At 61.7% G+C, this 57,671-nt stretch carries 43 protein-coding genes (2 of these 43 only partly in view); 21 read left to right on the top strand and 22 right to left on the bottom strand.

From position 1 onward, the window contains the following. The 4 genes in view from RLDS_RS47090 to RLDS_RS47075 are tightly spaced (at most 58 nt apart) and all read right to left on the bottom strand, a layout consistent with a single transcriptional unit that may run on beyond the window. Positions 1-11, bottom strand: partial view of a xanthine dehydrogenase family protein molybdopterin-binding subunit gene (locus tag RLDS_RS47090; protein WP_021227417.1) — the beginning only. Its footprint begins 2,302 nt before the window's first position; the window shows 11 of its 2,313 coding nt (coding positions 1-11); it begins with the start codon at positions 9-11; its stop codon lies off the left edge, out of view. Next, positions 8-994 carry an FAD binding domain-containing protein gene (locus tag RLDS_RS47085; RefSeq protein ID WP_021227416.1) on the bottom strand — a complete coding sequence of 329 codons (987 nt, stop codon included), beginning with the start codon at positions 992-994 and terminating at the stop codon, positions 8-10. The genes RLDS_RS47090 and RLDS_RS47085 overlap by 4 nt, the downstream gene beginning before the upstream one ends. After that, a complete protein-coding gene (locus RLDS_RS47080; protein ID WP_021227415.1) occupies positions 991-1,497 on the bottom strand; it encodes a 2Fe-2S iron-sulfur cluster-binding protein in 507 nt (168 codons plus the stop codon). The genes RLDS_RS47085 and RLDS_RS47080 overlap by 4 nt, the downstream gene beginning before the upstream one ends. Before the next feature lie 58 nt (positions 1,498-1,555). Continuing rightward, complete coding sequence (locus tag RLDS_RS47075; RefSeq protein ID WP_031298707.1) at positions 1,556-1,990, bottom strand: MarR family winged helix-turn-helix transcriptional regulator; 435 nt, start codon at positions 1,988-1,990, stop codon at positions 1,556-1,558. Between the two features lie 403 nt (positions 1,991-2,393). Here RLDS_RS47075 and RLDS_RS47070 point away from each other — a divergent pair, with 403 nt between their 5' ends. Both RLDS_RS47070 and RLDS_RS47065 read left to right on the top strand, forming a co-directional pair. After that, on the top strand, positions 2,394-5,315 hold the full coding sequence (locus RLDS_RS47070; protein ID WP_040603861.1) for a glycosyl hydrolase 115 family protein: 2,922 nt from the start codon (positions 2,394-2,396) through the stop codon (positions 5,313-5,315). 75 nt (positions 5,316-5,390) lie between these two features. Beyond that, the gene (locus RLDS_RS47065; protein WP_021227412.1) at positions 5,391-6,434 is read left to right on the top strand and encodes a LacI family DNA-binding transcriptional regulator; all 1,044 of its coding nucleotides are present in this window, start codon (positions 5,391-5,393) and stop codon (positions 6,432-6,434) included. Here RLDS_RS47065 and RLDS_RS47060 read toward each other — a convergent pair. From RLDS_RS47060 to RLDS_RS0128615, 4 genes are all read right to left on the bottom strand, one after another. Further along, positions 6,398-8,029, bottom strand: a complete 1,632-nt coding sequence (locus tag RLDS_RS47060) for a glycoside hydrolase family 43 protein (protein ID WP_021227411.1) — start codon at positions 8,027-8,029, stop codon at positions 6,398-6,400. The genes RLDS_RS47065 and RLDS_RS47060 overlap by 37 nt on opposite strands. Continuing rightward, positions 8,026-9,255, bottom strand: coding sequence for an MFS transporter (locus tag RLDS_RS47055; protein WP_236616889.1), 1,230 nt, complete (start codon positions 9,253-9,255; stop codon positions 8,026-8,028). Before RLDS_RS47055 ends, RLDS_RS47060 begins: the two co-directional genes overlap by 4 nt. Before the next feature lie 246 nt (positions 9,256-9,501). Next, a complete protein-coding gene (locus RLDS_RS47050; protein ID WP_021227409.1) occupies positions 9,502-10,797 on the bottom strand; it encodes a PQQ-dependent sugar dehydrogenase in 1,296 nt (431 codons plus the stop codon). After that, positions 10,794-11,222, bottom strand: coding sequence for a DUF2231 domain-containing protein (locus tag RLDS_RS0128615; protein ID WP_031298703.1), 429 nt, complete (start codon positions 11,220-11,222; stop codon positions 10,794-10,796). The genes RLDS_RS47050 and RLDS_RS0128615 overlap by 4 nt, the downstream gene beginning before the upstream one ends. Before the next feature lie 179 nt (positions 11,223-11,401). Here RLDS_RS0128615 and coxB point away from each other — a divergent pair, with 179 nt between their 5' ends. From coxB to RLDS_RS47025, 5 genes are read left to right on the top strand one after another with little or no spacing between them, the layout of a single operon-like run. Further along, positions 11,402-12,370, top strand: coding sequence for a cytochrome c oxidase subunit II (coxB, locus tag RLDS_RS47045; protein ID WP_021227407.1), 969 nt, complete (start codon positions 11,402-11,404; stop codon positions 12,368-12,370). Beyond that, positions 12,367-14,889, top strand: a complete 2,523-nt coding sequence (gene ctaD / locus RLDS_RS47040) for a cytochrome c oxidase subunit I (RefSeq protein WP_021227406.1) — start codon at positions 12,367-12,369, stop codon at positions 14,887-14,889. The genes coxB and ctaD overlap by 4 nt, the downstream gene beginning before the upstream one ends. Beyond that, positions 14,886-15,263 carry a membrane protein gene (locus tag RLDS_RS47035; protein WP_021227405.1) on the top strand — a complete coding sequence of 126 codons (378 nt, stop codon included), beginning with the start codon at positions 14,886-14,888 and terminating at the stop codon, positions 15,261-15,263. The genes ctaD and RLDS_RS47035 overlap by 4 nt, the downstream gene beginning before the upstream one ends. Beyond that, positions 15,260-15,850, top strand: a complete 591-nt coding sequence (locus RLDS_RS47030) for a cytochrome c oxidase assembly protein (protein WP_021227404.1) — start codon at positions 15,260-15,262, stop codon at positions 15,848-15,850. Before RLDS_RS47035 ends, RLDS_RS47030 begins: the two co-directional genes overlap by 4 nt. Next, complete coding sequence (locus RLDS_RS47025) at positions 15,847-16,896, top strand: c-type cytochrome (protein WP_021227403.1); 1,050 nt, start codon at positions 15,847-15,849, stop codon at positions 16,894-16,896. The genes RLDS_RS47030 and RLDS_RS47025 overlap by 4 nt, the downstream gene beginning before the upstream one ends. A 257-nt stretch (positions 16,897-17,153) precedes the next feature. Here the strand turns inward: RLDS_RS47025 and RLDS_RS47020 are convergent, their stop codons facing one another. Beyond that, positions 17,154-17,621: a MarR family winged helix-turn-helix transcriptional regulator gene (locus tag RLDS_RS47020; protein ID WP_021227401.1), complete on the bottom strand. Its 468-nt coding sequence runs from the start codon at positions 17,619-17,621 to the stop codon at positions 17,154-17,156. A gap of 72 nt (positions 17,622-17,693) precedes the next feature. Between RLDS_RS47020 and hmgA the strand changes: the two genes are divergently transcribed. From hmgA to RLDS_RS46965, 11 genes are all read left to right on the top strand, one after another. Further along, a complete protein-coding gene (hmgA, locus tag RLDS_RS47015) occupies positions 17,694-19,025 on the top strand; it encodes a homogentisate 1,2-dioxygenase (protein WP_021227400.1) in 1,332 nt (443 codons plus the stop codon). Continuing rightward, positions 19,022-20,314, top strand: coding sequence for a fumarylacetoacetase (fahA, locus tag RLDS_RS47010; protein ID WP_021227399.1), 1,293 nt, complete (start codon positions 19,022-19,024; stop codon positions 20,312-20,314). Before hmgA ends, fahA begins: the two co-directional genes overlap by 4 nt. Positions 20,315-20,536: 222 nt before the next feature. Continuing rightward, positions 20,537-21,031 (top strand): RNA polymerase sigma factor, encoded by a 495-nt coding sequence (locus tag RLDS_RS47005; protein ID WP_021227398.1) that lies wholly within the window; start codon positions 20,537-20,539, stop codon positions 21,029-21,031. A gap of 4 nt (positions 21,032-21,035) precedes the next feature. Beyond that, positions 21,036-21,956, top strand: coding sequence for a FecR family protein (locus tag RLDS_RS47000; RefSeq protein WP_021227397.1), 921 nt, complete (start codon positions 21,036-21,038; stop codon positions 21,954-21,956). A 91-nt stretch (positions 21,957-22,047) separates the two neighbouring features. Next, the gene (locus RLDS_RS46995) at positions 22,048-25,080 is read left to right on the top strand and encodes a TonB-dependent receptor (protein WP_021227396.1); all 3,033 of its coding nucleotides are present in this window, start codon (positions 22,048-22,050) and stop codon (positions 25,078-25,080) included. A gap of 69 nt (positions 25,081-25,149) precedes the next feature. After that, entirely contained in the window at positions 25,150-26,631 is a 1,482-nt protein-coding gene (locus tag RLDS_RS46990) for a CehA/McbA family metallohydrolase domain-containing protein (protein ID WP_021227395.1), read from the top strand. A 113-nt stretch (positions 26,632-26,744) separates the two neighbouring features. Beyond that, a complete protein-coding gene (gene ku / locus RLDS_RS46985; RefSeq protein ID WP_021227394.1) occupies positions 26,745-27,641 on the top strand; it encodes a non-homologous end joining protein Ku in 897 nt (298 codons plus the stop codon). Positions 27,642-27,645: 4 nt separating this feature from the next. After that, the gene (locus tag RLDS_RS46980; RefSeq protein WP_021227393.1) at positions 27,646-28,125 is read left to right on the top strand and encodes an MgtC/SapB family protein; all 480 of its coding nucleotides are present in this window, start codon (positions 27,646-27,648) and stop codon (positions 28,123-28,125) included. Next, entirely contained in the window at positions 28,122-30,629 is a 2,508-nt protein-coding gene (ligD, locus tag RLDS_RS46975; protein WP_021227392.1) for a DNA ligase D, read from the top strand. Before RLDS_RS46980 ends, ligD begins: the two co-directional genes overlap by 4 nt. 109 nt (positions 30,630-30,738) lie before the next feature. Then, complete coding sequence (locus RLDS_RS46970) at positions 30,739-31,827, top strand: glycosyltransferase family 4 protein (RefSeq protein WP_021227391.1); 1,089 nt, start codon at positions 30,739-30,741, stop codon at positions 31,825-31,827. A gap of 10 nt (positions 31,828-31,837) precedes the next feature. Beyond that, positions 31,838-34,054 (top strand): amylo-alpha-1,6-glucosidase, encoded by a 2,217-nt coding sequence (locus RLDS_RS46965; RefSeq protein ID WP_031298693.1) that lies wholly within the window; start codon positions 31,838-31,840, stop codon positions 34,052-34,054. A 24-nt stretch (positions 34,055-34,078) separates the two neighbouring features. On the opposite strand, the gene gloA2 is transcribed toward RLDS_RS46965, so the two are convergent. The 6 genes from gloA2 to RLDS_RS46935 form a co-directional block, all read right to left on the bottom strand. Beyond that, positions 34,079-34,456, bottom strand: coding sequence for an SMU1112c/YaeR family gloxylase I-like metalloprotein (gene gloA2 / locus RLDS_RS46960; protein WP_031298692.1), 378 nt, complete (start codon positions 34,454-34,456; stop codon positions 34,079-34,081). A gap of 9 nt (positions 34,457-34,465) precedes the next feature. After that, positions 34,466-36,316, bottom strand: coding sequence for a dihydroxy-acid dehydratase (gene ilvD, locus RLDS_RS46955; protein WP_021227388.1), 1,851 nt, complete (start codon positions 36,314-36,316; stop codon positions 34,466-34,468). Positions 36,317-36,518: 202 nt separating this feature from the next. Then, a complete protein-coding gene (locus tag RLDS_RS46950; protein ID WP_236616898.1) occupies positions 36,519-38,531 on the bottom strand; it encodes a glycoside hydrolase family 97 protein in 2,013 nt (670 codons plus the stop codon). A gap of 53 nt (positions 38,532-38,584) precedes the next feature. Continuing rightward, complete coding sequence (locus tag RLDS_RS46945; RefSeq protein WP_021227386.1) at positions 38,585-40,192, bottom strand: alpha-glucosidase; 1,608 nt, start codon at positions 40,190-40,192, stop codon at positions 38,585-38,587. Between the two features lie 17 nt (positions 40,193-40,209). After that, a complete protein-coding gene (locus RLDS_RS46940; RefSeq protein ID WP_021227385.1) occupies positions 40,210-42,036 on the bottom strand; it encodes an alpha-amylase family glycosyl hydrolase in 1,827 nt (608 codons plus the stop codon). Positions 42,037-42,107: 71 nt separating this feature from the next. After that, entirely contained in the window at positions 42,108-44,816 is a 2,709-nt protein-coding gene (locus tag RLDS_RS46935; RefSeq protein WP_021227384.1) for a TonB-dependent receptor, read from the bottom strand. 270 nt (positions 44,817-45,086) lie between these two features. On the opposite strand from RLDS_RS46935, the gene RLDS_RS46930 reads away from it, so the two are divergent. Continuing rightward, a complete protein-coding gene (locus RLDS_RS46930; protein ID WP_031298690.1) occupies positions 45,087-46,121 on the top strand; it encodes a LacI family DNA-binding transcriptional regulator in 1,035 nt (344 codons plus the stop codon). A 30-nt stretch (positions 46,122-46,151) separates the two neighbouring features. Here RLDS_RS46930 and RLDS_RS46925 read toward each other — a convergent pair whose 3' ends face one another. From RLDS_RS46925 to cysD, 3 genes are all read right to left on the bottom strand, one after another. Further along, complete coding sequence (locus RLDS_RS46925; protein WP_031298689.1) at positions 46,152-46,895, bottom strand: 3'(2'),5'-bisphosphate nucleotidase CysQ; 744 nt, start codon at positions 46,893-46,895, stop codon at positions 46,152-46,154. Positions 46,896-46,918: 23 nt separating this feature from the next. Further along, complete coding sequence (gene cysN, locus RLDS_RS46920; RefSeq protein WP_031298688.1) at positions 46,919-48,832, bottom strand: sulfate adenylyltransferase subunit CysN; 1,914 nt, start codon at positions 48,830-48,832, stop codon at positions 46,919-46,921. A 144-nt stretch (positions 48,833-48,976) separates the two neighbouring features. Then, positions 48,977-49,888 (bottom strand): sulfate adenylyltransferase subunit CysD, encoded by a 912-nt coding sequence (gene cysD / locus RLDS_RS46915; RefSeq protein WP_021227380.1) that lies wholly within the window; start codon positions 49,886-49,888, stop codon positions 48,977-48,979. Between the two features lie 85 nt (positions 49,889-49,973). Here cysD and RLDS_RS46910 point away from each other — a divergent pair, with 85 nt between their 5' ends. Beyond that, positions 49,974-51,047 carry a helix-turn-helix transcriptional regulator gene (locus tag RLDS_RS46910; RefSeq protein WP_021227379.1) on the top strand — a complete coding sequence of 358 codons (1,074 nt, stop codon included), beginning with the start codon at positions 49,974-49,976 and terminating at the stop codon, positions 51,045-51,047. 37 nt (positions 51,048-51,084) lie between these two features. Next, positions 51,085-51,954 (top strand): Rossmann-like and DUF2520 domain-containing protein, encoded by an 870-nt coding sequence (locus RLDS_RS46905; protein WP_021227378.1) that lies wholly within the window; start codon positions 51,085-51,087, stop codon positions 51,952-51,954. Between the two features lie 21 nt (positions 51,955-51,975). Here the strand turns inward: RLDS_RS46905 and RLDS_RS46900 are convergent, their stop codons facing one another. From RLDS_RS46900 to RLDS_RS46885, 4 genes are all read right to left on the bottom strand, one after another. Beyond that, positions 51,976-53,439, bottom strand: coding sequence for a GH1 family beta-glucosidase (locus tag RLDS_RS46900; protein ID WP_021227377.1), 1,464 nt, complete (start codon positions 53,437-53,439; stop codon positions 51,976-51,978). Between the two features lie 12 nt (positions 53,440-53,451). Then, on the bottom strand, positions 53,452-55,788 hold the full coding sequence (locus tag RLDS_RS46895) for a glycoside hydrolase family 31 protein (RefSeq protein WP_021227376.1): 2,337 nt from the start codon (positions 55,786-55,788) through the stop codon (positions 53,452-53,454). Positions 55,789-55,811: 23 nt separating this feature from the next. Then, positions 55,812-57,356: an alpha-L-fucosidase gene (locus tag RLDS_RS46890; protein ID WP_408021186.1), complete on the bottom strand. Its 1,545-nt coding sequence runs from the start codon at positions 57,354-57,356 to the stop codon at positions 55,812-55,814. A gap of 80 nt (positions 57,357-57,436) precedes the next feature. Next, on the bottom strand, positions 57,437-57,671 hold the 3' portion of the coding sequence (locus tag RLDS_RS46885) for an SGNH/GDSL hydrolase family protein (RefSeq protein WP_021227374.1). The gene runs 527 nt beyond the window's last position; 235 of the gene's 762 nt are visible here — the last part of the coding sequence; the start codon falls outside the window, past its right edge; it ends in the stop codon at positions 57,437-57,439.

Here is a 57,671-nt window from a genome sequence, read left to right as displayed (position 1 = left end):
AGCTTGGTCATGCGTGCGCTCCTGAAAGGGCGGTCAGGACGGCGACCACCGTGCGTTCGACGAGGTCAATCTTGAAACTATTGTCAGACAGCGGCCGCGCGTCGCCAAGCTCCTGGCGGATCGCGGCACGGAAGCCTTCAGGCGTCGGCGCGCTACCGATCAGTGCCGCCTCGGCCCGCGTCGCGCGCCATGGTTTGGCGGCCACACCCCCTAGCGCAATCCGGGCTTGCGTGACGCGACCATCGGCAAGCGCCAGGCCAGCAGCAACGGAAACCAGCGCGAAGGCGTAGCTGGACCGATCGCGTACCTTGCGATATTCGGCATGGGTCATCACCTCCAACGGTGGCGGCAGTTCGACCGCGATGATCAGTTCACCCGCTTTCAGCACGGTTTCCTCATGGGGCGCTGCATCCGGCAGGGCATGAAAGTCCGTTAACGGCACCGACCTTTCACCTTCGGGGCCGAGGATATGGATTACGGCATCGAGCATGGCGAGCGCTACGCACATGTCGGAGGGATGGGTTGCGACGCACTGATCCGATGCGCCAAAAATGGCGTGATAGCGGTTGAATCCCCCAATCGCATCGCAACCGGCACCTTGCTGCCGCTTGTTACAGCGAGTGGCCTCAACATCGTAGAAATACATGCAGCGTGTGCGCTGGAGAATATTTCCTCCGACCGTAGCCATGTTGCGGATCTGCCCGGAGGCGCCGGCGAGCAGCGCGCGCGCAAGTACCGGATAGCGGCTGCGCACGATCGGATGGGCGGCAACGGCGGCGTTCCTGACCGACGCGCCGATCATCAATCCGCCGTCGTCCGTTTCACGGATAGTGTCTTCCAAGAGGCTGACGTCCACCAAGCCGTTCGCCTGTTCGACATTTTGCCGAAGAAGGTCGATGAGGTTGGTCCCGCCACCCAGGAAGCGTGCGCCTTTCTCAACGCGGACTAGGGCGTCGGTCCGGTCAACGGCGCGGACATAGGTTAGGGGCGTCATGCCGCCGTCTCCGCCAGCATATCCTCGATCGCCTCGACAATCCCGTTATGCGCGCCGCAACGGCAGAGATTGCCGCTCATGCGTTCGCGTATCTCCGCGCGCGTCGGGACGGGTGGAGCCGTGACATCAAGGGTCACGTAGCTGGGATCGCCCCGGCGCAGCTCGTCCACCATGCCGATTGCCGAACAGATCTGGCCAGGCGTGCAATAGCCGCATTGCAGACCGTCATGCTCAACAAAGGCCTGCTGCAACCTGTGAAGATTGCCTGCGTCGCCGGTGATACCCTCGATGGTCAGAACCTTCCTGCCATCCGCTTGCGCGGCCAACATAAGGCAAGACAGGATGCGATTGTCATCAAGGAGCACCGTGCATGCGCCGCAGGCGCCCTGGTCGCATCCTTTCTTCGTGCCTGTGAGGTGAAGATGCTCCCGGAGCAGATCGAGCAGCGAAACCCGTGCATCGTCGGGCACAGGGACTTCCGAGCCGTTAACCCATATCGCCATGACGTTTCTCCTCAAGCCCGCGCGCCGCTGACACGTCCAAGATATAACGAGAATCGGATTATTCAACGTTCGTGTAGACGATCTTGGTTATCATTGCGATGAATTGATCCCGTTCCCGGGGCGACAGTCGGGACAGCATCAGCATATACATTTGTCGATAGGCGTCGACCTGAGCCTTGGCATAGGCCGCGCCCGCCTCGGACAATGTCAGGGCAACTGCGCGACGGTCCGCTTCGATGCGCTCTCGCTTCAAAAAGCCACGCCTCACCAAGCGGTCGGTCGAAGAGGACATGGTGGTTGTGGGCACTCCAAGAAAGCGCGCGACGTCAGTCGGGCCGCAACCGGCGTGTTCCGCAACATAGAGCAACACGGCCTTATCCAACTCGGCGAGCAGCCGCTCGGATCGCCGTGCGTCAGCAAGCTTGTATCTTCGCGCAAAGGTTTCCAACGCGGTGCCGAGCACTGCAATCTGTTCTTCGGTCGGATCGGTCATTTCGTCCGCATATCGCGTCACTATATCGATTAGCCAGCCTTGTCTGCGCCAGGAACGTGTCGGCCAGGAAAATCAGCGGAATTACTGGAGACCGGTTTCCCCGGCCATATCTTCCCTCCATCCCCGTGCAGCTGCCACCACGCTTTGCCTGGCATGTGGTAGGCGGACATAATCAACTTAGCTCCGTCAGCCCGGCGGCGTGATCCAGCTGGATACAAAACGCCCCATCGCCAAACGCTTTTCATTGTATATGATAGCGTTATCATGATATGGTCTGATTTTCGGAAAGTTAGATCATGTTCTAATTGTAGGCAATAAATCTACTATTGAACCTAATAAAACCAAACTAAAAGAGCATGAATGTCATATCCAACGCCAAACATAATTAATTGAGAGAGGGTTGATGCTATCACGTCGTGACATTCTTTCAGGTTCTGCGGCGGCAGCTCTTGCCGCTAGCCCATTGCGTGCCGCCATACGATTTGATGAGACAGGATTTCCACTCGCTACGGCCGAGGGTAGCGCGACACTGTTCGTCGATGAGGAGGATTTTGCGGGGGTCAAACGCGCCGCTGGGGATCTTGCAGCCGATATAGGTCGAGTGACGGGCGCGGATGCAGTATTTAGCTCACGGGCGGATCAAGCGCGCATGGTGCTCATCGGAACGCTGGGGCGCAGCGGCACGATCGACAGGCTCGCCGCTGCGGGCAAGATCGACGTTGCTCCCATAGCCGACAAATGGGAAAGCTACACGATCCAGACGGTTCGCGATCCCATGCCCGGCGTCCACGAAGCGCTGGTCATCGCCGGTAGCGACAAACGCGGCACAATCTATGGGATATATGATCTGTCCCAGAATATCGGCGTCTCACCCTGGTATTGGTGGGCTGATGTGCCTGTCGTCAAGCGTCGCAGCATTCATGTCGCCTATGGCAAATATTTCCAGGGCGAGCCGGCGGTCAAATATCGTGGCATTTTCCTCAATAACGAAGCGCCATGCCTGTCAGCCTGGACCGCAGAAAAATTTGGCGGGATGAATGCGGCTTTTTACGCGCGTGTTTTTGAATTGCTGCTGCGTCTGCGTGCCAATTACCTCTGGCCGGCCATGTGGAACAACGCTTTTAACGAAGATGATCCTCGCAATGGGCCTCTAGCGGACGAATATGGCATCGTCATGGGTACATCGCACCACGAGCCGATGAACCGCGCGCACAAGGAATGGACATCCCGCCGGCCCGGCAACGGCCAATGGAATTATCTGACCAACCGCCCAGCCGTGCAGAATTTTTTCCGCGAAGGTGCTCGGCGGGGCAGGGATCGCGAATTGCTGGTCACGATCGGCATGCGGGGCGACGGAGACACGGCCATCCAGGGGACAGGCGGGATCCGATCAGACGTTGAGCTGATTGAAACGATCATCAAGGATCAACGCCGGATTCTGATGGAAGAAACAGGTAAACGCATTACGGATATACCTCAGGTCTGGGTTCTGTTTACTGAGGTGCTGAAATATTATGAAGCGGGTCTTCATGTGCCTGACGACGTTACGCTGATGTTTGCAGACGACAATGTCGGCTATATTCGACGTTTGCCTACGCCTGAAGAGCGAGCAACGCGAACGGGTGGGTTCGGCGTCTATCATCATATGGATATGAATGGCGGTCCCTACAGCTATAAATGGATCAATACCAATCCCTTCCCCAAAATCAGGGAGCAGATGAACCTGGCGCTGGAATATGGCGCGGACCGGATCTGGATCACCAATGTCGGCGATCTCAAGCCGTTGGAACTGCCGATCGAATTCTTCCTGTCGATGGCTTGGGATCCTAAATCTGTTACGAAGGACCGCATCGCCGAATGGACGGTCCTGTGGGCAAAACGTGAATTTGGGGCCAGCCATGCTGAGGACATCGCTAAGCTCGTGTCGCGCTACGCCAAATATAATGCTTGGCGCAAACCAGAACAGATGCGGCCCGACATATACAGCCTTGAAAATTATCGAGAAGCGGAGCGAATGGTAGCTCTGTGGCAGAGGCTGCGTCAGCGGGCGGAGGCCATTCATGATGCTCTGCCGGACAACTTCAGAGCGGCTTATTATCAGTTGGTGCTGCATCCCATTCGGGGCTGCTGCAACCTGACGGAAATGATGGTGGCCGCCGGGCGCAATGCGCGGTTCGCACAGCAAGGGCGTGCGAGCACCAATGCCGAAGCCACCGAAGTCAAGCGCCTGTTCGCCCAGGCGCATCGCATCCGCGACACCTATAATCACGATCTATCAGGCGGCAAATGGAATCACCTGATGGATCAGCCCTATATCGGTTATGTTAGCTGGTATCAGCCGATCCAAGACATCACCCCTGCCGTCTCGGAACTGGATCTGGAAGACACGAGCCGCTTTGGCGTGGCTGTCGAAGGATCGGTGCAGAGCTGGCCCGGTTATTATCTTCCCCCCAGCCTGCCCATGTTCGACAGCCTTCACAGGGACAGGCGCTGGCTCGAAGTGTTCCCGCGGGGCGCCATGCCCACCACCGCCACCGTGCAGGCCAGCGACCCGTGGATTATCCTGACGGAAGCGCGCGCTTTTTCCTCAGGAAAAGAAGACCGTCGCTACTGGGTCGACATCGATTGGGCAAAGCTGCCTGCTGGAAGGCACGAGGGAGCTATCACGGTCAGCGATGGCACAGTGACCATGAGCGACAGCGCGGCACAAGAGGCCATCAGCATCACCGTCATTGCTGATAAAGCGTCATCTGGCCAGATGCAGGAAGCCAAAGGATGTTGGGGCAGTCTTGGGGCTGCCTTCTCGATCCCTGCTGATGGCTATGAGCGCACCATTGCCGTAGGCGATGTGCGATGGGATGCAATCGAGGATTACGGCCGGGTGGAAGCGGCCATGTCGATTTTCCCCGTCGACGCGGAGTCGATGCCAGATCCCACCCGATCACCCCGGTTGGAATATCCCCTGTTCATCGGCGAACCGGGGCGATGGACTTTTGATCTGATCACGGCGCCCACGCTCAACATCAATCCCAACAATCAATTGTCCGTCGCGTTGTGGATTGATGACGCGCCGCCGCAAATCTATTCGGTGTTCAGTCCTGCAAGAAAGGCTAGCGAGGAATTTGTCGGCGAGGCGCATGATCATGATTCCCGAACGGACATGCGCGTCGTACCATTCACGGTCGACATTCCGTCGGCCGGACGACACACGCTCAAGATTGCGATGATCGACCCCGCGCTCGTATTGCAGTCGATCATAGCCTACCGCGATCCGCTGCCAGCGAGCTATTTTGGTCCGCCAAGCATGCGGATTGGGGAGGGCTAGCGTGCATCCGCTTTTGTCCTTTGCGCCAAATTCGCCTTCACCTAAATTCGCGACCAATTAAGCCAGGAAGGTCAGATGGCCAGATCAAGTCAGCCGTCGCGCGGGGCAACCATTGTCGATGTGGCGGCGCGCGCAGGGGTATCGTCCATGACGGTATCTCGGGTCATCAATGGTCGCACGGGTGTCAGTGCGCAGACACGTATGGCCGTGGAAGAGGCAATTAGCGATCTGGCCTACACGCCAAATTACGCCGCTCGCAGTCTTGTCACGTCCAAGGAACTGAGGATCGGCATCGTCTATTCCAATGCCAGCGCCGCCTTCATGAGCGAGTTTCTTACTGGCGTTTTCGAAGAAGCGTCCGCCCGCGGAGTGCGGCTGACTTTGCTGAAGGGCGAGGGGGGGCACCCTCCTACGACCGCAGCGCTGGAGGAAATGGCGGCGTCGGGTGTCAGTGGCGTGTTGCTGGCCCCGCCGCTCGGGGAGGCACCCGAAGTTTTGCGTGTGTTTCGCGCCGCCCGTTGCATTCAGGCGGCCGTGGGCGCCTATATTGCCGCCGACACCATCTGCGTGCGGATCGACGATCGCACCGCCGCCTATCAGATGACGCGCCGTTTGCTTGACCTTGGGCATCGACGGCTGGGCTTCATTCTCGGCAATCCTGACCAGACGGCCAGCGCCGAACGGATGGCGGGCTTCTACGCCGCCATTCGGGAAACCGGCAACGTCGACGTGCAGGTGGCGCAAGGCGATTTCACCTATATGTCGGGTCTGGCAGCAGCGGAGCAATTGCTTTCGGCCAGCCATCGCCCAACCGCCATTTTCGCGAGTAATGACGATATGGCCGCAGCGGTCGTGTCCGTGGCGCACCGTCGGCACCTCGACGTTCCCGGTGAATTGACGGTGGCCGGATTTGACGACACGACAGCGGCGATCACGCTTTGGCCGCCGCTGACCACAGTGCGTCAGCCAGTGCGGGCCCTGGCGGCCGAGGCATTAGGATTGCTGCTTGCGGAAATTGCGATGCAAGGCGGCAAGTCTCGTGTTCCCCGGGAGCGCATCCTCGAATTCACGCTTGTCGAACGTCAATCGACAGCGCCCGCCTGTTCCAGCCCTTCATAAACGAAAGACAGGAAATCGGCAGGCGCTCCGGCCCCGGATAAATCCTGACAAGCCATGCCAACGAATGTCCCGGTAAAATTGGGGAGGCCGGGCAGTGTTGCCTCGTCAGACAATATGGTGGAGTCCAGCGGCGGGCCAACATGCGTCCAGACCTCGGCGTCTGCGCTGCACCAGGAAAAGCGCACTGTTTCGCCATCCAGATCGGCGCGCAAGGCAATCAATCCATCCGGCACATCGCCAAACTCGTCCAGTGTAATTCCCGCATCAGGCTCGGGTGATGCAGTCATTAGTTGCAGGACACGCCCGCCCGCGTCGGCGCTAATCGCGAGATAATAAAATTTGCTGCTGTTATAATAGAGCACCAGACCGGCAGCCTGTTGGAAGCTGGACGGCGTAAAATCTAGCGTCGTTGTAGCAGTGAATTTTTGATGTTCGACGCGCCGTGCGACGAGGCTTTGTTCAAATAGACTGCCGATGGTTTCGCGCCCAAACAGGCGCAAGGCTCCGCGACGGGCCGACAGGCTGAACAATCGGTCATGATCCGCGCTGCGCAGCCATTGGAACATGGTTGGTAGCGCCTCGACATCAAATTGTCCGTTCCACGCATCGTTTGGCCACGGCCAGGATGGAAGGTCGGGCGCCAATGGCGTCGCCATTGGGCGTTGATCGCCGTCCAATGTGCGCAGCCATCCGTCGGCATCCCAGCGCATCGGCTGGATGGCGGTTTCGCGACCCATGATACAGCGCGCGCGTCCCGGCGTCGGCCGACCGCAGAGGTAGGCCAGCCACGGCGTGCCGTCCGGCAGATGAACCAGGTCTCCGTGCCCTGCGCGCGTCAGCGGGGCATCGGTACTGCCTGACGCTGTCAGAACCGTCTGGTCAGGGTGTACGGCATAAGGACCCAAAAGGTCGCGGGATCGCGCCATGACGACGGCATGATCCCATCCCGTGCCGCCTTCAGCGACCAAAAGGTGATAATAGCCGTCTTTCTTGTACAGATGTGGCCCCTCTGTGAAGCCGAGTTCGGTGCCCTCGAAAATCAGATGGGGCTCGCCCACCAGTCGCATCGTCGCGCGATCCATTTGCTGGGCCTGAATGCCGGCAAATCTGCCGCGGCCGGGCCTGTGGTCCCACAGCATGTTGAGCATCCAGCTGCGGCCATCGTCATCATGAAACAGGGCCGGGTCAAAGCCACTATTGTTCAGATGGACGGCATCGGACCATTGCCCGTCAATTGTTTCGCAAGTGACGACGAAATTCGGGAAATCGCGAAGCGAAACGCCCTTCGCTCCATTGACGGTCGTAGTGCCGTAGCGTTTCACATCCGTATAAATCAGCCAGAAGCGACCGTCGCAATAGCTTAGGTCAGGCGCCCATACCCCGCAACTATCGGGGTTTCCCCGCATATCCAATTGGCATGCTCGGGCGAGCGGCCGCGCGGCCAATCGCCAGTGTACAAGGTCACGGCTATGGTGGATCTGGACGCCCGGATACCATTCGAAAGTTGACGTGGCGATGTAGAAATCATCACCCACACGCAGGATCGAGGGATCGGGATTGAACCCCCGCAGGATCGGGTTCGAAATATGTGTCATGTTGGCTTGCGCACCAATGTCCATAAAAGCACGGCCCCGACGAGGTCGAGGACGCCCAGGAGGATGAAAAAGGGCACATACCCCACCTGATCGACCATCTGGCCGAGCAGCAGCGAAAAGATGAGGACCCCCAGATTGCCCGCCAGTCCTGCCATTCCGGCTGCCGTGGCGACCTCGTTGCGGTTAAAGAGGTCGGAGGCCATGGTGATGACGGTGACGGACAAGGTCTGATGAGCGAAACCGCCAAGGCACAGCAATGCGATAGCCGCATAAGGGTTTGTGGCGAGTCCGACGAAGGCCATGCCCGTCATCAACAAGGCGCCAAGCGTAAAGGCCCAGCGCCGTGCATCGATAAGGTCGATGCCGCGCCTCTGAAGAAAAGTGACGACCGCTGGACCAAATAGGCAACCCAAATCGGCGGCCAGAAAGGGGAGCCAGGCGAACAGCGCGATCTGGGTCAGATCAAAGCCGCGCTCGCGCGCCAGATAGAGTGGCATCCAGAAGGACAGCATGCCCCATACTGGATCGGCGAGCAGGCGCGGAAGTGCGATCCCCCAAAGATCGCGTCGACGCGCCAGCGCCCATATGGATGGTCGCGCAGTGCGCTGCGCAAGACGTGCTTCCTGGCCGGTCAGAATGTAAGCGCGCTCTTCTCCACTCAATCTCGGATGCTTGGCGGGAATGTTATAGTAGAGATACCAGATAAGCGCCCAAAGCATGCCGATGCCGCCGGCGATCACGAATGCCAGTCGCCAGCTTTGTGTCATGACCGCCCACGCCACCAGGGGGGGCGCAAATACCGCGCCGAAGGACGCTCCAATATTGTAGATGCCGCCTGCAAGGCCGCGCTCGCGCGCGGGAAACCATTCCGCAATCAATTTCTGTCCGGCCGGTTGCGCGGAACCTTCAGCGAGGCCGAGCAAGCCGCGCAACGCAGCGAAACCGAGCCATCCGTTCGCAAAGGCGTGCGCCATGGTCACGACTGACCAGGCCGCAACTGCAATTGCGAACCCGATCCGCAGGCCAATGCTGTCGAGAAAATAGCCCGCGATCGGCTGTAGCATGACGCCCAACTGGAAAGCGCCAGTGATCCAGCCATATTCGACCGTGGTGATAGCCTGCTCGGTCAGAATGACGGGCGCGGCGACGCCCATGATCGAACGGGCCATGTAATTAAGGATCATGGCACCGACAAACAGGCCAATGATGGTCCAGCGGAATTTCATCAAGAGACGCATCGGCAAACGTTAACGCTATCATCACGGCGCGTCGATAGGCTTGAGGTCGTATATGGGACAAAGGTCGGCAAGGATGGCTAGACGCCGGCTTGATATGCCGGAGAGAGGTCTACCGGCTAACCAACGGTTCGTTTTTTGCCGCTCTACATCGTTATGCCCATATCCACCAACCCTCGGTGTTAGCGATAACTATTTGATGTGAGCGCGAATGGGCTTCCAAACTTTGTGGCGAAGTCATCGCCCATCGGGCGCCACTCTCCAAACAGTGTTGGAGACGTCATCCGCCACGATCAGCGCTTTGTGAACCGGGTCGAAGGTGACACCGACCGGGCGGCCCCGGGCGTGATCGCCCTTGATGAAGCCGGTCAGGAAATCCTGCGGCTCACCGGACGGGCGGCCATTGGCAAAGGGCACCCAGACGACCTTGTAGCCTGCCAGATCCTGCCGGTTCCAGCTGCCATGCTCTCCAACGAACGCACCTTCGGAAAAGCCGCCGCCAAAGCCGCCATCGGTGGTGAAACTCACGCCTAAAGCCGCGACATGGGACCCAAGCGCATAGTCCGGGCGGATCGCCTTGCGGACCATGTCGGACTTTTGCGGTCGGACGCGCGGGTCGACATTCTGACCCCAATAGCTGTAGGGCCAGCCGTAGAAGGCGCCAGGACGAACGCCCGTCAGATAATCGGGGACCAGCTGCGGCCCCAGTTCGTCGCGTTCGTTGACGACGGCCCATAGCCGCTGCGAGCGCGGTTCGATGGCCAGTGCGGTGGGGTTTCGGATGCCCGACGCATAGGTGCGATGCATGCCGCTTTGCCGGTCGATTTCCCAGATCACCGCCCGATCCTGCTCGATCCCCATCCCGCGCTCGCCCACATTGCTGTTGGAGCCGATGCCGACATAGAGTTTCGAGCCGTCCGGTCCGGCGGTCAGGGATTTGGTCCAGTGATGATTGATGTAGGACGGCAGGGGGAGAACCTCCACGCCCGGCGAGGTGATGCGCGTCATGCCCTCGCGATAGGGAAAGCGCAAAAGCGCGTCCTGAGCCGCCACATAGATCTGCCCGTCGACATAGGCCAGGCCATAGGGCGCGTTAAGCCCCGTGATGAAGCTGGTGCGCAATTCGGCGCGACCGTCATTGTCCGCATCCCGCAACAAGGTGATGCGGTTGCCGCCCTTGACCGACGATTTGCCCATCGCCTTGATATAGGTGGCGATCACGTCCTTGGGCCGAAGCGCCGGGGCGCCGCCACCGGACCCTTCGGCGACCAATATGTCGCCATTGGGCAGAACGAGCGTCTGACGCGGAATGGCAAGGCCGGTGGCCAATGCCGTGACGGTGAAGCCCTTGGGCGCGGTCGGCTTGTCGCTACCCCATCCCACAGGCGTGGCAATCTTCATCGGCGGCAGCAGCGTCTGTCGCTGGTCTGGCAAATCGGGCTGCGGGCCGGTTTGATTAAGGCCGGGATCGCTCTTGCCGCACGCCGTCAGAGTGAGCAGGCCGGCGCAGAGCCATACTGCATGTTTCTTCACGGCCGTTCCTCCCGATAGCCTGCAAAAGCGATCCAACCGGCGACGATCGCGAAAATACTGCTGATGATCGACAGGATGAGGCCCGTCGCGCCAACCGAACTCCACCCGTCGCGGCTATGCTGAAATGCGTTGACCAGGCCCGCTATCATCATCAGCACCAGCAAAATGGCGCAGATGCCGATCCGGGAGCGGGCACTGCCCCTGCGGCGGAAAAGCGCCACGATGCTCCATAGCAGGGCAAATCCTCCGCCCAGCAATCCCCCGGTGATCAGCCAGGCGGAAAAATTACTCCACTGGATTTCCGCCGTTCGGAGGTAGGTGATGTCGCTTATCAACGCCGCGGGAAACATCGCGACCGGCCAGGCGAGCAGCAGGCCATGGATCGGATGCAGCAAAGGCCGGCGATGCGGCGGAACACTGGGCAAGGGGGAACTCCCGGTCGAAGGATGACAGAAGCGCAATCCCTGGCGCGCGCTTTGGTTGCGCGGCGTCTTCGGCAGCCGCCGCTTGTTACGAAGCAGAAATAATTGAACCGGACGGCTGCTCATGTGTTCGGCCATCAAAACGCACTGTCGATGCGGCATGAAAGGGGTAATCTCGCGCTATGCGCAATCCGTGGCTCTGGGCGTTGCTGGTGGCCGGCCTGACCGCCTGCAATGCAGAGCAATCGACCCTTCATGTCTTCGGCGCAGAAGCGCGCGCCGTGCGCCAGATGGCGCTGGTGTTGACCATCGGCGCCGTCCTTATCGTCGCGATCATGGTAATGTTGTATGTTCGCGCTGTGCGTGCGCCCGAAGGCCGGCTCAGCCATGATGGCGGCATGCGGATGGTCCTGTGGCTTGGCGCGATCGGCCCGACTTTGATTTTGACGGCTCTGCTCATCTACGCCCTGCCGGCGATGCGGCCGCGCGCCACTGCTCCGGGCGACCTGACCATTCGGGTGGATGGCGAACAATTTTGGTGGCGGGTGGCCTATGATCCGGCTGGCGACCTGTCGCCATTGTTGTCGGCCAATGAAGTGCGCATTCCCGTCGGACGAACAGTCATTTTCGAACTCACCGCACGCGACGTCATTCATAGCTTCTGGATTCCCGGGCTGGCCGGCAAGATGGATATGATACCCGGACGCACCAACCGGCTGGTGGTGCAGGCGGAAAAGCCGGGTCGCTTTCGCGGCATATGTGCGGAATTTTGCGGTCTCAGCCACGCGCTGATGGCCTTTGATGTCGTGGCCATGGACGGCGCCGATTTCGATGCGTGGATGGCCCGAAGCAGAGCCGCAAGCACAGGCGTGACCGCTTCACGAGGAGCCAGGCTGTTCGATGCGCATGGATGCGGCGGATGCCACGCGATACGCGGCACGCCCCATGATGCCGACATCGGCCCGGACCTCAGCCGTTTTGGCGAGCGGCCTACATTGGGTGCAGGCATATTGCCGCCAACGCCCGCCAATGTGGCAGCGTTCATCCGCTCCCCCCAGGTCGCCAAGCCGGGCGCCCGCATGCCGGCCTATCCCCAGATCAGCGCTGCCGATGCGCTGGCGATCGCCGATTATCTCAAGGGGTTGAAATGAGCCTGCACGATCAGGACGATCCCGCACTGCGGGCCGCGCAGGAAGACAGGCTTCGGGCTGTGTGGAAACCGCCCCAGGGACTGTTTCTGCGCTGGACCGATACCAACAATAATCGGGTCGGCGTCTGGTATGTGCTGACCGCATTTGGCTTCATGCTGTTTGCCGGCGTGCTGGCGCTCATCATGCGCACGCAATTGGCCGTCCCGGACAATGACCTGGTGAGCGCGAACAGCTTCAATCAGCTTTTCACCCTGCACGGCTCGATGATGATGTTTCTTTTCGCCGTGCCGATGTTCGAGGCGGTGTCGATCATCCTGCTGCCGCAATTGCTCGGCGCGCGCGACCTGCCCTTTCCCCGTCTGTCCGCCTTTGGCTATTGGTCCTTCCTGATCGGCGGGGTTTTCGTCAGCGGGTCCATCTTCTTCAATGCCGCGCCCGATGGCGGCTGGTTCATGTACCCGCCGCTCACGACCCGGACCGACTTGTCAGGCCTTGGCGCGGACATCTGGATGCTGGGCCTGTCCTTCATCGAAGTATCGTCCGTCGCCGCCGCCGTCGAACTGATCGTGGGCGTGCTCAAATGCCGGCCGCCGGGCATGCGGCTCAACCTCATGCCACTATACGCCTGGTATATCCTGGTTGTCGCGGTGATGATCCTTTTCGCTTTCCCGCCCCTGATCGCGGGCGACATATTGTTCGAAATGGAGCGGCTGCTCGACTGGCCCTTTTTCGACGCGAACCGGGGCGGCGATCCGCTGTTGTGGCAGCATCTTTTCTGGATTTTTGGCCATCCCGAAGTCTACATCATCTTCCTGCCGTCGATCGCCCTGTTCGCGATGCTGGTGCCGACCTTCGCCAACCGGCATCTGCTGGGCTATCCGTGGATCGTGCTGGCGGCGGTGGGGACGGCGTTCCTGTCGTTCGGCCTGTGGGTGCACCACATGTTCACGACCGGACTGCCCAAGATCAGCCTGGCCTTCTTCTCCGCCGCATCAGAGGCTGTGGCGATCCCCACGGGCGTTCAGATTTTCGTGTTCATCGCGACGCTCTGGGCCGGCCGCGTCACCTGGTCGACGCCGCTGCTCTATGCCACGGGCAGCCTCGCCATCTTCGTGATCGGCGGCCTTACCGGCGTGATGGTGGCGGTCGCGCCCTTCGACTGGCAGGCGCATGACAGCTATTTCATCGTCGCGCATCTCCATTACGTCCTCATCGGCGGGACGTTGATGCCGCTCTTTGCCGGACTTTATTATTATTGGCCGCTAATCACTGGCAAGAAACTGTCCGACCGGCTGGGACGCATCGCCTTCTGGATGTTGTTTGCTGGCGCGAACCTCACCTTCTTTCCGATGCATCTGTCGGGCCTGATGGGCATGCCGCGCCGCGTCTTCACCTATCCGGCGGAGCTGGGGCTTGGCGGCCTCAATCTCATGTCGACCGCCGGCGCCTATCTGTTCGCGGCCGGCGTCGCTGTCATCTGCGTCGATCTCACGCTGTCGCCCCGTCGGGCCAAGGCGCCGCGCAATCCCTGGAACGCGGGCACGCTTGAATGGCTGGCACACCCCGATGACGAGGATTGGGGCATACGGTCCGTACCTTTGGTGGAAAGCCGCTATCCCATCTGGGACCAGCCCGATTTCGTCAGGAAGGTGGACGAAGGGCGGTTCTTCCTACCCGATGCGGAAGAGGGGCGGCGGGAAACGATCGTGACCACTGTCCTCGACGCGCGGCCTCTTGCCGTCATCCGGCTGGGCACGCCCAGCGTCAAACCGATGCTGACGGCCATCGCGCTGGGCGGGGTGTTTATTCTCACCACCTATCATCTCTATTGGGCGGCGCTGGCCTGCGGCATCGCGACTTTGGCCTGCACCCTCTGGTGGTTGTGGACCGGCACCGCAGAAATTCCCGAAAAGCCTTGCAAGCCTATCGGCCATGGCCTGGAATTGCCGCTCTATCTATCCGGGCCCGCCGCGCCTGGCTGGTGGGCCATGTTCATCACGATGATGGCCGACGCCACGGCTTTTTCCGGCCTGGTCTTCGGCTATTTCTTCTTCTGGACGCGCCATGCCGATTTTCCGCCGGCCTCTATGGCCGATGGACCGGGCATTTTATGGCCGATGATCGCGCTGGCGGTCGGGGTCATCGGTTGGCTGGCGACGATCGGCGCGCGCGACATCCATGCACGCGGCCGCGTGGCAGCGGCCCGCATCCTGCTCCTGCTTGGCATCATGCTCAGTATCGCGGGGGTCGGCGCGGGACTGGCCGGGCCGTGGATCAGCGGCCTTGACCCGCAAGCGCACAGCTATCCCGCTATTGTCTGGACGCTGGCCATCTGGACCAGCGCTCATGCCGGCGTGGCGGCCATCATGCAGGGCTATGCGCTGGCGCGCAGCCTGGCCGGCAAGATGGACCCGCATCATGATGCCGACTTGCGCAACGTCAGCGTCTATATGCATTTCTACGCGCTGAGCGCGGTCGTCACCTATGCCACCATCGGCCTGTTCCCGGAGGTCGCATGACGGATCGGGGCAAATGGCATGAGCGGCTGAAGGTCACGCTCTGGACGCTGATCGTTCCGCCCGCCATCTGGGCCGGGCATTTCCTGATGGCCTATCTGTGGGCCGCGATTTCCTGTGCGAAGGTGGGGACATTCGCGACCTTCCCGACCCTGTTCGTGGCTGGCACGATCATCGCTCTGACGCTCATCGCCCTGTCCGGATGGATAGCGTGGAAGCAGACGCGCCGCCCCGGCGATAGCGCCCCGCACCAGGATTCGACCGATATCGACCGGCTGCGGTTTCTGGCGAAATCGACGCTGCTCTTGGCGGGCCTCAGTTTCGTCGGTGTGATCTTCACTGCGCTGCCCGTCGTCTTTCTCCGGAATTGCCTGTGAAGCGGGTCGCTCTTGTCGCGGGATTGGCCATGCTGCCCATGGGGTGGCTGCTGGCCGCACTGCCGCTCGGCATGATCGGCCATATGGCGGGCCATATGATTGCGGTCGCTGTCGCTGCGCCCCTGCTTGCTTTCGGCCTGACCGGGACGGTGGCCGATCCCGCGCGGCGCTGGCCCCATAGGGTGACGCCCATGGCGATGATGCTGGTTGAACTGGTCGTCGTGTGGCTGTGGCATTTGCCTGCCCTGCGCACGGCGACGCAATCCTTTCCCGTCCTCGTCGTCGAGCAATTCTGCTTTCTCTCCGCCGGCCTGCTCCTCTGGTCGTCCGTATGCCATGCCCCGCAGCGTGTGGCGGGCATCGGCGCGCTGCTGCTGACGTCGATGCACATGACATTGCTGGGGGTGCTGATCGGCCTTGCGCCCCGGCCACTCTACCCGATGGTGCATCACAGCCATGCCGGCCTCGATCCGCTGGTTGACCAGCAACTGGGCGGCGTCATCATGCTGATGCTGGGCGCCGCAAGCTATTTCTTCGGCGGGCTGGCGTTGCTGGCCAGCCTCCTTCGGCAACGGAGTATGGCATGACTGTCCGCATTACCTGGCGGCGCGCGATCCTTGCGCTCGCCAGCATCATCGTTGCGGTCATGCTCTTTGCATGGTCGGGCGCGATGCAGGTTTCTGCTTCCTCGGGCCATTGGCGCGTGACTGATTGGTTCCTGCACTGGGTGATGCGCAACTCTGTGCGGACCTACTCGGCGTTGCAGGCGCCTGACGACCCTCTGGACAACACAGGCATGGTGAGCGCGGCGGGGCATTTTCGCCAGGCCTGCCAGGTGTGTCACGGCGCACCGGGCGTCCGGCCATCGCCGGTGATGCAAAGCGCCACGCCGCCCGCGCCGGACCTAGCAGAAACGGCCGTAGAATGGCGGGATCGTGAGTTGTTCTGGATCATCCGCCACGGTGTCAAATATACCGGCATGCCCGCTTGGCCCGCGCCCGATCGCCCGGATGAAGTAAAACGCATGGCGGCCTTCGTCCGCTTGCTTCCGCACATGACGCCGCAGCAATATCGAGCGCTGACGCAGGCGGCAGGCGACAATGCGGCGGCCGGCATTGCTCCTGCTACCTTGGCGGCCTGCACTAGCTGTCATGGCGCTGACGGGCAGGGGAGGGGGCAGCGCGACATTCCGATATTGGGCGGGCAGGAACCCGCTTATCTGCTGGCGAGCTTGCGGCGTTATGCAACCGGAGAGCGGTCCAGTGCGGTCATGCAGACAGCGGTCGCTGGTTTGACCGACGCGGAAATGCAGCGCCTGGCGTATCATTTTGCGGCGTTGCCGGGGTTGAAAAGTGACGTGCGGCTGGGAGATTTGCCCACCTTAAAGGATCAAGCCGGCTTGCCCATTCCAGCCTGCGCCAACTGCCATGCGCCAGGCAAGGCAGGACCAATCCTGGCCGGGCAAAAGCCGTCCTATATCGCGGCGCGCCTCAAAAACTGGCAACAGGACAAGATGGTGGTCGATGCACGGCAATCGCCGGCGACCATGCCAACGATCGCCCGGCGCATACCGACGTCAAAAATCGATGCACTCGCAACGACTATCGGCGCGTCACCCCGTGCGAAGCAATAACGTCGCGGGTGGGCTCACCCGTGCATGTTGACCCACGCAAATGCCAGGAGCGCTGCCAGAACAAAGGCGAAGAACAGGTAAATGGCCAGACGGGACGTCGCCTTGCGGGCAGGGCGTTCCTTGTGATGGGGCATGAGGGTCCTTTCAAACAATGGAGCCCATCAACGCAGAAGACACGGCAAGGTGTCCAAATCGATGAGAGACCTGGCGGGTCGGCCCCTCATTCCGCGGTGTGGCCTGTGCCGGTCGCGCCTGTGCTATGGATTTGATGCTGACATATTTCCCGCCAGCACGATCGCATCAATGCGGCGCAGCATCGCAACCAATTGCGCCCGTTCCGCCTGGGTGAAGGAGCCGAATATCTGTTCTTCCAGGGCGAGCGCCTGTGGGACGATCGCCTGGTACAGGGCAGTGCCGGCGGTGCTCAGCATCAGGAGGTGCGACCGCTGATCGGCTGGGTTTGGCGTTCTTTGCAACAGGCCGCGGTCGACCAGGGCGCTTGCGGCACGGCTCACCGTCACCTTGTCCATCCGCGTTTTGAGCCCGATTGCCTGCGGCGTCACGCCATCCGGATGTTCGGCCACCACCGCGACCACGCGCCATTCGGGAATGCGCAGCCCGAACGCCTCCTCATAGGCGCTGGCGACCGCGTCACTCACCAAATTGGTCGTGAACGACAGGCGATAGGGCAGAAAAGCGTCAAGCCGCAAAGAGGCGATGGTCATGGCCAAGGCTATCATTTGACACGCCTCTCGCAAAGCCTATATTGGTTGCATATGAAACTATAGGAGAGGGCGATGCTCAGTCCGGATCCAGATGGCATATCGGCCGGGATGACCCCCGGCTTTGCCAATCATATCGTGACGGAGGCCGTGTCCGGCGCTGTCCCGCTCGGCCGCAACTCACCGCAAAAGACCCCCTTTGGCCTCTATGCCGAGCAGCTTTCCGGCACCGCCTTCACCGCGCCGCGCGCGGACAACCGCCGTAGCTGGCTTTATCGTTTGCGGCCCACGGCTCAGCATGGGGCCTATCGCCCTTATCCTGGCGCCCGACATTTCGCCTCTGCGCCTTTCTCCGACCTGCCGCCTTCTCCCAATCGCCTGCGCTGGGATCCGCTGCCGATACCAGCCGAGCCGACCGACTTTATAGACGGTATCATCACCTATTGCGGCAATGGTGATGTCGCCGCAGTCGTCGGCTTCGCCGTCCATCTTTATGCCTGCAACCGTTCGATGGACGCGCGCGCCTTCTTCAATGCCGATGGCGAGATGCTGATTGTCCCGCAACAGGGCGCTTTGCGGATCATCACCGAACTTGGCCGGTTCGAGGTCGCGCCGCAGCAGATCGCGCTCATCCCGCGCGGCGTCCGCTTTCAGGTCACGCCTCTGGACGGAGTGGCGCGCGGCTATATCTGCGAAAATTATGGCGCGCTGTTCCGTCTTCCCGAATTGGGGCCGATCGGCGCCAACGGCCTTGCCAACGCCCGCGATTTCGAAACCCCGGCCGCCTGGTTCGAAGATGTCGACGCGCCGTTTGAGCTGATCCAGAAATTTCAGGGCCATTTTTGGGCGACGCGCTTGCCCCATTCCCCGTTCGATGTGGTTGGCTGGCACGGCAATCTTGCTCCATGCCGCTATGATCTGCGTCGCTTCAACACCATCAACACGGTCAGTTATGATCATCCCGATCCCTCGATCTTCACGGTGCTGACCAGCCCCAGCGATACGCCTGGCGTCGCCAATTGCGACTTTGTCATCTTTCCGCCGCGATGGATGGTGGCCGAAGACACGTTCCGCCCGCCCTGGTTCCATCGCAATGTGATGAGCGAATTCATGGGGCTGGTGACCGGCGCCTATGATGCGAAGGCCGGTGGGTTCGCGCCGGGTGGCGCATCGCTGCATAACCAGATGGCCAGTCACGGCCCCGACCGCTCCAGTTACGAAAATGCCATCGCCGCGTCGCTCGCTCCGCACAAGATAGAGGCGACAATGGCCTTCATGTTTGAAGGGCGCCTGCCTTTCCGCCCCACCCGCTTCGCCGCCGAGGCCGATTTCGCGCAGCGCGATTATGACGCCTGCTGGTCGGGCTTCGCCAAGGCGCGCCTGCCCGTCCAAGGAGACAATATGTGACCCCCATTGACGAAACCCACGCCATCGACCTGCCATGCTGGGTTGATGGCGCTATTGGCCACCCAGATTTTCCGGTGCAGAATCTGCCGTTCGGCATTTTTTCTCCGGGCGATGGCGCAGCCCGTCCCGGCGTTGCGATCGGCGACCATATTCTTGACCTTTCCGCGATAGGCGATCGACTGCCCGACGCCGTTCAGCCCCTGCTCGGCGATGACAGCCTGAACCGCATAATGGCCCTGCCGGCTGCGGACCGGGTCGCGCTGCGCCGCGCGCTTTCGCGCCTGCTCTGTGACCGGGACGCGCAACCTGCCCTTGCCCCGGCGCTTCACGCCCAGGCGGATTGTAGTCTCCATTTGCCCGCTCGCATCGGCGATTACACCGATTTCTATGTCGGCATTCATCATGCCACCAATGTCGGCACCCTGTTCCGCCCTGACAATCCGCTGCTGCCCAACTATAAATATGTGCCGATCGGCTATCATGGGCGCGCGTCTTCGGTGCGGCCGTCCGGCGTGCCGGTGGTTCGGCCAAAGGGTCAGTCCAAGGCCCCCGATGCCGCCGAACCGCGTTTTGGTCCGAGCGCGCGGCTGGACTATGAACTGGAACTGGGCATCTGGATCGGGCAGGGCAATGAACTGGGTGATCCCATCCCGGTTCAGAACGCGGCCGACCATATTGCGGGCTTCTGCCTGCTCAACGACTGGTCGGCGCGAGATTTCCAGGCGTGGGAATATGTGCCGCTCGGGCCGTTCCTCGCCAAAAATTTCCATTCGACCATTTCCCCCTGGGTGATAACGCCCGAAGCGCTCGCGCCCTTCCGTCAGGCGCAGCCTGCCCGGCCGCAGGGTGACCCCGCGCCTTTGCCCTATCTGCTCGACGCGCAGGATCAGCGTCATGGCGGACTGGCGCTTGACCTCGCCGTCTCCGTCCGCACCGCGAAAATGCGGGACGCCGGGATGCCGCCCTTCCGCCTCAGCCAGAGCCGGGCTGAGGCCATGTATTGGACGGCGGCGCAGATCGTCACCCACCATGCCTCCAATGGCTGTAACCTGACGCCGGGCGACCTGCTGGGCACCGGGACGATCTCGGGACCGGACCAGGGATCACTTGGCAGTTTGCTGGAGATGACGCAGGGCGGCAAAACGCCCGTCATCCTGCCGTCTGGCGAACGTCGCAGCTTTCTGGAAGATGGCGACGAAGTGCTGCTGGAGGCGCGCGCCCATCGCGAAGGGTTTGCATCCATCGGCTTTGGGGAATGCCGCGCCACCATCCTGCCCGTCCGCGCATAAGAAAATGGCTCCACCGGCATGTGCCGGCGGAGCCGAGGTTCAGGGAGGGTCACTCCAAAGGGGGGAAGGAGTGACGGGACTACAATAGCCGCCCAGCATGAATGTTCCATGACTGCCGCGATCGGCATGGCGCACCATCGTCATTTTGCGGTCGGGCGCCTGTCATCGCGCTGACTTCGACCCGTCATCAAAATGTATGGCCGCCTTTCTAGATGGCCGCGCATGAACCTGTCGAACCTCGCAATGCGCAAGAGTGTGTCGAGCCTGTCCTGGACCCGGCTACGCTCTCAGGTCGCGCGCATGACGCGCCGTGACGATGCGGAAGATTTGTTGCATGACGCCTGGGTCGCAAGCGCTTCGCGCGACGCCGGCCCTGACAATGCTGACGCCTTCATCGCCCGAACGGCGGCCAATCGCGGTATTGACGCCTATCGCCGCGAACAGCGTTGGGGACTGGTGGGGGATGACGCCTTCGCCCTCATAGCCGACCATAGTCCCTTGCAGGACGAAGTGCTGATCGCGCGCCAGCGCCTGGAACGCGTGCGCGCCGGCGTCGAACAGCTTAGCCCCCGCACACGCCAGATCTTCTTGATGTATCGGCTCGAGGGTCGTAAATATCGCGAGATCGCCCAGCACTTGGGGATCAGCCAGAGCGCCGTGGAAAAACATATCGCGCGGGCCATGGCTCATCTGGCCGAGTGGATGGAGAATTGGTGACGTGATGTTGCGCGGCAAGCCGGACACGGTAGACCGGCAGGCGGCGAACTGGCTGGCGCGTCTTCACGCCGACACCCGATCGGCGCAGGATGAAGCAGGGTTTCGCGCATGGCTGGCCGCCGATGCCACGCACGCACGTGCGTTTGACCGAGCCTCCGCCATCTGGGACGCTGTCGGCGGTCTGCGCGCCGACCCGCCCCGCCCGCATGTGGCGCGAGGCATGTCGCGCCGCGCCGTCATGGCCGGCGGCGTAGGACTGATGCTGACGGGCGGCCTGTCCCTTGGCTGGCAACAGGCGCGCGCCGGTGTATTTGAGACAGGCGTGGGGGAACAGCGTCGCTTCATCCTGGATGATGGCACGCGCATCATGCTCGACACCGACACCCGCGTCCGGTTTCGCGCTCGAGACAGCGAGCGTCGCCTGTCTCTGCAATCCGGCAGGGTCAGCCTGGACATTGCGCGTGATCCCCGGCCATTCGTGATTGACGCCGGTTCCCGTAACGCCGTTGCGCAAGCCGCCAGGCTGGACGTGCGACGGGACCAGGATCAGGTGGCATTCACGGCCCTGCAAGGGAGCGCGCGGGTGGATGCGCCGGTCCGTCCGGTCCTGTTGGCTGCCGGACAACGGATCGCCATGGCGCAGGGACGGGAGGATCGGCTCGATCGGCCGGAGCTTGAGGATCTGACCGCCTGGCAAAGCGGTCGCCTGGCTTTTCGCGACGAAACTCTGGCGCAGGCGACGGCGGAAATGAACCGCTACGCCGACCGACCTCTGCTGGTGTCCGATCCGCAGGCGGCCTCCCTGCGCCTGAGCGGCGTCTATCGCATCGGTGATCCGGATGCCTTTGCGCGCTCCCTTGCCCTTTTGCTGCCGGTTGACGTGTCATCCGAAAAGGACGCGATCCGAATTTCGGCTGCTCGATAAAAAAATTTCCCGATCAGGTGGGGAATCTCCGACCTCAGGCGACGAGGGAGGAGAGGCGCTCGCGGGGAGCGTCCGAACGGGGACATATTGCATGATCAACTCCAAACGGCAGCTCCGCCGATCGGCGGCGCTGGCCCTGACCCTTTGCGCCATCGCCATCCCGGCCGCCGGCCAGGCCCAGCAGGCGGATCGGCGCGTGCAGGTCAGCATCGCGGCGCAGCCGATGGATCGTGCGCTCGAACAGCTTGCACGCCAAAGCGGCCAGGACATCCTCTTCACCCGCGCGGCCGTGGCCGGCCTCACCGCGCCGGCCCTGTCGGGCGTCTATGATGCGCAAACCGCATTGCGCCGGCTCACCGCCGGCACCGGACTGACGATCGTGCAGGATCGCGCGGGGGCGCTGATCGTGCGCCCTCAGTCGGCGGCGGCCGCTCAAACGCCGGCAAGCGCGACTGATATAACGGCAGAGGGCAGCGATATCGTCGTCACCGCACGCTTTTCCGACGGTGTCGGCCGCTCACTGGACGTGAAGCGCAACGCGGATTCGATCGCGGATGCAATCGTCGCTGCCGACATTGGCAAGCTGCCGGCCTTCAACGTTGCCGAGGCGCTGCAACGCGTGCCGGGCGTCACCATCGTGCGCGAAGCGGGCGAAGGACAGTTCATCAGTGTGCGGGGGCTTGGCCCCAACTTCCAAGCCGTGACCTTCGACGGCATGCCGCTCGCCTATAATGAAAATATCCGCAATTCCGGCCAGTCCGGTCGCCAGTTCCGGCTTCAGGTGCTGCCCGCCACCCTGATCGACAGCATCGTCGTCATCAAGTCGCCCACCGCCGACCTGGTGGAAAGCGGCATCGGATCGACCGTTGATATCCGCCTCATCAACCCGCTCGATCGCGACTCCTTCGTCGCGGCCAATGCCTATGGCGGCTATGAGGAGCGGACCGACACGCTGAACCCCAATGGCACGCTGTCGGCCGGCTGGCACAATGCGGACAAGACGTTCGGCGTGCTGGCCGGCGTCTCCTATTCCAAACGCAAGGTCCAGTTCGACCGGCTGCGTTTTGGCTGGCAGGACGTCGATATCGAAGGGCTGGGCACATTGCGCGCGCCCGGTGATATTCAGCCCTATCTGGAAACCGAGGATCGCGAGCGCATCAGCGCGGTTCTGGGCATGCAATGGCGACCCGCGTCCAATGTCGAAGTCGACATTGACGGCCTATATTCCAAGTTCAACAATCAAGTGACCGAACGGCGCCTGAGCTATTATATCGGCAGCCAGATCGCCAACCTTGATGTGTCGAGCGCCGTGGTCGAGGATGGCCGGCTCGTTGCGGGTACGATCAATGGCGCGCGTATTCGCAACTACAGCGAATATATGGATCAATCGCACGAAAATCTGCAACTCAATGCCAAGCTGAAGCTCGACCTGGGCGGCTGGCAGGTCGAGCCGCGCGTCAGCTATGCCAAGGCCCGCAGCGATCTCGATACCCCGATCCAGCGCGTTCAATATCGCACCGCCAACGGCGCGGGCGGCAACCTGACGTTCGACATCAGCAATGATGTCGTTGGCGACAAGCGGATCACCTCGCTCTATTCCGACCTTGATCTGACCGATCCCTCTGCAATGCCGTTCGAAAGCTTCGCGGTGCGGCCGATCAATTCTGTGGATGAGGACAAGAGTTTCGTCCTCAACGTCAAGCGCGACCTGGATTTTGGTCTTGGTGGATTTCGCTTCACCAAATTGCATTTTGGCGGCCAGCTGTCGGATCGGTACCGCGACTATCAGCGCCGCGATCGCAGTGGCACTGTCTTGCGCGATGGTTTTGATCGGACCGACGCTTTTCTGCAATATCCCGTTCCGTCCAACGCCTTTGACCAGTCGATCGTCAATCGCCAGCCCTGGAGCAATGTCGACTGGTCGTTGTTCAACACGGCCTACACGCTGGGCAGCGAATATGACGGCGTCAGCCCCGATGCCTATGATCTGGAACCGACCGCCGCTGATCTCCAGAATTCCTATCGTATCGATGAGGATATTTCGGCGGGCTATGGACGTCTTGATTTTGAATCCGTCGTGGGTGACGTGCCGGTCACCGGGAATATCGGCCTGCGCTATGTTCGCACCAAAACGCAGGTGCGCGGCACGACGATTTCGCCGGTCCCCGATGGTGAAGGCGGCGTGACCACCGAAGTCACGCCTGTCACCGCCCGCGCCAGCTATGCCGAATTCCTGCCCAGCGCGAACGCGACGTTTAAGTTCACCGACAATGTGCAACTGCGCCTTGGCGTCGCGCGCACCATGACCCGGCCGTCGCTTTCGGAACTGCGCAATTCGATCAACACCAATAGCGTGACGGTCACGAACATCTATAATCTGGGCGCAGCCGCGCTGGATGACCCGGACCTCAATCTCACCGCCGCTGCCGGCAATCCCAATCTGCGACCCTATACGTCGTGGAACTTCGACATGTCGTTCGAATGGTATTTCGACAGGTTCGGGGCCTTCACCGCTGCGGCCTTCCACAAGGACATCAGCGATTATATCGCATCGGACTTCGAAACGCGCACCTTGGCCTTTGCGGTCAACGACGGATCGACGCTGCCGGTCGACATATTGGTGGCGACGCCCACCAATGTGGGCGATGCGACAATCACCGGCATCGAATTTGGCTATACCAACAAATTGCCCTTCGGCCTTGGCGTGACCGCAACCGCGACCTTCGCCACCACGAAGCTGGAACTCGATACATCGACTGTGGGAACCCAGTCGGCCGGTATCCAGGGGGTGTCCGACGTCAGCTATTCGATCACCCCCTTCTTTGAATCCGGGCCGTTCGAGTTCAATGTCAGCTACACCTATCGCAGCAGCTACATGACGGACTCGGGCGCGAATGTGACATCGCTGCCGACAGCGGAAGACGTCGTGGCCTATTATCAAAAGGGCTTTGGCATCGTCGATCTGGGCGCAAGCTACCAGTTGCGGCCCAATGTCGAACTGTTCCTCCAGGCGGTGAACATCCTTGACGAGCGGCAGGTGTCCTATGCCGGAACGGCAGCCGAGGTCAGCGAAATCCACACGTTCGGCCGCACCCTGAATGTGGGTGTGCGGGCGAAATTCTGACGCGACTTGCCCATGCGGCCCCGGCATCAAATCGCCGGGGCCGCGTGAAGGCGAAGGAGATTTTAACAGATGATGCTGCGATCGCTGCTCGCCTATGCGCTTGCCTTGGGGCTGACGTCCCTCTCGACAGCGTCCGCCCAGCCGGTGGCCGAACGTCGCTGGCTGGCCGGCGACCATCATGTCCATAGCGTGTACAGCGCGCGCTATCGGATCGATCCCGACCGCCCCGATCATGCGCCTGACCCCATCATCGGTGGTGATTCCCGGCACAGCATCCTTCTCAATGCGCAGAAGGCCCGGCACTTCGGGCTGGACTGGATGGTGGCGACCGACCATGGCGGGCCGAACCATTCCGCGCTCAATCATGCGCGCGCCTGGCCGGACGTCGTGGCGGCGCGCCAGGCTCAACCCCATCTCATTCTCTTCTATGGCATGGAATTTGACGTTCCGGGCGGTGAGCATGCCAGCCTCATCCTACCTCATGGTCCGGCCGAACGAGACATGCTGCGCGACCTGGAATCGCGCTTTGCTGAGCGCGACGCCTTTCCGGCCGATCCGGCGCGCGATCAAAAACCGCGCATGATCGCCGCGCTGCGCTACATGAATGGCTTGCCGGAAAAGCCCGTGCTGATCGCCAATCATCCCTCTCGCACCGCGACAGGCAGGGGCAAATGGGGTCTGCATGCGCCGGACGAATTCCGGCTCTGGCACGCCACTGCGCCCGACATCGCGATCGGCATGGAGGGCGCGCCCGGCCATCAGGCCGCCCGGCCCAAGCCCGGCCTCGATAACGCACATGGTTCACGGGGCCTCTATGGGGGATATCCAACCATGGGCGGTTTCGATCAGATGGTGGCAACCCTTGGCGGCGCATGGGACGGGCTGTTGGGGCAGGGGCTGCACTGGACGATCACCGCCACATCGGATTCCCATGGTCACTGGAGCGAGGGCGGCGCCGATTTCTGGCCGGGCGAATATGCAAAGACCTGGGTTTTTGCGGCACCGGACGCGGCGGACATCCTTGGCGGCTTGCGCCAGGGGCGGGTCTTTGCCGTCACCGGCGACCTTATCGACCGACTGAATGTCAGCGTCGCCGCCAGCGATGCTCCGGGGCGCTCTGCGTCGACGGGCGAGACGCTGGATGTGCGACCGGGGGAGGATATGCATGTCATCATCTGGGTTCGCCCTGCCCAAAGCGCCAATGGGGGTGGCGACATTCCGGTGCTCGATCATGTCGACCTTATCTCCGGCGTGGTGGGGGCGCCCAGCGCAGAGCATAATCCGACCACGCATGTCGTGCGCCGCTTCACCGCCCGGGACTGGCGCCATGATGGGGCCTTTCTCGTAATGGAGCATCATATGAAAGCACCGGACCGACCGGGCTATATTCGCGTTCGCGGCACGAACAGGACGGAAGGGGAGCCCAGCCCCGATGTCGCCGGCGAAAATCCGTGGCAAGATTTGTGGTTCTACGGCAATCCCGTCTATCTGAGCATGAGGCAATCGGTCCCAGCAGCCAGAGCGTCGCCAACGCAGCCCGTCGGGGATTAACCCCACTTAGTCCTTCTTCGCTAAACTTCGGACAGCGCGCCAAGCCATCTGCCGGTTCGTTCTGCTATCGGAACTTTCAATGAGGCCGCGCGCTGTTCCCGCGGAGGTTTCGCATGGCAGCACGTGCATATTGGCAGGGTCAGATTCGGCTGGCCCTCGTTTCCATACCGGTGGAAATCTATCCCGCCACCAAGTCCGGCGCTGCGGTCTCCTTCCGCCAGATCCACGAGCCAAGCGGCAAGCCCATCAAATATGAGAAGGTCGTGACCGGCGTCGGGCCGGTCGACCCCGATGAAATCCTCAAGGGCTATGAACTGTCCAAGGGCAATTATGTCCTGTTGCAGCAGGATGAGATTGAAGCGGTGAAGATCGAAAGCCGCAAGACGCTGGAACTTGTCCAGTTCGTCGAAGCCGACGCCATCGACGTGCTCTATTATGAAAAGCCCTATTTCGTGCTACCCGCCGATGACCTGGCGGAGGAGGCCTATGCGGTGCTGCGCGATGCCCTGCGCCGCACCAAGAAAGTGGGCTTGGGCCAATTGTCGGTGCGCGGCCGCGAGCAACTCGTTTCACTTAAGCCCTGCGGACGTGGTCTTGTGCTCGAAGTGCTTCGCTACGCCGATGAGGTGACGCGCGCGCAAACCTATTTCCGCAGCCTTCCCGACACGGAGGCGGATGCCGACCTGCTCGACCTGGCGACCACCATCATCGAAAAGAAGACCGGACCCTTCAAGCCGGAGGAATTTCACGACCGCTATGTCGATGCGCTGCATCAGCTGATCGAAAAGAAAAAGAAGGCCAAGGGCAAGCGCGTGATCGAAGATGTCGAGGAAGACGCCCCGTCGCGGGGCGGCAATGTCATCGACCTGATGGCCGCGCTCAAAAAATCGGTGGGGGACGGCGGCGAATCTTCCAGGAAAAGCGCGACCAAGAAAGCGACATCGCGAAGCACGGCCAAATCAAAGCCCTCGCGCAGCCGCGCCACCACCGCCCGCAAGAAGAGCGCCTGACCCCATGATACTGAATGCCGCCACGCCCTTGCACATGATCGATGGTCCGATCCTGTTGCGCCTGGGCGCTGCGGCTTTCTTGGGTCTGCTGCTTGGCCTCGATCGGGAATTGCGCGGGCACGCCGCCGGTCTGCGCACCCACGGCATATTATGTTTCACCTGTGCGCTGATGACGATCAGTGCGATCGCACTCCATAATCAACTCGGCCTCGACGGCAATATCGATCCGCTGCGCATCTTTGAGGCGTCCGCAGCCTTTACCGGGATCATCGCGGCGGGGCTGATCGTGTTCAATCGCGGCGAAGTCAAGAACCTGACGACAGCAGCCCATATCTGGCTAGCCGCGATGATCGGCATTGCCTGCGGCGCGGGGCAATGGCCGCTCGTCATCAGCGCAGCGATCGTGGCGGTGGTGATGCTGACATTGCTCGGCGTTGCCGAGGATCATTGGCTCAAAAAGGTTCGTCGGGGGGATGACCGGTGACGCGTGCCAAGGACCCGCTCGCAACCTATAATGCCAAGCGCGATTTCAGGCGCACGCGCGAACCCAAAGGCGCGGTCGCCAAAAGGTCCGGCAATAGCTTCGTCGTTCAGAAACATGCCGCCACACGTCTCCACTGGGACTTCCGTCTCGAAATAGACGGCGTCCTCAAAAGCTGGGCCGTTACCAAGGGGCCGAGCCTGGACCCTGCCGATAAGCGGCTTGCCGTGCGCACCGAGGACCATCCGCTCGACTATGGGGATTTCGAAGGCGTTATCCCCAAGGGAGAATATGGGGGCGGCACGGTGATGCTCTGGGACCGGGGACGCTGGGAACCGGTGCCGGGCAAAAGCGCCAAGGACCTCGACAAGGGGCATTTGCATGTCATCCTTCATGGAGAGCGGATGAAGGGGGAATGGCTGCTCGTTCGGATGAAAGGGCGCCCCGGCGAAAAGCGCGAAAACTGGCTGCTCCGCAAGGTCGAGGATGATGCCGCCGGTCCGTCCGAAGCCTTGGTGGAAAAGGCGCTGACAAGTGTCCTCACCGGCCGATCAATGGCCGAAATCGCGGCGGACAAACAGGCGAGCCACTCGCTCGCCGGCGCCAAGAAGGACGACTTTGCCAAGTCGATGCAATCGGCGCGGGATCACAACGCCGACGTCAAACGCAAGACGAAGCGAAGGGCCCCGCGACCCCCGGCCTTTGTCGCCCCGCAATTGGCCACGCTGGTCGACGATGTGCCGACCGGCAATGACTGGCTTCATGAAATCAAATTTGACGGCTATCGGGCATTAATCTCTGTCGCGGGGGAGAAGGTACGGGTCTTCACCCGCAACGGCCTTGATTGGACCGAGAAATTTCCCGCCCTGGTGCGCAATCTGGCTGCGCTTGAACTGCCGCCAGCCCTTATCGACGGCGAAATTGTCGCCTTTGGCGCGGACGGCAACCCCAGCTTTTCCGCGCTACAAGCCGTGCTCAAGCGCGGTCATGGCGCGGAGCAGGAGGATGCGCCGCTCAACCTCTTCGCCTTCGACCTTCTCTCGCTCGACGGCATGGACCTGCGGCCCCTGTCGACGATCGAGCGGAAGGAGCGGCTGGAGGCGCTGCTGCACGATGCTGCGCCACCTGTCCATGTCGCTGACCATGTCATAGGCGCTGGCGAAAAACTCTACCGCTCCATGTGCGATGCGCATCAGGAAGGCATTATCGCCAAGCGGGTCGATGCGCCCTACCGATCCGGGCGCACGCGCAGCTGGGTCAAGGTCAAATGCACGCGGCGGCAGGAATTCGTCATAGTCGGCTGGATCGAAAGCGACGCCAAGGGTCGGCCCTTCCGATCCCTGCTGCTGGCCCAGAAGGAGGGACGCGCCCTCGTCTACAAGGGCAAGGTCGGCACGGGTTTCAACGCCGATATGATGTACGATCTGGCCGAAGAAATGACGCCGCTTGCCGTTGAAAAGCCGCCGTTGGACGTGCCCAAGGGCGATGCGCGCGGCGCACGCTGGATCAAGCCCAGGCTCGTCGCGGAAATCGCCTTTGCCGAATTCACCGGTGAAGGGCGCGTTCGCCATGCCAGCTTCCTGGGGCTGCGGACGGATAAGAAAGCTAAGGATGTCACGCCGGAAAAGCCTGCAACTACGCCCAAGGCCGCCATCGGCGTGAAGATCAGCAGCGCCGATCGCGTCATCTTTCCCGACAGCGGTCAGACAAAGGGACAATTGGCCGACTATTATGCCCGTATCGCGCCCTTGATGCTGCCCTCTGCCGCCAATCGCCCGATCAGTCTTGTGCGCTGCCCCCAAGGCCGGGCGCGCAAATGTTTTTTCCAGAAACATGACAGTGGCGCATTCGGAAAGGCGGTCCATCATGTGCCCATCGCTGAAAAAGGCGGCGGCACAGAAGATTATCTGTATGTCGAGGACGCCGATGGCCTCTTGACCTGCGTGCAGATGGGAACGATCGAATTTCATGGCTGGGGCAGCCGGGCGAACGCGGTGGAGCAGCCCGATCGCATGATCTTTGACCTGGACCCCGACGAAGGGATGGATTTCGGACGGGTTCGCGATGCCGCTCGCCATATCCGCAGCGCGCTGGAAGATCTCGGGCTGATATCCTTTGCCATGATGTCAGGGGGGAAGGGCGTACATGTCGTCGTGCCGCTGACACCCGGTCACGACTGGGAGGCCCACAAGGATTTTTCCGCCCGTTTCGCGCAGGCGCTCAGCACCGCTGATCCAGATGCTTTTGTGGCTACCATGAGCAAGGCGAAGCGAAAGAACCGCATCTTCATCGACTGGCTCCGCAACCAGCGGGGCAGTACGGCCGTGCTGCCCTTTTCCGCCCGCGCGCGCGCCGGTGCCCCCGTCGCGGTGCCGATCGCCTGGGATGAACTGGACGAGTTCAAGAACGCGCACCCTTTCGACATAGGCGACGCCGATCAGTTGATCGAGCGGGCGGGCCAACTGAAAGGCTGGGGCTTCGCGGCGCAGTCGCTGCCGGACATTTGAAGCTTTTTGCGACCAACTGCTGGTCGCCCATGCAACTTCCCGATCGGGCAGGATTTTCACCATCGTCAGCGCGTTGGGGGGCGGCGCTTCGTCGTAAGAGGATCATCGCATGAAAATTGCCCAAATCGCGCCTCTGGCCGAAAGCGTTCCCCCCAAACTCTATGGCGGGACGGAACGCATCGTATCCTACCTGACCGAGGAACTGGTGCAGCAGGGGCATGACGTCACCCTTTTCGCCAGCGGCGATTCCGTTACGTCGGCAAAGCTTGTGCCGATCACCAAGATGGCGCTTCGCCTCAATCCGCATGTCAGGGATGCCATTCCGCACCACATGATCTTGTTGGATGAAGTTCGCCGCCGCGCCGACGAATTCGATATCCTGCATTTCCATATCGATGTGCTGCATATGCCGATGGTGCGCGACATGCTGGATCGTGCCGTCACGACACTGCACGGCCGGCTCGACCTGCCGGACCTCGTGCCGCTCTATCGCGCCTTTCCCGACAGTTGCCTCGTGTCGATTTCGGATCATCAGCGTTTGCCGATGCCGCCGGTCAATTGGGGTGGCACCATCTATCATGGCCTGCCCGCCGACCTCCTGCCCGCAAAGACCGAGACGAAGGATGGCTATCTTGCCTTTATCGGACGCATCTCGCCGGAAAAGCGACCTGACCGCGCGATCCGGATCGCGGTCGAAGCCGGCATGCCGCTCAAGATGGCGGCGAAGATCGACGCGGTTGATCGCGCTTATTGGGAGCAGGAAATCGAACCCCTGGTGCGAGCGCATGACAATGTCGAATATATCGGCGAGATCAATGAGCAGCAGAAGGCGGAATTTCTGGGCAATGCCGCCGCCTTGCTGTTTCCCATCGACTGGCCCGAACCATTTGGCCTCGTCATGATCGAGGCGATGGCGTGCGCCACGCCGGTCATCGCGTTCCGCTGCGGATCGGTCCCCGAAGTCATCGATCATGGCGTATCCGGCTTCATCGTCGACAGCGAAGCCGAGGCCGTCGCTGCCGTCCATACGGCGTGTCAGCTTGATCGCGCTGGCGTACGCGCCGTTTTCGACGCACGGTTCACGGCGGCGCGGATGGCGCGGGATTATGTCAGCCTCTATGAGGATATCATCACCGGTCGCGCATCGCCACGTCTGACCTCCCTGGTTGGCGAAGGGCCGGACCTGCTGATTGCCTGAGGGAGCACGCATGACGTCAGTTCAGCCTAACCCCGTCCCGACAGACCTTGATCCGGGGCAGATGCTCTCGCAGGGCCAGACCCAATTCTTCATTCCCGCCACAGCCTCGCTGGCGGAGAGGCGGCCCCGCACGCTCAAACATGGTGAAAGTTTCGCCGTCTTCGATCACAGCGGCGACGCTATTGCTGGGCCGGGCAGTCCGGAAGGCCTCTATTATCGCGACACGAGGCACCTGTCGCATCTCTATCTGACGATCAATGGTCTGCGCCCGATCCTGCTCAGTTCGGCCGTCCGCGACGACAACACGATGCTGACCTGCGACCTCACCAACCCGGACTTTTTCGATGAGGACGGGCGCGTCACGGTGGAGCATGACCTCATCCATTTGCGGCGAACGCGCTTCTTGTGGCAGGGCGCCATTTATGAGCGGGTGACGGTGCGGAATTTCGATGCGGAGGATCGCGATATCCGGATCGATGTGGGCTTTGCGGCGGACTTTGCCGACCTATTTGAAATTCGCGGCATGACCCGCAAGCAAAGAGGCACAGCGCACGCGCCGGACGTTGCGGATGCCCAGGTACGGCTATCCTATGTCGGCTTGGATGAGGTGGAGCGGTTCACGCATATTCAATTCGAACCCGTGCCTGATGAATTGACTTCGGCGAACGCGCGGTTCGACATGACCGTTCCGGCGGGCAAGCGCTGCACCATGTTCATGCGCATCTGTAGCAATGCGGCCGAGTCGTCGCAAAGCCTGCCGTTCGAATATCTCGCCACCTTGCGAGAGGCGATGCAGGGCGCCAAACAGGCGCGGAAGCGCAGCGGAGCCCTGCGTTCATCCAATGCCCTCTTCAACGAAGTTGCCGGCCGCTCCGTTTCCGACATTGCCATGTTGTCGACGGACACGGACTATGGCCCTTATCCCTATGCCGGCATCCCCTGGTTCAGCACGGTTTTCGGCCGCGACGCCATCATAACCGCGCTGCAGATGCTCTGGCTCGATCCGGCGCTGGCGCGCGGCGTGCTGGGTTATCTGGCCGCGCATCAGGCGACAAGTTTCGACCCCGCGGCGGATGCTGAACCCGGCAAGATCCTCCACGAAGTGCGGCGTGGCGAAATGGCCGAACTGGGCGAGGTGCCGTTCCGCCATTATTATGGCAGCATCGATTCCACCCCGCTCTTCGTCATGCTGGCCGGCGCTTATCTGGAGCGCACGGGCGACATGGGCTTCCTGCGCAGCCTGATGCCCCAGATCGAAGCGGCGCTGTCGTGGATCGACGATCATGGTGACAGGGATGGGGACGGCTTCATCGAATATGGGCGGCTGACCGATCAGGGGTTGCAAAATCAGGGCTGGAAAGACAGCCATGATTCCGTCTTCCATGCCGATGGCGCGATCGCGCGCGGACCAATCGCGCTTGCCGAGGTTCAGGCCTATGTCTTTGGCGCGTGGCGGGCGGCGGCCGACCTGTTCGAAGCGACCGGCGACATGGTGCGCGCCACGGGCTATCGCGCCCGCGCCGATGACCTTCGCCATCGGTTTGACGCCGCCTTTTTCGACGCAAAACTCAACACTTATGTGTTGGCGTTGGACGGCGAGAAGCGGCCTTGCCGTGTGCGCGCGTCCAATGCCGGACACGTACTCTATACCGGCCTTGCACTTGATGAGCGCGCCGAAAGCGTCGTTTCGACCCTGATGGCGCCGGCGTCCTTTTCCGGCTGGGGCGTGCGCACGGTCGCGTCCACCGAAGCGCGCTACAATCCGATGAGCTATCACAACGGATCGATCTGGCCGCATGACAATGCCCTGATCGCCGCCGGCTTTTCGCGCTACGGCTTCCGGCGGGAGGCAGCCCGCATTTTCGAAGGACTGTTCAGCGCCGCCACCTATGTCGACCTCATGCGCTTGCCCGAGCTCTTTTGCGGTTTCCCCCGGCGTCGGTCGCAAGGGCCGACCTTCTATCCCGTCGCATGCAGCCCGCAGGCCTGGTCGGCCGCGACGCCCTTGTCGCTGGTCCAATCCTGCCTTGGCCTGGGTTTTGACGTGCAGAAAGAGGAGATTTGCCTGCGCGAACCGATCATGCCAGCCTTTCTTCAGCAATTGACGGTGCGGGGTTTGCAGATTGGTGCGGGTGCGGTCGACATCGGCTTCGATCGCATGGAGGACAAGGTGGTCGTCCGTCCGCTCGGGCGGTCGGGTAGCGCGCGGATCGTTACCATCGCCTGACAGGCGACGGTCCGCCGGTGGCGATCAGCTTTCGTACAGTTCCAGCGGCAATCCGTCTGGATCGCTTAAAAAGGTGAAACGCTGCCCTGTATATTCGTCCACCCGAACGGGTTCGCACCTCACGCCATGGTCGGCCAGGCGCGCGATCTCCGCGTCCAGATCGGCAACGGAAAAGGACAGATGGCGTAGCCCACGCGCCTCCGGCCGGGTTGGTCGCTCAGGCGGGGAGGGGAAGGAGAATAATTCTATCTGCGCGTTCCCGGCGTCGAGGTCGCACTTCCAGCTGTCACGCGCCTCCCGATAGACTTCACGCACAATCGGCAAGCCCAGCACCTCATGATAGAAGGCGCGCGATCGCGCATAATCCGATCCAATGATCGCAATGTGATGGACGCCGCGCAAGGCCACGGGTCAACGCTCGATCTGGCTGACGTCGCGCACGGCGCCCTTTGCCGCGTTGGTGGTCATCGCGGCATAGGCGCGCAGCGCTGGCGACACCTCCCTTTTTCGGCCAAAGGGTTTCCAAGCCTTTGCGCCGCGCGCGTCCATTTCGGTGCGGCGCTCCGCCAATATCGCGTCGTCCAGGTCGACCTTGATCACACGGGCAGGAATGTCGATGACGATGGGATCACCCGTTTGCACCAGCGCGATGAGGCCGCCTTCGGCCGCTTCGGGCGAGACATGGCCGATCGACAGTCCCGACGTGCCACCCGAAAAACGCCCGTCGGTGATGAGCGCGCAGGCCTTGCCCAGGCCTTTCGACTTTAGATAGCTGGTGGGATACAGCATTTCCTGCATGCCGGGGCCGCCCTTTGGGCCTTCATAGCGGATGACGACGACGTCGCCTTCCTTGACTTCATTGCCCAATATACCCGCGACCGCCGCGTCCTGGCTTTCATAAACCCGCGCCGTGCCGTGGAAGACGAGGATGCTTTCGTCCACGCCGGCGGTCTTGACGATGCAGCCTTCGGGCGCGAGGTTTCCGAACAGGACGGCAAGGCCGCCATCCTTAGAAAAGGCATGCTCGGCTGAGCGGATCACGCCCTGTTCGCGGTCGGTGTCCAACTCTTCCCACCGTGCCGACTGGCTGAACGCCACCTGCGTCGGCACGCCGCCGGGCGCGGCGCGATAGAAGTTGCGCACCTCTTCGCTATTGGTGCGGCCAATGTCCCAACGGGCGAGCGCGTCCGCCATCGTGCGGCTGTGCACCGTGGGAAGCGATGCGTCGATCAGCCCGGCGCGCTCCAATTCACCCAAAATCGCCATGATCCCGCCAGCGCGATGGACATCTTCCATATGCACGTCATTCTTGGCGGGCGCGACCTTGCACAGGCATGGCACGCGGCGGGACAGGCGATCAATATCCGCCATGGTGAAGTCCACGCCGCCTTCATAAGCGGCCGCCAGCAGATGCAGCACCGTATTGGACGATCCGCCCATCGCGATGTCCAGGCTCATGGCATTTTCGAACGCGGCATAGCTGGCGATCGAGCGGGGGAGGACGCTGTCGTCGTCCTGCTCATAATAGCGCCGCGTGATGTCGACGATCAGATGCCCGGCTTCGCGGAACAGACGCTCGCGGTCGGCGTGCGTGGCCAGCGTCGATCCGTTGCCGGGCAATGACAGGCCCAGGGCTTCGGTCAGGCAGTTCATCGAATTGGCGGTGAACATGCCCGAACAGCTGCCGCATGTGGGGCAGGCGGAGCGCTCGATGGTCTGCACTTCCTCGTCCGTGTAGCTTTCATCGGCCGCGACGACCATGGCATCGACCAGATCCAGCGCAACCTTCTTGCCGCGCACGACCGTCTTGCCGGCTTCCATTGGCCCGCCCGACACGAAGACGACGGGGATGTTGAGTCGCATCGCCGCCATCAGCATGCCCGGCGTGATCTTGTCGCAATTGGAAATGCACACGATCGCGTCGGCACAGTGGGCATTGACCATATATTCGACGCTGTCGGCGATCAGGTCGCGGCTTGGCAGCGAATAGAGCATGCCGCCATGACCCATCGCGATGCCGTCATCCACCGCGATCGTGTTGAACTCCTTGGCGACGCCGCCAGCGGCCTCGATCTCGCGCGCGACCAATTGGCCCAGGTCTTTCAGATGCACATGGCCCGGCACGAACTGGGTAAAACTATTGGCAATGGCGATGATCGGCTTGCCGAAATCCTCGTCCTTCATGCCCGTCGCGCGCCAGAGGCCACGCGCGCCCGCCATATTGCGGCCATGGGTGGTGGTGCGGGAACGATAGGCAGGCATGACTCAGGGTCCTTTAGCGGGGAGAGGCGGCTCCTCTACCGGCTGGGCCATCATATTGAAACAAATTATTCCTTTTTACTGGCGCAGGCGTCATTTTCTTGCCGATAGCGGTGCCTGCAAAATGGGGGGTAAAGGGCGCCGCCGGGCCAGCGTGCAGTCCAGCCCGGCGGCGGGGGAACCAGCCTTCAAGGCCGGAAGCCGATTATCTTTGCGGGGTCAGGCGGATCGCTGCGCCGCCGCCGGGAGCCAGCCACAGGTCATAGCGGTCGCCCTTGCGGATGGTCCTCGTTTCATAGGCGATGCGATGGCGCGCATCCGTCAGATAGGTCGCGCCGTCTCCGTCCTTGTAAATGGTTGCGGTATAGGCTCTGCCGGGTTCGAGTTGATCGAAGGTCAGAGCCACGGTTCGCGCGGTCGCGTCGTTGACGCCGCCGACATACCAGTCGTCACTATTGCGGTCCTTGCGCGCGAAGATCGCATAATCGCCGACTTCACCTGCGACCAGATGGCTTTCCGACCAGTCCGCCGGCACCTGGCGGATGAAAGCCAGTTCCTTGGGATATTTCGCCAATGTCTCGATGAAATCGGCCGCCATCTGGATCGGCGAATACAGGGCGAGATACAGGCCCAATTGCTTGGCCAAAGTGGAGGCGAGCGGCGCCTTTTGCGCGCCCTCCAGGCTCAAAACGCCCGGCGTGAAGTCCATCGGCCCCGACAGCATCCGGGTATAGACGAGGGTCGGTTCATGATCCGGCCCGTTGGCGAAAGCGCCCCAGGCATTATATTCCATACCGCGCGCACCTTCGCGTCCGACCCAATTGGGATAGGTGCGACGCAGGCCCGTATCCTTGATGGGTTCATGCGCATTGACCGCGACATGATTGCGCGCGGCGGTTTCGACGACTTTCAGGTGATGCTGGGCCATACGCTGGCCGTCATGCCATTCCATGCGCGTTTCACCCGGCGCATCACCCGGCGCAATGATACCGCCTGCGTCGGCCACATAGCCGGTCTTGACGACATCGACGCCCAACCGTCCATATAGCGCCATCGCCTCATCCAGCTGCGCCTCATAATTGGCGATGTTGCCGCCGGTTTCATGATGCCCGATCAACCGGACGCCTTTCTGCCTGGCATAGACGGCGAGGGCAGGGAGGTCGAAATCGGGCGTCGCCTGCGTATAGCTGAAATCATCGCCATGGCCGAACCAGTCGCCATTCCAGCCCTTGTCCCACCCTTCGACCAGCACGCCGCGAAAGCCGTTCTTCGCGGCAAAATCGATATATTGCTTGGTCCGTTCGGTGGTGGCGCCGTGCTTGGGGCCTTCTGCCCAGGACCAGTCGCCCCTTATCATCCCCCACCAAATGCCGATATATTTGGCCGGGGTGAACCAGCTGACATCGCCCAGCTTGTTGGGTTCGTTGAGGTTGAGCTCCAGGTCATTTTCGACCAGCCCCGCCGCATCGTCGGCAATGCGGATGGTGCGCCACGGCGTGTTGAAGGGCAGGTTGCGGGTCACGCGCGCCGCTTGCGATGACGGGGCAAGCGTGGTGCGGAATTTGCGGCCGTCCGCGCGCTTGAGCCAATAGCCCGCATAATCGACCAGCGCTGCCTCGTGAAAACTCAGATGCGTGCCGTCGGTCAGTCGCATGGTGATCGGCGTATGCGCAGTGGAAACCGCATCGATCGGGGTCTTCTGATACACCTGTTCGTAGCGGTTCCATTCGCCGCCGGGTATCCACCAAGCCGTGCCTTCCGGCGCAATGTCGAACTCGGTCGTCTCGTCGGCGATGCGCATCGTCTTGAGGCCGGGCTGCTTGGGCAATTCATAGCGAAAGCCCACGCCGTCATCGAACAAGCGGAAGCGCACATTCATCAGCCGCGCGCCCTGCACGTCGGACTGCTTGAAGCGGACCAGCAGTTCATTGTGATTGTCGGTGACGAACCGACGCTCGCCCCAGGGTTGCTCCCAGCGATCCTTGCCGCTGCCTTTTTCAGACCCTGCAATGGCAAAGCCGCGCACCATGTTGAGCCCGTCGGTCAGGATGAAACCCAGTTTCGACGGCGCGATCAGCAGCTTGCCCTTACGCGAAAGCGACCAGACGGGCCTGCTGTCATTGTCGGTCGAAACGGTGAGCGCGATGCTGCCATCGGGTGATGTCGCAGTCACTGAAGGCCGGCTGTCCTGCGCCGATACCGGAAATGCCACGGCCATTGGCAGGGCGAGCGCGCAGGCGCGCAAAGTCATGGTCAACATGGGGCTCATTTTCATTCCTCGATCAGCAAGGCACCATAAGCAGGCAGGATGCCGGGCGCGGCGTCGTTGATGGTGCACAGTAGATGATTGGAAGCGGCGATCTGATCTGGCCACGGCACCGGCTGATTTGACAGGTTGAACAGACACAGGGTGGACTGTCCATCCGCTGTCCGGCGAAACGCCAACGTGCGATCATCGGCGATCAGGATGTCGAGCGCACCATGATGCAGCGCCGGATTGGCCCTGCGCAACGCCAGCAAATGGCGGGTGAGGTTCATCAGCGACGCTGGATCGGCGTCCTGCGCATCGACGGCCAGCGCCAGATGATCGTCGCCATGGGGGAGCCAGGGTACACCGTTGGAAAAGCCCGCTTGTGCCGCACTTGCGCTCCAGGGGATCGGCGTGCGCGCGCCGTCGCGCGACAGGGTCAGCGGCCAGTTGGCGATCGCTTCGGGGTCCTGTAGCCGCTCGAATGGAATATCGACCTGGGTCAGGCCCAGCTCCTCGCCCTGATACAGGATGGCATTGCCCCGCAACGCGATCAGCAGCGCCATCTTCAACCGGGAGAAGGCGGCGCGATCCTCCGGCGCGCACCAGCGCGACAGGGCGCGGGGCGCATCATGATTTTCAAAAGCCCAACTTGGCCAGCCGGTGCCGGGCTCATCAGGCCAGCGCTCGATCGTGTCCTTGACCAAAGCGGGCGTCAACCTGGCGGCATAGAGGAAGTTGAAGCCATAGGCGCTGTTCAGGCGCTTGTCCCCGGCGGTGTAGGCCTTCATCTCCTTTTCCGCGAGATCGCCGCCCACTTCCGCCATGGTGAAGACCGCCCCATAATCGTCGCACAGGGCCCGGATGCGCTCGACAAAGCCGACGACGTCGGGATGCGACTGGTTATAGCGCCGGATCTGGAAATCAAATGGCCGGGTGCGCGGCTTGCCATCGTCGGGCGCCGGCGGATTGTCGCGCAATTGCGGATCGTGCATCGAATGGTTGAGCGCGTCGAGACGGAAACCGTTGACGCCCCGGTCCAGCCAGAATCGCATGGCGTCCAGCAGCGCATCCTGCACCGCGCGATTATGCACGTTGAGCTGCGGCTGGCTGGAAAGGAACTGGTGCATATAATATTGGCCGCGCCGCGCGTCCCATGTCCATGCCGGCCCGCCAAAGACGGACTGCCAGTTATTGGGCGGCGTGCCGTCGGTTTTGGGATCCGCCCAGACATACCAGTCTGCCTTGTCGCCCGATTGGCCGGCGCGGCTCTCGACGAACCAGTCATGCAGGTCGGACGTATGCGCATAGACCTGATCGATCGTGACTTTGAGGCCGAGCTCATGCGCCCGGGCCACCAGCGCATCGAAATCGGCCAGCGTGCCGAAGATCGGGTCGACCCCGCAATAATCGGCAATATCATATCCAAAGTCGCGCATGGGTGACGTGAAGAAGGGCGAAATCCAGATAGCGTCCACGCCCAGGCGGGCGACATGCTCCAGCCGCTGGGTGATGCCGGCCAAATCGCCGATACCGTCGCCATTGCTGTCCTGAAAACTGCGCGGATAAATCTGGTAGATGACTGCGCCTTTCCACCAGGGCAGGTCGGTCGCACGCGGATCAGGGGTCATGGCATATTCCAAAGAATTCAGGGTTGGGCGGCGCAGACGGCATAGCCAAAGGCAGGCAGGCGCAACGACAGGCTGCCCGGCGCAGTAGCCGTGGCCGGGCATTCGCCCGACAGGCTGGAGAAAGTCCGGCTTTCCGGATCGATGGCAACCTGTGTCGCTACAGGCGCATCGCTGGTGTTGAAGGCGACCAGGACCTCGCGACCATTATCGGGGTCGAACCGCGACACGGCGAAGAGGCCTGGCTTGTCCGAACTGGCGCGCACCATGGTCACGCCCCGCGACAGCGCCGGGGTCGCCACCCGCAGACGGGCAAGGCGCGCAATTTCGACATAGAGTGGATGATCGGTCGTAAAATTGTCGGCCGCCGTGGTGGCGCTCGTTCCGACCAGCCGGTCCTGATTATATTCGGCAACCTTTGAAGGGAACATATCCTGCCGTGCCTGCTGGTCATTGCCGGTGCCGGCAAAGCCCTGCTCGTCGCCATAATAGATGGTCGGCACGCCGCGCAGCGTCAGCAGCATCGCGTGGCCCAGCGTCATACGGGCCAGCTCCTCCTGCGGCGACATGGCCGGTTTGGCCTCTCGCAGGAAAAAGGCGAAGCGACCGGCATCATGATTGCCTAGGAATGTCGGCAATTGCAGCGCGGCAGCCTTGCCGCCTTCATACAGCGCATCGTCGTCGCTGAGGCGCGCAAGCAGATCGGTGCCGCTCTTGCCGCTTGCCGCATCGACCGCCGCGCGCATGAACGCGAAATCCAGAACGGCCGGGAAAGCGGCATTGCGGGTCCAGCTCGCCAGCAATGCAGGGTCGTAATCGCCGGTCGCGACTTCGCCGAAGATGTGGAAATTTGGAATGCCCTTGGCGGCGGCATGCGAACGGATGGCAGGAATGAAAGCGCGCCAGAATTCGGGGTTCACATGCTTGGCCGTGTCGATGCGATAGCCATCGATCCCGAACCGGTCGATCCAGCCTTTGTAAATGTCGATGAAGCCGGCAACGACGCGGGGATTTTCAGTGGCAAGATCATCAAGGCCGACGAAATCGCCATATTGCGCGCTCTCGCCGCGCCAGTCGGTGTCACCGCGATTGTGATAATAGATCGGGTCGTTGAGCCAGGCGGGCACTTTGACCGTCTTCTCACCCTTGGCAATAACGGGCGTATAGGCAAAGGACGGGTCCTCAAGCTTTGCCCAATTCGCGGCGCTGGCGTCCTGATCGCCGGCAAATCCCCTATTGATTGCCGGGCCGGTCACGCCGCCTTTGCGCGAGAAGGGATAGTCAGCCTTGCTGCGATATAGCGGCGTGCTGCCGGCGCTCTCCCGATAGTGGATGACATCGGCCGTATGATTGGCGATGATGTCCATATAGACTTTCATGCCGCGCGCATGCGCCGCCTCGACCAGCGCCTTGAAATCGGCGTCGGTGCCAAAATGCGGGTCGACCCGCGTGAAGTCCGTCACCCAATAGCCGTGATAGCCGGCGCTCTCCTCGCCCGGTCCGCCCTGAACGGGCTTGTTCTTGAAAATCGGCGCCAGCCAGATGGCGGTCGCGCCCAGTCCCTGAATATAGTCGAGCCGGGCGGTCAGGCCTTTAAGGTCCCCGCCATGATAGAAAGCGCGGGATGTCGGATCATAGCCAGTCTGGAGCGGGCCGCCGCGCAGCCCGCCCTTGTCATTACTCTGATCCCCATTGGCGAACCGGTCGGGCAGGACGAAATAGACGATTTCCTGCTCGGGCGTGCGCGCTCTTAATTCGGTAAGCGTGTCCGCGCTGGCCGCCCCGCAGCCCATGGCCGCGATCATCGCGGCGGCTGTCATGTGAAGGGCCGTGGCCGGTCGTCCCATCGGGAAATCTCCCTGCTCCAAAAAGGCGCCAAGCGGCCCGGCGGCACGAACCGCCGGGCCAAGTCTACACATCAGAAGCGGTAGTTGAAGCCCGCCATGTAGCGCGCGCCATAGCTTTGATAGTTGCGGATCTGGATCGATGCGCCGGTATCGACCGACACAAAGGGTTCGTCGGTCAGATTCTGGCCCTGGAGGAAGAAGGACAGACCTTCCAGCGCGCTGCCCTTCTGGAATTCATAGCCGATCTGCGCGTCGACGATGGTTTCACTGAGCGCCCGGCGCAATTCCCGTTCACCGCCAAAGCCGACGAACTGGCCGACGAAGGAGGAGCGGTAACGCACCGATCCACGGGCCGAGAAGCCCCATTTTTCGAAGAACAGCGTTCCGTTGGCGACCCAGCGCGAATAATCGGGCAGGTCTTCGGCCGACGCCCCGACGCCCGGCCGGATGCTGGTCTTGGTGTAGCCTGCGCCTCCGGTCAGACCGAAGCCTTCCAACGCCGGCGTAATGACCTCGAACGGCACCGTGCCTGCCACCTCAAAGCCGTAGAGCTTGCCGCCCGACCCATTGACCGGGCGCGTGATCGTACCTTGCAGATCGGTGACGCCCGGCGGCAGGATGACCGGCAGGCCGGTATAGTCGAACGGCACCGTCTCGCGGTAGACGTAGCTTTGCAGCTTTTTGTAGAATAGCTGAAGGCCCACATAGCCCTTGGTGCCGAAATATTTTTCGAAATTCATGTCCGCCGCCCAGGCGCGATAGGGCCGCAGCGTGGGCGTGCCGCCGGTACCGGTTATCACGCCGCTATTGGTGTTATAGCCGTAGTCCAGGCTGACTTTCATGTCTTCAAAGCGAGGGCGCTGGATTTCGCGCGCGCCCGACAGGCGGATGACGAAGTCGCTGGGGAAGCGCAGCGACAGGTTGGCGCTGGGCAGCACGTCCCAATAGGTCGCGCCTCGCGTCGTCGGCACCAGATCGGCCGCCGCCAGATTCTGGAACCCGCGCGACTTTTGTTCGGTATTCTGGGCGAGCACGCCGACATTGCCGGTCAGTTCGGCCGATCCCACATCGGCCCGAATGTCGGCCATCAGATAGGCAGACATAACCCGCTCCGTCACCGAATAGGCCTTGGCCGGGACGTCCTTGCTGGGGTTGGTCGTCAGTACATAGACGCCATCCTCCAGCAACTTGAAGGGATCATAGGACAGGATCGGCCCAACGCCGATGAAGCTCAGGTCCGTGCCGTCCATGCGATATTGTTCGGGCAGCACGAGCGACGTCGCGCCATTGGCCAGGTTCAGGAAATATTCCTCCGGCGTCTTGGACTTGGTGCGATCGGTGTAGCCCAGCCCCGCCGTGATCTTCGACAGGAAGCTGCTTTCTATCTCCTTGCCGAATTCGATCTGATAGCTTTTCAGCTCATCGTCGATGATCCGGTCGTTATAATAGCCTTCCTGATGGCCCAGCGGCGCGCCCGCGCCCCAGCCCAGCGGGTCGGTCAATACCATCAGATTGAGTTCGCTATAATCCAGCTGGCTGCTGGTAAAGCGCGTGCCCGTCTTCGTGCTGACGAAGTCCAGCGTGTCGGTCGCGCCGACGCCGGGTCCATAGCCCGTGCCCGCGTTCGTCTCCAGCGACAATTCGCTGCGGTCGGTGCGCGAATAGCCAAAGTCGAAACTGGCCGACCAGCCATCATCGCCGGTATATTTGGCGTTGAAACCGCCGGAGAAAATCTTCGACGTGCGCTCATAGCCATGATTGTTCACCACGGCCTCGACATTGGTGAAGGTGCCCTTGTTAATGAAATTGCCATCGCTCGTCGTGCTGCCGGGAACCAGCGACGCGCTCGACCAGTAGAGCGGGAATTCGACGCCGCGCTTGATCTGCTTGTCCTTGAAATCGCCGTAGAAGCCGTCGAAGGTCAGCATCAGCGTATCGGTCGCCTGCATCTGCACGCTGCCCTGAATACCCAGGCGCTTGAGCTGGGTCGACACGCCGAACGGCTTGATGCCGCCAATAACCTTCTGCCCATCGGGCGTGTCGGCATAGCCCCAGGCTTCAAACTCCTTCGACTGATAGGGTTCGTCGCTATAGGCGACCGAAAGGGCGACGCCGATCCGGTCGCCGGCAAACTGGTCGACATAGGTGCCGGTCAGGCGATAGCCCATGTCGTTGCTGTCGGCGTTGACCTTGCCCAGGTCTGCATAGACACCACGGGCGCCGACGGCGATCAGCTGCTTGCCATAATCGAGCGGACGGATGGTGCGAATGTCGACGGTGCCGACCAGACCCTGATGGATCAGATTGGCCTGCGGCGTCTTGTAGACGTCGACGCGGCTGACGACTTCGGCGGGATATTGATCGAACTCGACATTACGCTGTTCGCCGGTCGAGGTTTGCGGCCGTCCGTTCAGCGTCGTGGAGGACAGGTCGGCGCTGGCGCCGCGGATCGCGATCGAATTGGCGCGGCCGAACAGGCGCTGCGATGTAAGGCCGGGCAGGCGGGCGATGGATTCGCCGATCGACGCGTCGGGCAGCTTGCCAATATCTTCGGCCGACACGGATTCGACGATGGTCTGCGCATTCTTCTTGACATTGACGGCGTTCTCGAGCGCGGCGCGGAAACCGGTGACGACGATGGTGCTGGCGGGGTCATCCTGCGGCGCGCTGTCGGCCTGCGGGGCTGTATCCTGCGCCATGGCCGGAACGGCCGTCGCAGCGACGATGATCGCCAGCATGGAAGCGCCCAGCCACTGGGCGCGCTCTGTTTGATTAGCCATTATCCTCTCCCCTTGTCACCGGCGGCTCTTGTCCCGGCTGGTGCAAACCCGTTGCGAATGCAGCGTGGCGATGCGCCGCCACCTCTATGCGCTGGCCGCTTCCTTACGCCGGCTTTCGGCAGGGTCGCCAGATGGCATACGTATACGCATAAGATACGGTCATGGCGGGAGGCGAGGGACTGTGGCCATCGCGCAACGCTGCGCAATTGCCTAATGTCCATGACGGTTCTAACCTTGGGCCGCGCCCTTCTGTCGGGGCGGGAGGCGAATGTGGGACGTCAGCCAAGCAGCAAGCCGACAAGCTTCGACATCGCCTATCTTGCGGGCGTGTCGCAACCGACCGTCAGCCGTGCGCTGCGCGGCTCGCGCTCCGTCAGCCTTGCGACACGCCAGCGGATCGAGGCGATCGCCCGCGAACTCAACTATTCCGTCGACAAGAACGCGTCATCGCTGCGATCGCAGCGTTCGAATACGATCGCACTGCTGTTTTTCGAGGACCCGACCCCGGACGAATCCAACATCAACCCCTTCTTCCTTTCTATGCTGGGGTCCATCACCCGCCAATGCGCCGCCCGCGGTCTTGACCTGCTCATCTCTTTCCAGAAAATGGAGGATGACTGGCACGTCCGCTATCAGGATAGCCACCGCGCCGATGGCCTTATCCTGCTCGGTTATGGGGATTATACGCTCTACAAGCAGCGGCTGGAGCAACTTGTCGGCCATGGCACGCATTTCGTGCGCTGGGGTTCGGTCAGCGACGATAATATCGGCGCGACGGTCGGGTCGGACAATGTCGGCGCCGGTCGTCTGGCGGGCGAGCATCTATTTGCATTGGGCCGGCGGCACATTGCCTTTCTTGGTCATGCCGACGAACATTATCCCGAATTTGCCGATCGCTATCGTGGCCTTTGCGCAGCTGCGGAAGCGCGCGGCATCGTGCCCGATCCACAATTGCAAGTGGACGCGCTGACCGCTGAGGACGCCGGCTACGCCGCCGCACGGACGCTGATTGCCCGACGAACGCCCTTTGACGCCATTTTCGCGGCGAGCGATCTGATCGCGATCGGGGCGATGCGCGCGCTGGGGGAGGCCGGGCTGTCGATCCCGCAGGACGTTGCCATTGTCGGTTTCGATGACATTCCAGCCGCAAACCTTACCAGCCCGCCGCTGACCACCATCATGCAGGATATGAAGGGGGCGGGGGCGCTGCTGGTCGACACCATATTGGCGCAGGTGGAGGATCGGCCGTTGCCGCCTACGGTTTTGCCAACCCGCCTGGTCACCCGCCGCAGCAGCGGCGGGTGACGTCGGCTGGGGGCCATTTGGCAGAGGCCCTCAGCCTTTCGACAGTGCCGCGACTAGGCCCAGAACCCGATCCGCATGCTCTTTGCGACAGATGAGCAGATCGGGCAGATAGACGTCGCGCTGGTTGTAGAGGAGGGGGCTGCCGTCGATTCGGCTGGCGTGCAGCCCATGGGCGATGGCGACGGCGGCAGGAGCCATGCTGTCCCATTCATATTGCCCGCCGCCATGCAGGTAAATGTCGGCCTGGCCCAGGATCACGGCCATGGCCTTCGCGCCGGCGCTTCCCATCGGCACCAGTTCGGCGTCCAGCGCATCGGCGACCGCCACGGCTTCGGCGGCCGGGCGAGTGCGGCTGACGACCATGCGCAGCTTTTGGGGGGCAGGGGGCACAGCGACCGTTTGGTCGGATCGCAGGATCGTGCCCCCATCTAGTCCCGGTAGCGCCACTGCGCCCAGTGTCGGCGCGCCGTCGACGGCCATGCCGACATGCACCGCCCAGTCGGACCGCGCCTCGCCATATTCGCGCGTTCCATCGACCGGATCGACGATCCACACGCGGCTCTTGTCCAGCCGCGCGGCATTGTCCTTTTCCTCTTCGGACAGCAGGCCGTCATCGGGCCGGACTTCGCGCAAAGCGTGGCACAGAAACTGGTTGGCGGTCTGATCGCCCGCCTTGCCTAGCGCCTTGGGGCTGAACAGGCCGGACGATCGAACCTCCACCAATATACGCCCGGCGATCTCCGCCAGATGCGCGGCCAGATCGCCATCGCTCATGGTCCTGGGATCAAAGATCTCGCTCACGGGATCAGCCTAGCAACGATCGCATCGGCGGCCTCATCGGCAGTCATGGCGGTGGTGTCGATCCGCATTTCCGGATCGTGCGGTGGCTCATAGGGGCTGTCGATACCGGTGAAATTCTTCAGCTCGCCCGCGCGCGCTTTCTTGTACAGTCCTTTGACGTCGCGCGCCTCGGCCTCGGCCAGCGGCGTGTCGATATGCACCTCGAAAAACTCGCCCGGCTGCATCATCTGCCGCACCATGTCGCGTTCCGACCGGAAGGGCGAGATGAAGGCGGTGATAACGATCAGGCCCGCATCCGTCATCAGCTTGGCGACCTCACCGACGCGGCGGATATTTTCCACCCGGTCGGCATCGGTAAAGCCCAAATCCTTGTTCAGCCCATGACGGACATTATCGCCATCCAGCAGGAAGGTATGGCGGTTCATCCGGGCCAGCTTCTTCTCCACCAGATTGGCAATGGTCGACTTGCCCGCACCCGACAGGCCGGTGAACCACAGCACGGCAGGGCGCTGGTTCTTCAGGCGCGCATGGAAATCGCGGCTGACATCGGTCGCCTGCCAATGCACATTCTGCGCGCGGCGCAGGCTGAAATGCAGCATGCCGGCGGCAACTGTCGCATTGCTGATCTTGTCGATGAGGATGAATCCGCCCAGCGTCCGGTTATCGGCATAGGGTTCGAACACGATTTGCTTGTCGGTCGACAGGTTGGCGACGCCGATGGCGTTCAAATCCAACGTCTTGGCCGCCAGATGCTCCATCGTATTGACGTTGACCTGATATTTGGGCTGCTGGATCGTCGCCGTCACGGTCTGCGTGCCGATCTTGAGCCAATAAGCCCGGCCGGGCAGCATTTCTTCGTCCGCCATCCATACGATCGTCGCTTCAAACTGATCGGCCGCCTGGGGCGGGCTGTCGGCCAACGCGATCACATCGCCGCGCGAACAGTCGATTTCGTCGGCAAAACAGAGCGTGACCGACTGTCCGGCCACTGCCTGATCCAGATCGCCGTTCAGCGTCACGATCCGGGTGACGCTGCTGGTCTTGCCTGACGGCAACACCCGCACGCTGTCGCCCGGCCGCACGCTGCCCGTTGCGATCAGGCCGGAAAAGCCGCGAAAGTCGAGATTGGGGCGATTGACCCACTGCACCGGCATGCGGAACGGCTTGTCCGCGTCCGTCGCGCTATTGACCTCGACCGTTTCAAGATGCTCGATCAGGCTTGGTCCCTGATACCAGGGCGTATTGGCCGACAGCGTCGTGATATTGTCGCCCTTGAACCCGGAAATCGGCATGGCGGTGAATGCGGTGATGCCGATGGACTTGGCGAACGCGGTATAGTCTTCGACGATGGCGTCGAACGTCGCTTGGTCATAACCGACTAGATCCATCTTGTTGACCGCCAGAACGATGTTCTGGATGCCGATCAAATGCGCCAGATAGCTGTGCCGGCGCGTCTGGGTCAGTACGCCCTTGCGCGCGTCGATCAGGATCACCGCCAGGTCGGCCGTCGATGCGCCAGTCACCATGTTGCGGGTATATTGTTCGTGCCCAGGGGTGTCGGCGACGATGAACTTGCGCTTTTCCGTTGCAAAGAAGCGATAGGCGACGTCTATCGTGATGCCCTGTTCGCGTTCCGCGGCCAGACCATCGACCAGTAGCGCGAAGTCGATCTCATGCCCCTGCGTGCCGACCTTGCGCGAATCCGATTGCAGCGCTTCCAGCTGATCCTCGAAGATCATCTTACTGTCATAAAGCAGCCGTCCGATCAGGGTCGACTTGCCGTCATCCACGGACCCGCAGGTGATGAAGCGGAGCATCGTCTTATGCTCATGGACCTTGAGATATTGGTCGATGTCCTGCGCGATCAGCGCGTCGGTTTTGTAAATGGGGTCTGCAACGGTGTCGGTCATGTCGTCTGTCCCGTCATTCTGTTCCGTCGTGCCGTCGTTCGCCGGCATTCAAGATATTTGGGGAAGGTCTGCGCTAAGGCGCTGAAGCTGTGGCGTGCGCCGAAGCAAACGCGCTGTCACCCGCGCCGCGGGTGACGCGACGCATCAGAAATAGCCTTCCTGCTTCTTCTTCTCCATGCCGGCACCCCCGGCATCCTTGTCGATGGCGCGCCCCTGGCGTTCCGATGTGGTGGTCAGCAGCGTTTCCTGAATCACCTCGGGCAAGGTGCGCGCCTCGCTTTCCACCGCCCCGGTCAGCGGATAGCAGCCGAGCGTCCGGAACCGGATGGAGCGCATGACCGGCTCTTCCCCAGGTTGCAGCGGAAAACGGTCGTCGTCGACCATCAGCAACATGCCGTCACGCTCCACCGTCGGGCGCTTGTCTGCGAAATAGAGCGGCACGATCGGCACATCGTTCAAATGGATATATTGCCAGATGTCGAGTTCGGTCCAGTTGCTGATCGGGAAGACGCGGATGCTTTCGCCCTTATTCTTGCGCGCATTGTAGAGGTTCCACAATTCCGGACGCTGATTCTTGGGGTCCCATCCATGGCTGGCGGTACGGAACGAAAAAATGCGTTCCTTGGCGCGGCTCTTTTCCTCGTCACGCCGCGCGCCGCCGAAGGCCGCGTCGAAGCCATAGAGGTTGAGCGCCTGTTTCAACCCTTCAGTCTTCCACATATCGGTATGCAGCGGTCCATGGTCAAAGGGGTTGATGCCTCGGTCCTTGGCCTCCGGGTTCTGGTAGACCAGCAATTCCATCCCGCTTTCGCGCGCCATCCGGTCGCGCAATTCGTACATGGCGCGGAATTTCCAGGTGGTATCGACATGCAGCAGCGGGAAGGGCGGCGGCGAGGGGTAGAAGGCCTTGCGCGCCAGATGCAGCATCACCGCGCTGTCTTTGCCGACGGAATAGAGCATCACCGGCTTTTCCGCCTCCGACACGACTTCGCGCAGGATATGGATGCTCTCTGCTTCGAGGCGTTCCAGATGGGTCAGGGTCTTTTTATCGAGCATGGTGTCTCCACGGCAAGGACGCCCCTTTGTGGCAGCCCGCCACGCATGTTTGACCTCCCATATGGGAGTGTGGCAGGAAAAGCCCATGCGCATGATGAATACTGGCGAGGCGGACCTGCTGGCCGCGCTGCATGACGGCCTATCCGATCAGCCGCTCTGGAACCGTTTCCTGAGCCTGTTGCAAGGCGTCACGGCCGTTGTCACCGCCAGTCTGATTATACGCCCTCGCGAGGGCCCCGTGGTGCAGTTCCAAGCGGGAGAAAAGCTGCCGATAGCATGGCAAGACTATCTGACAATTGATGATGATGCAGCCCCTCACCTGAGAGAAGGACGTGTTTACACGTTTGAAGAACTAGTCCCTGGCACATTCAATACACGAACGGCCCCCATGTTGGATGGGCTTGGCATCCACCATTTGCGGACGCTGCGCGTTAGCGATGTGAATGACAGCCACGCCTGGCTGACGATCGCTGGACCCCAAGACATGGGCGCGGCAAGCGCATCCTTGCTCAGCCGGTTGGGACCGCATCTGAAGATCGCGCTCAACAATTTGGCGGCGTTGGAGCGGGAGCGACGGCGGGCATCGATCTCGTCGGACATGATCGGGCGGCTTAATTTCGGCTGGCTCACCATCGACGCGCGCTGTCGTATCATCGACCAGTCGGCCAATGTGCAGGAAATTTTCCGACGGACCGCGCTCGTGCGCCATGGTCGCTATGACAGGCTGACCTTTGCATCACCGGCGATTGAACGCGACGTAAGCGCCTTGGCAAAGGCCTTTGCCCAAGACCCCCATATCCGCCCCCGCGCCTTTCGCCTGAGCCAGGACCCGTGGATGGACATCTTCGTGACCGCTGTCCCCGATCGCCAATCCTCCGGCGCGTCGCCAGCGGTGGCGATGCTGTATCTGAGCGGTGATCGCTGGTCGCGCGACGACCGGTGTGAGCAACTCATCGACCTTTTTGATCTTTTGCCGAGCGAGGCGCGCCTCGCCTGGGCGATGGCGCAGGGCCGCAGCATTGCCGAGGCGGCGCTGGACCTTGGCCTCACCACGGAAACCGCGCGTAACTATTCGAAGAAAATATACGCCAAGACCGGCGCTGGCGGGCAGGCCGACCTAGTCCGCATCATCTTTACCAGCGTGCTGGCGATCATCTGACATCGCGCCGGCCGGGCGCCGTGCTAAAGGCAGCGCCATGACCAAAGACAGCTATCAGCGCGTGGGCATTATCGGCAGTGGGCGGGTCGCGCGCGCCATGGGCCTCGCCCTCGCGGATCAAAGCCTTCATCCGCTCTCCTTTTGGGGTCGAAACGGAGGGCGGGCGCGCACTGCCGCTGCGAGTGTGGGCGGCAGCGTCATTCATGACGCTGCTACACTGATGCAGCGCTGCGATCTGCTACTGTTGGCCGTGTCGGATGACGCCATTGGCGCGGTGGTGGAGGCCCTATCGTCATCGCCCATTCCTCCACCGGCTCCCTTTTGCATTCATCTGAGCGGCGGCAGCGGCGTCTGCGTGCTGGAGCCATTGCGGGCCGCGGGCGCGTTGACCGCAGCCATCCACCCGGTGATGACGTTCACCGGCGATCCTGCGGCAGAGGTCACGCGCATGAAGGGTGCTTCCTTTGCGATTACGGCATCTGATGCCGCCGCGTCCGAAGAGGCCCGCACTCTTGTTTCGCGGCTTGGCGGCGTGGCCGAATATGTGGAGGATGACTGCCGTCCTCTCTATCATGCTGCGTTGTCGCACGCTGCCAACCACATGGTGACTCTGCTGGCCGGCGCGATGGATGCGCTGAACGCCGCAGGCATTCAGGACCCGGCAGCGCTGCTGGCGCCCCTGGTCCGCGCGACGCTGGGCAATAGTCTGTCAAAAGGGTTCGACGCATTGTCTGGACCGCTTCTTCGCGGTGACATTCAGACGATCGATGATCATCTTGCCGCCATGACGCGGGCATGTCCTGACCTTTTGCCAGCCTATCGAGCCATGGCGACGGCGACGCTGGCGCGGATGGAGAAAAGAGACGGCCATCCCGCCAGCGATGCATTGCATGCGCTGCTGAAGTGAAAGGCGGCGCGGCCCCCGTGATCAAACCAACCTGTTGGTCCGCACCAGTTCCCGATACCAGTCCGCCGACAGTTTAGGCGTCCTTTTCTGCGTTTTGAAATCGACGTGGTGGATGCCGAACAGCTTGGTATAGCCATCCTCCCATTCGAAATTGTCCATGAGGCTCCAGACGAAATAACCCTTGATCGGCAAGCCTTCGCGCGCCGCACGCTGAAGATGCGTGATATAGTTGCGCAGATACATGACCCGGTCGGCATCATAGACGCGTCCGTCCGCTGATAGCTGATCGTCGGTCGAGCAGCCATTTTCCGAGATATACATGGCCTTGGGCTTCCACATCTCATGAATGGCGCGAATGCCCCAGTAAATGACCTCCGGGCTGACATAGAGCCAGGGGGACGCCATGCGCGGCGACTGCGGCAGTCGGGGCAATATGTCATAGCCGCCTGGCTTTGCGGTGTCGGCGCGGACGGTGTTGCCGGTGTAGACGTTGATCGACAGGAAATCGAGCGGACTGCCGATTGCCCGCATATCGCCGGCCTTGACCACAGGCGCGTCCTTGCCCTGTGCTGCAAGATAGGTGTCGCGATAGGCCCCTTCCATGATTGCGGTCAGGAACATGGCATTTTCTTCGCGCACCGCCCGCTTGACCGCCTCGATATGGTCGGTCGTCTCGATGGCGGGGACATAAATGTTGGGATTGTCGGCTATGCCGACCTGTGTGCCCGACTTGGCGGCTGCGCGGATCGCCTGCACGCCCAGCCCGTGGGCCAGAACGCCATGATGGCGCACCTGGTTGACCTCCTTCATCGGCAGCTTGAGGCCAGGCGCCTTGCCGCCGGTCATGTAGCTCAGATCGGTAAAACAGCGCAGTTCATTGACCGTCATGATATGCTTGACGCGATCGCTGAGACGCGCCGTCATATAGCTGGCATAGTCGGCAAAGGCATAGGCGGTATCCCGGTTCTGCCAACCGCCGGGCAACGCATGGGGCAAGTCCCAGTGGAACAGGGTAACATGCGGCGTGATGCCGGCGGCCAGCAAACCGTCTACCAGGCGGTCATAATAAGCCACGCCCTTGGGATTGGGTTGCCCCCTGCCATCGGGGAAGATGCGCGACCAAGCGATGGAGAAGCGATAGGCCTTGACGCCCAATGCCTTCAGAAGGGCGATATCCTCCTGATAGCGATGATAGCTGTCGCACGCGACGTCGCCGGTATCCCCATTGGCAACCTTTCCAGGCGTATGCGAAAAAATATCCCAGTTGGTGAGCCCGCGCCCATCTTCCTTGACCGCCCCTTCGATCTGATAAGCCGCGGTCGCGGCCCCCCACAGGAAATTGTCCGGGAAAGCGAGCGGATCGACACGGCCGGTCGTCGCGGCTGCGCCCGTTTGCGCGCCCGCACTGACAGATCCGGTGAGCGATGCCCCGAGCGCGGCCGCGCCCAACCCCAGGCCCAGGTCGCGACGGTTGATGCCAGTCATGCCAATAGCTCCTTATTGACCCATGATCTGGACCAGGCCCTTGATCGCCTGGCCGCTGGGTAGTGTCGTCTTGCTGCTGAGTGACCGGCTCTGGTCGTTCCAGACCAGGTCCGCCTTTATGCCGCCCTTGCGATAGGCGTTGGTCTTGCCATCGTCATCATACAGGGTGAAGCGAGCGTCCGCGCCGGGATAGACCCGGATCGCTTCGAGCGCCTGGCGTTCCGCCGTGCTTTTCACCTGAACACCCATGGGGATGATCGACCCTGCCTTTACGAAGAGCGGCATGCGATGGATCGGCGCCGCCACTTCGATCGTCTGGCCGCCTTCGTAACGCTGGTTGGTCCAATAATCATACCAGGCCGTGCCCGCCGGCAGGTAGACCGAGCGCTTTGTCTGGCCCTGCTCCGTGACCGGCGCGACCAGGAAAGCGGGGCCGAACATATATTGGTCGCCGATCGTCGCGACCTTGGGATCATTGGGAAAATCCATGAAGAGCGCGCGCATGAAGGGAGCGCCGCTGTCATAGGTGTGGCGTCCCAGCGAATAGATATAGGGCATCAATGTGTAGCGCAGCCGCAGCCAGTCCGCCAGAATCGGCTCCGCCGCCTTGCCGTAGGTCCATAGCTCCGTGTCTGGCCGCTGCCCATGGATGCGCAGGGTGGGCGTGAAGACGCTATATTGGAACCAGCGAACGAACAATTCCGGATAATCGACATAGTCCATGCCAGCAGCGGTCATGCCGGCGGGATCGATCAACACGGGCGCCTGCGGTGGCGGACCCTTGGGCCATTGCCATCCGCCGATATCGCTACCCCAGTAGGCCAGGCCGGACGCGGTATAATTGAGCCCGGTCGGCACCTGTCGCCGCAACGCTTCCCAGGTCGATTTGACGTCCGAAGACCAGAACAGCCCGCCATTGCGCTGGGCGCCAAGATAAGCGGCGCGCGCCAGGATCATGTTGCGGAAATCGGGGCGATCGCGGGCGGATCCTTCGGCGACGCCACCTGTATGAACCAGTGGGAAGAGATTGCGGTAGCGGTCGCCCGAGCCGATCGAGAAGAAATAGCCCTCCGGGATCACATCCGGTTCGGTTTCGTCCAGCCACAGCCAGTCAAAGCCTTCAGACAGGATATTGTTGCGGATCTTGCTCCAGAACCAGGCGCGTGCCTCAGGGTTCGTGCTGTCGATCAGCGCACCGGCCCGGTCATAGCGAACGGGCAGGCCATCGACCGGATTGCCGTCCTTGTCCTTGAGCAGCCATCCCTTCGCCGCCAGCATGTCGAAATAGCGGGATTCCCGTTCGAAACGCGGCCACACACTGATGATAGAGCGCATCCCCATGGCGTTGAGCTGATCGTTCATCCCCCGCGGATCGGGAAAATAGGTGCGGTCGATGTCCAGTTGCCCCATGCGGGTCCAATAGAACCAGTCAAGCACCATCACGTCGAGCGGATAGCCCCGGTCGCGATAGCCCTTGGCGACGTCGAGCAATTCCTGCTGGCTTTCGTAGCGCGCCTTGCTTTGGATGAGGCCGAAGCCCGCCTTGGGCGGCAATGGGGTTTCACCGGTCAGCTTGGCATAGCCGGCGTAGATGTCGTCGGTGGTGGTGCCGGAAATGACGAAGAAGGACACGCGTTCGCCGACCTGGCTCTGCCAATGGGTGCTGCTGTGCAAACCCGGCCATATCAGCGTGCGTGCCGGATTGTCCCAGACGATGCCATAGCCCTTGTTCGTGACCATGAACGGTACACAGACGGTCTCGCCCGCCGGTGCGTCATAATAATGTTTGCAATCGATCTCTCGCCCCTTGAGGTCGAGCATACCCTCCTGATTTTGTCCCAGCCCATAATAATGTTCGTCGGCCGGGGCGTCGAAGCTGGCGCCGACCTTGAAGGTCTGCTCGCCATTCACGCTGTGCGGCGCCATTTCCCAACCCGTCATTTTTGTCAGCAGCCTGCCTTGCGCATCATGGACGGACAGGGTGACAGGCGGCAGCGACGGCGCGAAATAGCGGTCCATCTGTGATGGCGCTTTAGGCCAGGGTTGGGGATCGACGGTGACGGTCAGCGCGGAAGACCGAAAAATATCCGCGCCCCCGTCATTGCTGTGCGTCCAGCCATTGGCGTTTGATTGTGCGATCGGTCCGGGTCCGGGGGGCGCCTCTGCCAGCGCCTTGTCGAGTGCAATCGTCACGCGCACGATGTTGGGCGCATATGGTTCGATTGCGACGCGGCTGCCATGGCGGTCGAGCAACGCCATGGGTTCGGCGATTGCGGGCGCGCTCAGACCCATGCCGGACACGCCCAGCATCATCGCAACCAGTGCGGCCCTCAAAGCTTTTTTTGTCATCCCTCTCTATCCCTGTAATGATGTTAAACCAGGCCTCTGCCCTCGATGCGGACGGCGGGCACGAAACCCGTGTCGCGCGGCATGTCGAGATGCAGCCCGGCTGGATCCTGCCGGTGGGGCAGTACGCCGCCACCCAACAGCGTCACCCTGTCGACTTGGCCTGCCGCAAGATCCCGCGCCAGTGAGCGGATAGTCGTAGGTCCGCTGGCCCGGCCCAGGAACAGAGCATACAGAGCGCCCTTGTTCGTTGTGAACCGGATGTCTCGTGCCGTGAAAGGCTTGGCCTTTTCTTCATTCTGCATTCCTGCGATCAGCCGCGTCGGCCCTTCGCCGTAGCGACGCCATGGCCGCGATCCGAAGATCGCTTCGGCGCCATGGATCATCCATGATGCCATGCCATCCAGGATTTTCTCTTCTTCGCTGTCGATGGAGCCGTCGCCGGGTTGGGGGATGGACAGGAGGAGATTGCCGTTCTTCGATACCACGTCGGCCAGGCGCTGAATCACATCTTCGGCTGTCTTGTAGCTTTTGTCGGTCAGACGCGCGATATTGTAGAACCAGTCGCCGATACAGGTATCGGTCTGCCACGGCTCTTCCCACAGATGATCGGTAAAGCCGCGCTCAACATCTTCAACCATGGCGAAACGCGCACGGGGTTTCAGTTTCTTGCCCGTCAGCACGACGTCGATGTCGCCATGCCACTGTATCGAACGGTTGTAATAGTCGGCCGCCGCCTGCAGCCCAACCGGTCCGAATGGCAGTTCGTGATCGTCCATGTAGACGATGTCGGGCTTATATTTGTCGATCAGGTCGGTCTGGCGCAGCAACCAGCGGGTGACATAGGCCCGATCATCCTTGGGGCCGCTTTCGATCCACTGGCCATTATGCCTGTCGTGCCAGGCATTCATCGCCTCGATCGTGTCGATCCCGTCGGGCAGCACCCTATGCCCGCCAGTATAAAGTTGCTGCGGGTCCAGCCCCTCCCACCATTGTCCCTTGCCGTCGTCAGCGCGCAGGCGGAAGGCGTCGTACCGTTCCCCTTTTTTCGGGCCGACCGGATCATAGCCATAGGCTGGCTGATACCAGTGCCACGCATGGGCGGCATGATTGGACACGCCGAATTTCAAACCCGCCCGTCGCGCCGCTTTCTCCCAGATGCCGACCACATCCATTTTCGGCCCAACCCGCAGGCTGTTCCACGCGTGGTAGCGGCTGTCGTAACAATCCAGATTGTCATGATGACAGGCCAGGGCCATGAAATAACGCGCACCAGCCCTCTGATAGCGTGCGATCAGTGCGTCAGGATCCCACTTTTCCGCCTTCCAGAGATTCTGGATGTCCTTCATTCCCGCAACCGACGGGTGGCCGTAGGTCTTGATGTGATGCAGATACATCGGGTGGCCCTGCATATACATGAAGCGGCCATACCAGTCGCCCTGCTGCGGCACGGACTGCGGACCCCAATGCGACCATAGCCCCAGCTTTGCATCGCGAAACCAGTCCGGGTAGCGATAGTGGCTGACCAGGGAGTCCCAGGTAGGACGCACCGGCCCGGCTGCCATGCCCATCGGGCTGGCGGCGTGGGCCGCGCGCGCAAGGCCCAGCGCCGCAGCGCCGGCCAAAAATGATCGCCGGCTGTGGTTCGGTATCACTTCCCTTTCAACGCGCTGGCGATGGCGGCCAGAGCCAGCGGTCGCATGATGGCATAGCCTGCCTTCGTCGGATGGACGCCGTCGCTCGACAGGCCAGGCTTCATCGCGCCGTCGGGCTGCGCCATCGCGCTGTGATAGTCAACGAAGGTGAACCGGTTGGCACGCGCATAATCGGCCAGCCAGCGATTGATCTGGGCGATCTGCGCTGCGGGCTTCATGTCCGGGCTCCAG

It is taken from the genome of Sphingobium lactosutens DS20 (assembly GCF_000445105.1).
In the GTDB taxonomy this organism is placed as follows: domain Bacteria; phylum Pseudomonadota; class Alphaproteobacteria; order Sphingomonadales; family Sphingomonadaceae; genus Sphingobium; species Sphingobium lactosutens.
The sequence above is the reverse complement of the archived record's forward strand: the minus strand, read 5'-3'. Positions and strand labels throughout refer to the sequence as shown.

Excerpts from the sequence above, each read along its gene's own strand:
- RLDS_RS47000 (WP_021227397.1), top strand. The coding sequence starts at position 21,036 with ATGTTGCGCGGCAAGCCGGACACGGTAGACCGGCAGGCGGCGAACTGG.
- RLDS_RS47005 (WP_021227398.1), top strand. The coding sequence starts at position 20,537 with ATGAACCTGTCGAACCTCGCAATGCGCAAGAGTGTGTCGAGCCTGTCC.
- RLDS_RS47080 (WP_021227415.1), bottom strand. The coding sequence starts at position 1,497 with ATGGCGATATGGGTTAACGGCTCGGAAGTCCCTGTGCCCGACGATGCA.
- cysD (WP_021227380.1), bottom strand. The coding sequence starts at position 49,888 with ATGCTCGATAAAAAGACCCTGACCCATCTGGAACGCCTCGAAGCAGAG.
- RLDS_RS46895 (WP_021227376.1), bottom strand. The coding sequence starts at position 55,788 with ATGACAAAAAAAGCTTTGAGGGCCGCACTGGTTGCGATGATGCTGGGC.
- RLDS_RS46905 (WP_021227378.1), top strand. The coding sequence starts at position 51,085 with ATGACCAAAGACAGCTATCAGCGCGTGGGCATTATCGGCAGTGGGCGG.
- RLDS_RS46890 (WP_408021186.1), bottom strand. The coding sequence starts at position 57,356 with ATGGGCATGGCAGCCGGGCCGGTGCGTCCTACCTGGGACTCCCTGGTC.
- RLDS_RS46935 (WP_021227384.1), bottom strand. The coding sequence starts at position 44,816 with ATGGCTAATCAAACAGAGCGCGCCCAGTGGCTGGGCGCTTCCATGCTG.
- cysN (WP_031298688.1), bottom strand. The coding sequence starts at position 48,832 with ATGACCGACACCGTTGCAGACCCCATTTACAAAACCGACGCGCTGATC.
- ctaD (WP_021227406.1), top strand. The coding sequence starts at position 12,367 with ATGAGCCTGCACGATCAGGACGATCCCGCACTGCGGGCCGCGCAGGAA.
- RLDS_RS46910 (WP_021227379.1), top strand. The coding sequence starts at position 49,974 with ATGCGCATGATGAATACTGGCGAGGCGGACCTGCTGGCCGCGCTGCAT.
- RLDS_RS46965 (WP_031298693.1), top strand. The coding sequence starts at position 31,838 with ATGACGTCAGTTCAGCCTAACCCCGTCCCGACAGACCTTGATCCGGGG.
- RLDS_RS46940 (WP_021227385.1), bottom strand. The coding sequence starts at position 42,036 with ATGGGACGACCGGCCACGGCCCTTCACATGACAGCCGCCGCGATGATC.
- ilvD (WP_021227388.1), bottom strand. The coding sequence starts at position 36,316 with ATGCCTGCCTATCGTTCCCGCACCACCACCCATGGCCGCAATATGGCG.
- RLDS_RS46970 (WP_021227391.1), top strand. The coding sequence starts at position 30,739 with ATGAAAATTGCCCAAATCGCGCCTCTGGCCGAAAGCGTTCCCCCCAAA.
- RLDS_RS46980 (WP_021227393.1), top strand. The coding sequence starts at position 27,646 with ATGATACTGAATGCCGCCACGCCCTTGCACATGATCGATGGTCCGATC.
- RLDS_RS46990 (WP_021227395.1), top strand. The coding sequence starts at position 25,150 with ATGATGCTGCGATCGCTGCTCGCCTATGCGCTTGCCTTGGGGCTGACG.
- RLDS_RS47085 (WP_021227416.1), bottom strand. The coding sequence starts at position 994 with ATGACGCCCCTAACCTATGTCCGCGCCGTTGACCGGACCGACGCCCTA.
- RLDS_RS47020 (WP_021227401.1), bottom strand. The coding sequence starts at position 17,621 with ATGACCATCGCCTCTTTGCGGCTTGACGCTTTTCTGCCCTATCGCCTG.
- RLDS_RS46995 (WP_021227396.1), top strand. The coding sequence starts at position 22,048 with ATGATCAACTCCAAACGGCAGCTCCGCCGATCGGCGGCGCTGGCCCTG.
- RLDS_RS47070 (WP_040603861.1), top strand. The coding sequence starts at position 2,394 with ATGCTATCACGTCGTGACATTCTTTCAGGTTCTGCGGCGGCAGCTCTT.
- RLDS_RS46925 (WP_031298689.1), bottom strand. The coding sequence starts at position 46,895 with ATGAGCGATGGCGATCTGGCCGCGCATCTGGCGGAGATCGCCGGGCGT.
- hmgA (WP_021227400.1), top strand. The coding sequence starts at position 17,694 with ATGCTCAGTCCGGATCCAGATGGCATATCGGCCGGGATGACCCCCGGC.
- RLDS_RS46900 (WP_021227377.1), bottom strand. The coding sequence starts at position 53,439 with ATGACTGGCATCAACCGTCGCGACCTGGGCCTGGGGTTGGGCGCGGCC.
- RLDS_RS47055 (WP_236616889.1), bottom strand. The coding sequence starts at position 9,255 with ATGAAATTCCGCTGGACCATCATTGGCCTGTTTGTCGGTGCCATGATC.
- ku (WP_021227394.1), top strand. The coding sequence starts at position 26,745 with ATGGCAGCACGTGCATATTGGCAGGGTCAGATTCGGCTGGCCCTCGTT.
- RLDS_RS47075 (WP_031298707.1), bottom strand. The coding sequence starts at position 1,990 with ATGACCGATCCGACCGAAGAACAGATTGCAGTGCTCGGCACCGCGTTG.
- RLDS_RS46945 (WP_021227386.1), bottom strand. The coding sequence starts at position 40,192 with ATGACCCCTGATCCGCGTGCGACCGACCTGCCCTGGTGGAAAGGCGCA.
- coxB (WP_021227407.1), top strand. The coding sequence starts at position 11,402 with ATGCGCAATCCGTGGCTCTGGGCGTTGCTGGTGGCCGGCCTGACCGCC.
- RLDS_RS47060 (WP_021227411.1), bottom strand. The coding sequence starts at position 8,029 with ATGACACATATTTCGAACCCGATCCTGCGGGGGTTCAATCCCGATCCC.
- RLDS_RS47065 (WP_021227412.1), top strand. The coding sequence starts at position 5,391 with ATGGCCAGATCAAGTCAGCCGTCGCGCGGGGCAACCATTGTCGATGTG.
- RLDS_RS47025 (WP_021227403.1), top strand. The coding sequence starts at position 15,847 with ATGACTGTCCGCATTACCTGGCGGCGCGCGATCCTTGCGCTCGCCAGC.
- RLDS_RS46950 (WP_236616898.1), bottom strand. The coding sequence starts at position 38,531 with ATGGCCGTGGCATTTCCGGTATCGGCGCAGGACAGCCGGCCTTCAGTG.
- RLDS_RS47035 (WP_021227405.1), top strand. The coding sequence starts at position 14,886 with ATGACGGATCGGGGCAAATGGCATGAGCGGCTGAAGGTCACGCTCTGG.